We start from the raw sequence: 57,671 nt of genomic DNA on the forward strand, positions 1-57,671 counted from the left end.
TCATCCTTCCAGGCCGCCCTCCCGGGGCAAGCCAGATCAGATGTCACCTAACCGTGCACCAGTCCCCCCGTCTACGACATTGTGTTTGAAGACAGGGTCGGCCGGTTGTGGGAAGACCCGAGCCACACGTCCGAAGACTCGCGGGTTGATCCGGCCAGCTGGGCGGCCCAGCATTCGGTCCCCGCGGGCCGGATCGGACCGGTCGGTCCGGGGATCGCGCCGGAGCAGTGGCCGCGCGATCCGACGACGGGGATGCCGATGATGCACGTCATCACCCTGTGGCTCCCCGAGCATTTCCGTCGGCGCGGCCCGGACCTCCCAGGGTTCGCGCTTTTTCAGGGAGCAGGCGAGGCTTTCATGCCGCTACCCGACAACCCGGATCCGGCCGATCCGTTCGTCATCGACCTGCACCACCATCGCCCCCACCCCCAACAGATTCTCCTCACCGACATCCTTGATCTCTACTTTGCAGCCATTTGGCTCACCGCCGAGGAACTCACCCGGATCGGCTCACCCCCGGCAGACCGCCGACGTCCCGGAGAACACAACCACGACGGACTACCCCGCCATGCGTGGAACCACGACGACCCCCCGCTGCTCGTGCGCCTCACGCCGCGCCGCCACGACCCCAACGCCGGCATCGCCCCCGTCGAACGTGACGCCACCACAGACACTCCGTACCTCAGCACGTGGGGCGACGGCGACCACCACGATTGGGCCAACAAACTCCAATGGTGGAATCACCTCGGCGGCACAATCTTTCCCTCCCAGTGGATTCCCGACGGACTCACCCCGTACTACCTCGACCTGATCGAACTTCCCGGGATGAACATCGGCACCGGCACCCTTCAGTACGACCTCGAATCGAACGTATTCGACTGGGCCTGTGGGTAACTGATGTTCCAGATTCACAGAATGCCGTCGAAGACCAGGCCTACCCAGATGCAATCGGCCGCCAGGCCGAAGGTCAGCCCCGCCCAGAGCGCGATCTTCTCTGCTGGTTTAGCACCAGCGATAGCGGCCACGAGGATGCCGAAAGCGACGAGCCCCAGCGGGAATACGACCACGATGAGGTAGTCGGGAAGCAGGAGCGCGCAGGCGGCGAGAACCAGTCCGGCGGTCGTGTAGACGGCGTAGCGCGGCCCGTCATCGAGCTGGGCGATCCGAGTGGCGACCGCACGGGCGATCGCGCGCTCGAGCGACTTCGTCATGCCAGTCCTTCACGGTGGGGTTGCCCGATCACGTCGACACCTCTACGCACTCAGTTGATGAGGCCGGAGCGGGTGAGGAAGGTGCGGGCATTCTCTACCGACGACAGTTCGGTGACCCTGAGGACCAGCCCGGTACCGGTGTTGGCGTACCAGATGGTGTATTCGTTGTCGCTGAGACTCGGGGTGATCTCGGCGGCGGCCTGGCGGTTGGTGTCTTCGACGACGGTGCCCTTGCCGGCACTGTAGACCCCGTTACGCAGGTTGCGGATCTCGCGGGTGGCTTCGTTGTCGTCGACGTTGATGTCGATCCGCAGTGAGTCCGATAGGCCGCCCTCGATTTTGAGGCCACTCAGGGTGCCGGCCTCGTTGAGGGTGCAGTCCAGTGTGAGGGCGCCGTTGTCGGTGAAGCTGCCGTTGGTGCAGTCGGTGATCTGGGATTGCAGGGCGCCGGGGAGTTGCTGGCGGATTTGGTCGGGGTCGGTGAGGATCGGCCCGCCGTCTTCGCCGGTGGGGCCGGCGGGGGTGGTGTCGGCGCCTAGGGTTTGGGTGGCCTGGGATGCATCGGTGGGGTCGTCGTCGCTGCCGCTGGCGGTGGTGACGATGGTGGTCACGATCGCGGCGGCGGCGGTGACGGCGACCGCCGCGGCGCCGATGCGCAACCAGCGTCGCCGCGTCGAGGCGGGCTGGGCTGGTGAGCCCAAGGTGCGGGGTTGGGTGTGCCAGGTCGGCATGAGGTCGGCGGCTTCGGGGATGCCGCGGGGCTGGGTGGGCGCCGAGTCCGCCAGCACGGTGAGCAGTGCACCTTGGGCGACAACGGTTTTGGGGTCGTCGAGGGTGGCGACGGGGCCGAGTTCGCCGAGGCGTTGCTGGATGAGGGGGATGCGGGAGGACCCGCCGGTGAGGTAGAGGGCGGTGAGTTGGTCGGGGTGGGTGAGGCCGGCGTCGGCGAGGGTGGTTCGGGTGAGGTGGACGGCGGCGTCGACGGCGGGGGTGATGAGTTCGTCGAACTCGTCGCGGGTGATCTGCAGGGTGGTGCGTTCATTCGGGCCGGGCACGGTGATGGTGGCCGACGGCGTTTCGGACAGCAGCTCTTTGGCCTGCTGGATGGAGTCCTGCAAGGACTGGATGGCGTCGATGGGGGCGGCGCGGCGCAGCCAGGCGGCGTGGTCGGGGTCGCGGTCGGCGAGGCGATCCTCGACCCAGCGTTGCAGCAGGGCGTCGAAGTTCTTGCCGCCCAGTCCGTTGTCGCCGCGGGCGGCGATGACCTGGAAGGTGTTGGTGGGGGTGACCTCGAGGACGGCGATGTCGAGGGTGCCGCCGCCGAAGTCGAACACCGCAATCCTGGTGCCGTGTTGCAGGGCGTGGGAGCGGGAGTAGTGCCCGGCCGCGGCGCGGGGTTCGGAGATCGTGGTGATCCGCTCGGCCGGGATGCCGGCGGCCCTTGCGGCGTCGGTGAGAACCTGAATCTGTTGGGGCGCCCACGCTTCGGGGTGGGTGAGCACGACCCGGTCGGGCATGGTGCCGGCGTGTGCGGCGACCCCGCGGCCGATGATGGTACGCATCACGGCGGCGACGAGGGCATAGATCGGCAGGGTGTGCCCGTTGGCTGCGACGGCCGGTTGCGCGCCGATGAGGCGTTTGGGTGAGGCGATGAACCCGGCCGGGTTCTGTGCGGCGGAGTTGAGGGCGGCACCCCCGACGAGGACGGTGCCTGCGGTGTCGACGAACACCGCCGAGGGCATCAGGTTGCTGGTGTGGGTCAGCGAGAGCGCTTCGATGCTGCGGCTGGTGGCGCCCGAATGCGCGGCCGCCGAGTTTGAGGTGCCGAAGTCGATGGCCAGAGACCAGGCATGGGTGGCAGATGTCTGGGTGGCAGATGTCATGGTGTCGGATCGTCCTGTGCGGGAGGGGGTGTCAGTGGCCGGCGGCCAGAGCGGTGTAGGTGCGGATGAGGGTGACCAGGGCGGCGTCCTCGGCCGCCGACCGGGTGGCCAGGGTGCGTTGCTGGGCGGCGGCCAGGCGGCGGTGGGCTTCGGCGGTGACGGCGGCCGGTGGTGAGTGGCCGTCGAGGCCGACGCGGCCGGCGGGGGTGGTGGCGGTGAGGATGGTGCGCAGTTCGTCGGTGACCGCGGCGTCGGGGTCGACGTCGAGCATGCGTTGGTAGTCCTCGAGCACGGTCACCGCGGCCAGGGCCGGGTCGGCGCGCAATCCGGCGGTCAGGGTGCGGATGTGGTCGCGGGCGGGATGGGTGAAGGCCAGTTGATCGAGGCGGGCCAGGATGCGGTGGGCGCGGTGCAGCATGGCGAACCGGCCGGTGGCCGCGGTCAGGGCGTGGCGCAGGGCGGCGATCCCGGATCGTTCGGCCAGCCAAGTGTTGAGCGCTGCGGCTCCGTCGGCGGCGATACGGCGGCCGTTGAGTACGCCGTACTCGCCGAGCAGGGCGAGGAGTTCACGCCGTTCGGCCGGCGGTACTCCCCCGCTGGTGGGGTCTTCGGAGTCGAAGATCCGCAGCACTTCTAGCGGCGCGATGTCGCGGAGCTGGGCGAGCAGCGCGGCGTGGCGTTCGGTCAGCATGCCGGTGTGGCTGGTTTGCGCCATCAGCCCGGACACCGGGACGATCGCGTGGACGATCCCGGCCAGCGGGCCGGCCATGGTGGCGGCGTGGGCGGCGGCGTGGGTGAGTGGGTCGCGGCGGCCGAAGGCGCCTTCGCCGAAGGAGTCGGCGCGCGAGAGCACCCCGAGCATGGTCAACGGGGTGAACGGCAGCCGGTGCAGGAACTCGATCTCATCGACGCGGGGTGCGGCGTCGAAGAGGAATACCGCGGCATCGGCATCGATGGAGGCGGTGCGGGTTTGTTCGAAGCCGTCGATCATCACTCGGCGGGTGGCGGCGTCGTTGGCGGCGGTCAGCGTCGACAGGCCGGGGGTGTCGATGAGGGTGAGTTCGCGCAGCGCCGCTGAGGGCAGCCACCGGTCGACGTAGGCGACCTCGGCTGACGGGATCGGTAACTCGATCCCTGCGCCCGGGCGCAGCGCGGCGCGGTGGCGGGTGCTGTCGAGGGCGAGGACCTCAGCCCGGGACGGGGACCCGTCGCGGTAGACGGTGACGACGTTGGTGGCCTCCAGGGCGGCGGTCTCGGCGACCGGGGCGCCGATCAGCGCATTAACCAGCGTGGATTTGCCCGCTTTGAGTCGGCCGACCACCACGACGCGCGGCGGTGACCACAAGATGGTGCCGATCGCATTGGCGTGATCGATGCAGTCCCCACCGAGCGCGGCCAGCTGGTGCAGCCCGCGGTCGAGCGTGGTGTGCACCGAATCTGGTGTCGCGCTACTCATGTCGGGTCTCCGTCGAGCAGTGCTTGGGCGGCGGTGATGCGTTTGTCGACGATGGCCAGGTTCGAGGTGAGGCGTTGGGTGGACTTTTCGCGGGTGGCGGCGTCGGCGGCCGCGGCCTCCTGGACGTGGGTGATGGTGGTTTGAAGCTGGTCGATGCTGGCGCGCAGGTGATCTCGGTAGCGGATGACGATGTCGGGGCGGGCTTGGGCGACGGCGCTGTCGAGGAGTCGGCCGGTGGCGGTCTTGGTGGCGGCCAACGTTTCTCGCAGCCAGGCCAGCAGGTTGGTTTTGCCGGCGCGGATCGCCCGGAAGCTCAAGTTCACTCCGACCCACACCGCGCCGATGACGGCGCCGACACCCATCAGCGCCGACAGCCCGACAAGGCCACCGAGGGTGGAGGACCCGACCACACCCATGGTCAGCAACGTCGGGTCGAGCAGCCCTTGGCGTTTGCTGGTGACCTGGTGGGTTTCGATCTTCTTGTCCTGCATCGAGGCGACGATGCGGTCGCTGATCTGTTCCCACACCGCGGGGTCGTCGGCGAAGCGTGGGGTGATGATCGTGTCGTGCAGCTCCTGCAGGAACCCGGCGAGGGTTTCGGCCATCGCCATCTGCAGATCGACCTGCATGTCGGCGGTGAACTTCTGTTCGCTGCGCCGCAACACGGCCATGCCGTTGCTGTTGATGTAGGTGGTCCACTTCTCGCGCACCCCATCGAGGCGGCGTTCGAGGTCATCGACCGCCGATTGCCGCAACAAGGTCAAGTCCCGGGCGAGGTATTGCTCCCATTGGCGTGACTGGGCCTGCAGGTCGGTGAGCCGGTCGCGTTCGGCGGTCAGATCCGGCAACGCTTTCGCTCCAGCAGCCAGCGCGGCGAGCTCGTCGGCGATGGTCGTGCGCACGGTGCGCAGCCCGTCCAGACAGGTGCGGACCGCATCCAGGTGCGGGGCCGCCGCGGCGGCGTCAAGTCGGTCGGTGATCGCCGCGCGCAGGGCGGCGATCCCGGCGTCGGCCTCGAGGCGGTGACGCGCCTGCGGGTCGGGGGTCTCGGCGGCCAGGACGGCGAGGAGGCTCGACACCCCGATCACCGGCACCGTACGCCCCAGGTGCTCGGCGATCAGGCGCTGGTTCTCGGCGACGATCGCCCGCCAGCGTCCCAGGTGTTTGTCGGTTTTCGTCACGGCCACAACAACGGCATCGACACCAGCGCTGGCCTCGCGGACGAAGGCCATCTCCGGGGCCGTGATCGGGGCAGAAGCATCACAGACCAGCACCAGCACGCACGCCTGCTGCGTGGACTGCGACGCCAGTTTCGCCAAACCGGGGTCCAGACCGCCGACACCGGGGGTGTCGATGAGGGTCATATCGCCCACCGCCGCCTCACGCAGCGCGATCGCCGCCGCAGTGGGCAGCTCCTCAACGCTGCGATCACACACCATCCGCCCGCCAGTGGTCACCCAGTCGGCCAGCTCGCCGATCTCAGCCGGCCGCGGGCCGGAGGGAAAGAACAACTCGGCGGCGTGGGCGGCGGGTAGATCACCGGTGGTGGTGACCGACACCGCAACCGAGGAGGTGACATCAACCCCCACCGGGCACAGGTCGCGGTAGCCGACCAGGGCGTTGACCAGCGAACTTTTGCCGCGCTGCACCTCGCCGGCCACCACCACGGTGCGCTGCGGCGCCCGATGCAGTTTCGTCTCGGCGAGGTCGGCGACGGCGTCGTGTTTGTAGGCGCGCAGCACCTTTCCCGCCTCAGCCACGACCGCCGCCGCGGCCGCATCGACCCCTGTCTGGGGTGCTGCGGGCGCGTTCACGCCGACCATCGTCTCGTAGCAGTGCCGCCGTTCCCCCGACCGGTCATGGAAAGCATGCTGGTCGAAGCGGCAGGGCAAACGCAAAACGGTGGGCGTCAGGCGCCGGCGGTGCAGGCCCAGATGATCGTGCGGGACCCCGGCCCGGACTCATTCGCCGCGGCTACCTCAGCGGACCGTTCGCCCGCGATGGCAGACCCGACTGTGTGGGCGCGAGGGTGGGCGCACTATTCTGCAGCCGAACAAGAGGATCGTGCAGATCCGGGTTTCGGGGGAACCGTTCGGGGTTCGCGCAGCAACTCACTGAGCAACACCAGTGTGTGCGGCGCTGGCCCGGGTGAGGTCGTTGGTCCTCCGCGGCAGGGGCTGCAGGAGAGAAACGAGACCCTGATGAAGCGTTGGTACCCACTCGCGGCCGCAGCCGCGGTCACCGCGGGCATGCTGGCCGCATGCTCCACCGGCGGCGAACCCGCCCCCGAATCCTCGACGCCCGGTAGCGCCGAGCCGACGGTCGATCTGACCGCGCTTGATCCGGGCGCCTACCCCACCGAACCTCGCCCACCGTTCGGTGTTGCCGACGACTCGCAACTGGTGCAGGTCGAAAGCCAGCGGATGGCGCAGTTCATCGTGGTGCCCTTCGAGGTCGACCCGGACCTGACCGCCCCGGACAAATCAAACGCACCGATCACCAGCCGCCGCAACCTGGTGCCACACATCAACGCCGACGCGGCGACGATCCCGGCCAACGACGCACTGCTTGGCGGTTTCTCGTCACTGTTCACCACCGCGCCGACCGAACGGGACAACCCGCGTGGCCTGCACAACATGGTGCTGCGCTACGAAACCGCCGCTGATGCCCGCGCCGCCGCACAGCAACTCGCCCAGGTCAGCGCCCGCCAGCAGAACAGCCCGGTCACCAGCCTGCCGGGGGTGGAGGGCGCCTGGGCCCTCGAGACCACCCGCAACGACAAGAGCTACTTCACGACCTACACCCCGCACGGGGTGTACGTAATCTACGAGTTCGCCTCCTCCCTGGCGGCCCACTCCGACCAGCTCGAGCCGATGGCCCGCAAAGCAATCACGTTACAGTCGGCGTTGATCGACCAATTCCCACGCACCCCCACGGCTGCGGAGAACGCCGCCCGCGGCAACGGCGAAGGTTTTCAGCCGCCGAAGATGGATGAGAACAGCATCCTCATCTACGCCCTGCCCTACACCGACACCGAGATGGAAAACGGCATCACCGGCCGGCCGCAGCAGAGCATGCGCGCGGTGTACGGGCCGCGCGGCTTGTCGCATTTCTCCAGCGACCCGGCCGGCATCTTCAACGACCTTCGTGCGGCCGGATCTACCGCGAACGCGATCGAGCGTTCCATCGTCTACCGCGCCGACACCGAGGAGCAGGCCGCCACGCTGGCCGCTACGAGCGAAGCCGACGATCAGAAGATCGACGCACCGCCCGGGCTGCCGGCCGCCAACTGCTCTGCCCAATCCAGCGCCGACGGCAAGTACACGATCTATCACTGCAAGGTGCAGGTCGGCCGCTACGTCGGAGAAGTGCAGTCGCCCAATAAGACTGACGTCTACCAGCAAGCCGCGGCTCAATATCTGATCCTCACCAAGGCCGACCAGAACGCCAAGTAGACGGGACGAAAGGCGACGATGACGCGCAGCTACCTCGGTCGCTCCATCGCCGCGGCCGCGGCGGTGACCGCAGTGCTGGCCGGCTGCACTGTCGACGGTCAGCCCAGCTCGGCAACATTCACCGACCCTGCCGTGCAGGTTGATGCCCTCGACACCGGCGACTACCCCACCCGGGCGCGAGCCCCGTTCGGGCGCGCGGTCACCGACCCCGAGCGGGTCGAGGCGACCCGGATGGCGCAGTTCGTGCTGGCGCCGTTCGAGGTCAATCCCGATCTCACACATGGGCAATGGCCTGTCGGCGAGCTCGACGACGCTGCCGGGATCGGTCGCGCGGTCGTCCCGGGCGCGGCCGACATTCCGGCCAACGCGGAGTTCGTCACCGGATTTGTCACCACCGCCGACAACGGGGATGCCAACGTCGGGGCTGCTCGTCACCTGCTGCGGCATGCGGTCCTGAAGTATCGCAGCCCTGCCGACGCCTCGGCCGCCGCTGAGCAAATGAGTGCCGCGGTCGCCGAAATCGACAACAAGCCCATCGTGCCGCTCGACGGGGCGCCGGACACTCGAACTGTCATCCAAGATTTCGGTGCGTCCACAGCGATCCTGGCTGTCACCGCTCACGACTCGTATGTGTTCTTCGATCGGTACTACGGCCCCACGACGCAGTTCCGCAGCGGAGAGTCGTTGGTGCGTATGGCCAACGCGATCACTCAGCAGAAGATTTTCATCGACGAGTTCACGCCCACCCCCGACGGTGAAACTCCGCTGATCGACCCCGACGCCATCCTCATCTACGCGCTGCCGTTCACCGCGGCCTACCTCCGGGCGAACCCCGACTCCCCTGACCGCGGAGCGGTGTACGGGCCCCGCGGCATCGCCCACACCAGCACCGACCCCGTCACCGACTTCCAGGTGCTGACCAGGATTGGCTCGGATGCCAACGCAGTGGAGAACTCGGCGGTCTTCCGCGCGGACACCGCCGAAGGCGCGCGCACCTATCTCGACAGCTTCCTCGGGTCCAACCGCACCCGCGGCTGGACCGGCGCCGACAGCCCACCAGGCTTGCCCACCGCCACCTGCCAAAAGCACCCGACAAGCCAAGCACACAGCTGCGCACTGACGGTCGGGCGATACGGCGCCCAGGTCATCGGCAACACCAAAACCGATGCTCACCAACAAGCCTCGGCCCAATACCTGATCCTGACGACCGCCGACCAACGAGCACACTGACCGACGACATCGCGCACGTCGTCATCTCCCCGCAGACAGAGGTGCCCGGACCCGCCACTGCGGGTCCGGGCACCGAACTCACCCCGGATGTCAGGGGCGGAAAACCTTCAGCTGCCCAGCGTCACCGATCGGATCACCGTAGCCACGACGGGTGAAGTCGTCGTTGCCAACTGGATCGCCGTACTCCGCACCGAATGTGAAGGTGAAGGGCTCCTGACTTTCGGTGGCACCCCCATGCACTTGGTGGATTCCGAAGTCCGAAACGAACGGGCCCGTCGCCGCGGTCGCGACACCCGCTCCAAGGCCGGCCAGCCCCGCAGCGAGCACAGCGCCGGCGAGCAGACGAGTCGAAGTTATTGCCATGAGAGTTGTTCTCCGTTCGAAGGAATGGGGCGGCCGCTGTTGCGACCCTTGCACCCCATCTGTTGCTACCGCACCACAGAAAGGTTCCCAGGCACATCTTCGAGTTCGCGGACTAACGCCGACCTATCGCGCGACGGCCCGTCGTCGATTATTGAGGTCGCGGCTCGGGGGCGGACGTCGCGCGAGCGATCCCCCACTGCTTCCACGACCTATCCATATCTGGCGTGCTGTGCATTGCCGGTCGCGGCCGCTGGTTCCATGAGGCTTTGCTTTCATTCCGACACGTCAGACTTGACCTTGACCCTGTAGGCGAGCTGGTCGGGATGAGCACGACATATCACCCGAATGGCGATAGTTGGGGTCGGGACCTGGGTGGCACGATTTAGATGGCGACGCGGCCACTTCTTGGATCGGAGCCCTGCCGCAGTTTGCCCGGACTAGTCACTGTTGCAGGTGTGGGCACTGATAATCGATTGCAAGGCGGCCCACGCTGGACGTCATTTGCAAACGATCCACAAGGCTTTCGGGTGAAGCAGCGAGGATCTTCTCGCGCTTCGCCGCAGCTAACTCTCGCCTCAGTCCAGGCGAATCGTCGATTTGGGCAAGCAAAGACTGCTTATACTGCGCGGGGTCGGCGCGAGCTTCGAACACTTCGGCGTCAAGAGTAGCCTGCGCTTCGATCCAATCCGCCCCGCCCTGCTCTGCAGCACTACATTCGTGGCGACCGATTCCACGAAGTAGGTGAGGGGTTCGTCCAAAGACTTCGCTGCCAGGAACTCCAAACCCTGTGGATAGCGTCAGGAAGCTGCCGTTAATCAGGTCGGGTGCCCATCCCCTCATCTGACAAAACGCGCGGGCAAAAGCTGCGTCGCCTCCTGATGGAACATCACGAAAGACTTGCTGAACTACCTGATCCAGCACAACAGCGTACTGACCATCGCCGACAATCTGGTCGGACACCCGCTGCTGCCGCATCGAAGCGAGATCAAAGATCGGCGCGTTGAGTGCCGCCTCGGCTATTTCCTCCGGTGTTGAGTTTACTCCCCGAGCATCAACACAGTCTTCGAATGAATCTCCAAGTACGACATCGACGGCCTCACTTGAGTCCGAGCTAGAAGAACAACCCGCAATCCAGATTACCGCCAATATCGCAAGAAGCAGCCCGAACCACGGAGTCCTAAAGCCTCTCCAATACCCCATACCCCACCCCGTTTCTAACCGCCCGAATCCGCAGTCACGGCGGTCTTGTATACCTGTCAGTCAATACCAGGGCCCCGTATATGCACCCCCACCGACACCAGCAGCGATGTACTCATTAGCTATTGGGTGCACACTTTGTCCACGAGTGCACGTTGTCCAGTACACGTTGATGCAGATGCCACTCGCCATGAGCGAGTGATTTTCGGATTCATGACCTACCCTGAGGAGCGCCCAACCCTCAGCGAGTTTGAAAACTGGGCGCAATGCCCAGTCCGTAGCAACCTCCTCTTTCGTTTGATAATCGACGACAGACCTTTGGTCCGACTTTGTCAGATACAGATAACGATCGCCAAGGAACGCTTCCTTTAACCGTAGACCCGCAACCTTAGTGCGATCGAGGTCGAAGACGACCTGCCCGCTCCCCAAGTCGACAATCGAGACATATTGCCCTTCCGAAGTGCTCGTGCCCCGCAGCAAGATTAGATCACCGTAGGTGTACCGGGAAGCTTGAGACCAGGTATTGAATGAACTGTCACCGAAATCGGAGTACGGCGCAATCGGTCCAACCAAGGTCTTGTTGCGAAAATCGAAATAGAAAACGCCCGGCCTACGTTCCTCGGGAATCGCATCTGTCCGCGGGCGGTGCTCCATCAAGATTCCAAACTGCGTAACCATGTAGGGTCCGACATTCCGGAACTCCCCAACTTCCGCACCGTCGCTGTCATAGAAGTGCATGTCTTTGACGTATCCCACACCGACCTGCCTGGACGTCGTGAGACTATACCCGCCGTAGTTCACACCCTGCGGTCCTGTATCAACGCCATCGTACGGTTTGTCATCTGGCCGAGTCTGACTTTTCAGAGAAAGAGTAGACGCGTCAAAAAAGGCCACATGATCGAGTGAAAAGCCAGCAGGATTGGCAGTAATGAGAGAAAACGCCCCCCCAGAGGCGGGATGCAATGACCAATTGACACTATCCCCAACCGGCCATTCGAATTCTCTAGAATCTCTCAATTCGGCGCGCACGATATCGTATGACGACAATTCTGTGCGGATCACTTCTGGTTCGAGACCATGAGACGGCGTTCTCGTCTTGGTGAGATATATGGCTAGCGGTTTCCCGCTGGAGTCTTCTGTGACAACACAGGCCTGCTCTATGATCGTATCGCCCGACTTGGGCGTGGGGTTTGGCATGTCAACATTCCGCCCCTTTGAGATGTCAAAAAACTCACGATTGCTATTTCGCGGATCGGGTTCTTCCATTTCAGGGACGCATCCACTGTATACAGCGGTTCCACTGAAGTACAGATTGCTACCTTGCGGTAATGGGAACTTGGTCTCTTTAGTTGGTTTCAGCGTAGTAATTGTAGACTCGGCAGCGGCAGTCCTAGGCCCCGCTGTTTGTGGTTCGGCCACCTGAGTCGAACTGCAGGCACCCGCGGAGACCACCGCTACGACGATGAGCAACCGAACCGGAAGCGCGGATCGGAGCGATCGTTGTGCCGTAGGGTTGCCGCTTCCTGATGATCGACGAGACGAACCCGGCCGAATTACTCGCCCCGCCAACTGTGAGCGCTCTCGGAGCACTTTTAACTCCCTTTGGACACCGAATACAAGGGCCACACAGGGCCTTATGTGAGTGACCCGTGAACCCCGCTCCAAGATGACGATGCATGAGCACTTCGCTACACGCTCATGAGTCGCACGGTGGTCGGAAAGCAGAACACCCCACCCCTCAGGAGCGGCGATCTACTCCTGGCCCCTTTGTCAGTCGATCTGTTCGGTCGAAGACTTGACGACGTCGGCCCTCGAGAAACTAGCGCCTCGAGTTCCGTAGAAGTCAACCGACGACTATCGAACGTCTCTTCTCCCCTCGGCCAGGATGAGCAAGGCGCGCGGTTCGTCTACTGCAAATAGGCCGCGTAATGTGCGGATAGATGGGCTAGGTAGATCTAGATGCCGCCCCCTTTTCGGTAGGTGTTACTCCCCGACCGACGACCACTATTGTGTCATAGCTCACACCAGGGCCGGGGCCTGTCCGAGACATTGGGCACTGCAAAAGCTCGGATTGGACCACTTCGATGGGTGCGGTCACTGCTGGTAGGCAGCTACTAGCCAGCGGGTGAGTGGTCTTGCCAGAAAATTGAACCCGGTGTGCCAGCAGCGTCGCTGCGAGATCGCCAGTATGGTCGCGGCGATTGCGTCCAGATCATCCGTCGATCGCATGCCGGACGGCCGCCCGGTCAGCGTCAGCTCGCCCATGGTGACGCGGCCTGGTTTGGGGTGCGACACGGTTGGTGGAGCCGACGGCGCTTCAGGCCACGACCCCGACCACGCGGTCGTCGACGTCGTGACCCGCACCGAGATCACTGCCGAGAAAACTGACAGTTTCTTGAGCCGGCGCGAGAGATCCGGCGCCGATCCTGACGACCGCCGACCAACGAGCACACAGACCGGCGGAGTCCAGCCACGCGCCGGTCGTCGTCTTCTTGGTGCAGACACAGCGGTTTCCGGACCCGGCAGTCGGGTCCGGGCACCTACTAACCCTGCCGTCAGGGGCGGAAGATCTTCGGCTGCCCGGCGTCACCGATCGGGTCGCCGTAACCACGACGGGTGAACTCATCGTCGTTGTTGACCGGACCTCGGAAACCGGTAGGGATTTCGAGGGTGCAGGGCTCCTGGCTTTCGGTGGCACTGCCGTGCACCTGATGAACTCCGAAGTCCGAAACGAACGAATGGGCCCGTCGCCGCGGTCGCGACGCCGCTCCGAGGCCGGCCAATCCCGCAGCGGGCACAGCGCCGGCGGTCCAGACAGTCGAGGTTGTTGCCTTAGGTGGTTCTCCGATCGGGTGTAAGGTTCGCCGCTGCGGCGACCCTTACACCCGTCAGTTGCTGTGTAGTCACCTAAAGGTTCCCGAGTTTCGACGCCCGACACCCGACACCCGGCCGATCATCAACGGCCCGCCAACGGAGGTGCCAGCGTGAGCAGGCGTTCAATCCAGCCCAGCACTATCTCCTCGAACCACGCGGGAACTTCGGTGTGGCGTGACGTTGGACTGTCACGCGCAGTCCTGATGATCGCGGTGACACCTAAGCAGCCTCACTTGTCTGCATGTGACTACGCACCAACGAACGAGCCGACGGATAGTCGACCTTGCCGTTGGGCCGCGTCGGGAACCGCCCATACCGTGTCCGCGAGGGCGCTGCGATTGGCAGTGCGATCGCTTGCGGATCCGTTGCCACTCTGCCCGGACCCCGATACCTTCGCTTCCCTCTTTGCTTTCGCCAGCGAAGTTCTTCATCCCACCAGTCCCGAACCAGTCGATCGACAAGATGGCTCTGTGCCCGTCGGACCATTGCGCCGTAAGATCCGAATGCGACGGCTACTTCGTCCCACCTATTTCTGGATGGAGTCAGTAGGTTCAGCTCCCTGAAGTAGCGAAGCCACGCACGGACGCACCGGCTGGAGTAACCCGTGGCACTCACAAGACCGATCACGGATACGTGACCACCCTGCCAGGCTGCGTGGATCCTCTCGGCGATTCCGCCTAAACCTTCTCGCCAAACCCAGATGTCGTGGTGGGCATGGTGGAGTCGCAGGGTGGAGCTGGCAAACGGGGGGCGTGTTTCCCCTTGTGTTGCAGCTGTGTCATGCGGAACATGTGCGAGCTCCCAAGTTGCCGACTCTGTCCCCTGCGCCTCAGCGACTCGTCTGATCCAGCCTTCTGCCTGGAGGCGGTGAAGTGCCCTCGATGCTGTTGCAGCGTGAACGTTAGCGGCTTCGGCTAGCCGGCGAACGTCGATGTTCACGGTCGTTGTGTGCGCCTCAGCGCACACAACGAGGAGGCTGTGCAGGACCCGTTCAGCACTGGCCCACCCCTTTCGTGCCCAAGTTGCGGGATCTGAGTTCGCTGCAGCGAAGACAGCCTCGATGTGGGTGCGGACTGGGTCGTCGACGGTGTGGTCGCCTTGCGCTCGTGGCCACGCTGTCTCGGCAGCAGTGCGCAGTGCTTTGTGCCATTGCGTGAGGGCGTGCGCCTCGTTCTGGCGGAGGTCTTCGCGCAAGCGGACTAGTCCAGGCTTGTGCAGATGTTGAAGCACATCAGTCCAGCACCAACCGCTGGCGGCCATCCCGAGCATGATCGACCACGCGTGTGCCGAGCGATCGTCGGCGGCTGTGAGCCGCCTGACTAGGCGCTCAGCCGTAGTTGAGGATAGTTCGGTTCGCGCGCGATCAACCCGTGTGGCAGGCCCCTGCCCGACCAGACGTAGGCCGATAGTCGTAGTTCGCTGCCTGGAGTTTTGCCGCGCGGTTGTTGGGAACCTCGCTATCAGCCACTCAGCTAGGTCGGGTGGCGCCGGCCGAGCCTGCATGTCCCTGACGGCGTTGCCCAGTTCCCGTCCGGTCAATAGTGGGCTCGCGTTTCCGCCCGACCGGTGCACAGACCCGGGGATCCGAACTGCGCCCGACACGGGGTTGGTAAGCGGAGAGATGTCGAGGGTTGGAAGATGCGCGCGCAGCCTACGAGCAAGGTCGGCGACTTTCTCCGCGGGTATCCCTGGGTCAATGACGCGCACCCAGATGTGCCGCCCTCCTGAGGGCCCCGACTGCACTTGCAGGTGGCTCACACCCAAGTCGGTTAGGACGCCGGTAAGTACGTTGGCATCCACAGCAACGGCCTCGGGACCGTACGGTCCTGCATCCAGGTCGAATGCGAGCAGCGTGTACCGGGAATGGCGGTCCGCTAGATACGTCGCGATAGGCACCGGTGGCATTCGTTCTGGCCATGGTGCTGATCGGTATCTGTGTTCATTTGTTGCGTCGACACGCACTGTGGAGCGGGGCGACCACTGCCTCCATTCACTCAGCATGTCCACCCACTAGTGGGTGAGTGCTGCGGACGAATGCAGTCGATTCCCCGCGTGTGGTTGTGCGACACGCGGAGCACAGGGATTGCGGGCACTCCGAGAGGGCGCACGCTACCCTGAGATCTGTCCGGCAAGACAGTCCCTTCGGGGATGGGCGAGAGCCCGTGAGACCGAGCTGGTAACTCAGTCTCGAAACTTCAGATCAAGGACCCTCCGACTGGTAATCGGGGGGTCCTTGTGTTGGACCTCGCGCGTTATTCAGATGTCAGCGTTCGGAAGGTTCGGAGGCTCCCTTCTGGGTTGGCGATGCTAGGCGCGCAGCACGAAGCTGGCGCAGGGTAGGAAAGATCTGGTTCGCGCCGAAGGCGCGGCACCGGCGCTGATCGACCGTCGTCGGTAGTAGGGACCGACCGTGGTGCTGGGCTGAAGAACTGCGCAAGCTCGAGCACGATCTCCCGCAGGGACGATCGAGCCGCGGTGCAGTGGCCACGCTAGGACTGGCGCTACCTGCGCGTCCTGCAGTCATCACACCCCCTTGCTGGCTCGAATCACATCGGTGTAATTGTATGAGCGCGATTTCCGCGCGATTTTATGTTGGTGCTGGACGGCGGGTCAGGGGACATCAAGTAGGGCGGTTCTCTCATCTCCGCAGGTCATGGGCGTTGTTCGGCTGTATTTTCGCGCGAATTTATGCCACACTGGGTGGATGGATCGGTCCGCTGACGGCCGGCGTGGGCGCCTTGGCGCACCCACGCCAGTTCCGGCAGCTATCGAGAACCGGTCGACCAAAGCTCCGGTAGTGACGGCGTACTGCGCTGACCCGCAGTGCCGAAAGGAGTTTCGTAGGACCGCGGGTCGTGGTCGGCCTCGGATCTATTGCTCGGATGCCTGCCGGCGCTCCGCCGAGAACGCCGCTCGACGAATTTCCGCGCAACTTCAGCATCATCGCGAGATGGCGCAGATGCTCGAACGCGACCTTGCGGCGTTCGATTCGTCCGCGTCACCCAAGTCCACCCCGGAGCCCTCGTCAGTCGCTGGCTTAGACACAGCCGTTGCCCGCGCGGAAGGTGTGCTCCTGGGGCTTTCAGACGGGAGTGTTCTGGCAAGCGAGTTCACTCGCTTGCTGGACGCAGTTCGTGCTGCGCAGCCCTCGCAGCAGCAACATCGAGCGGGCTAACCGGCAGGCAATCAACAAGCCGTCGGCCTGTCGGTAGAAGCGGTACCGACTGAGTCACAGGCGCGCCTCAAGCGGGCCATCAGCAGTAGTTCGCCGATGGGTCAGAAAGGTCTACTCCGCCGCGGTTCTCCGCTCCCCCACCGGCCAGCGGTGCCGGTCGAGCGCCAGCGCGTGACTTCGATTATCGGATCACGACAGCATTTGAGCACCGTGACCTGCGCAAATCGAAACTGCCTCCCAGTTTCCCGCAGAACGACGAAACTGAGTTGTCCTATCCCCTAGGGCCAAAATGGGTGGCAGCTCGTCACGGTGCGATCTGGAGCCGTTAACGTAAGTCTGTCGTCTCAGCGCGTTAGCCAGGACTCCTGTCAGCCGCACTAAGCGTTCATTCTTGCTTCCTCAGCCCCAACGGGTCGTCGATACGCGATGGCCCACCGTCAGAGTCGAACATCTCCCGCCGGCCCATACGGCCGACCCATACGGGTGTCATCCGGTTGGTGACGACGTCGGCTCAGTTCTCGGAACCCCACCGAAGCCATCACTCAGGGAGTCTTACGAAGTGCCGAGAGCTTTGTGGCATTGGGCCTAGCGGCCGAACTCGAGGGGGGCCGGCGGCGACACCGGTGCCCCCGGGGGAGTGAGACGACTCGGTGATCTACGTAGAGCACGGATTGTAGGTGCCCGCCTGAGCTGCCGCATGTAGTTGTGGCACTGGTCCCCGGTCAGCCATCTGGTCATCCTAAGTCAGCCCGGTTCAGTTGTGGACCCACAAGAGCGGCCGATGTCTGTGTCGTGACCCAACAGTGGGGTCCGCCCGGCCATTCCAGAGACTTCGAGGACCGCTGCTACACGTTGCCGGATGGCTGCGTCGACGTAGACGAGCGATCGAGCAAGGCGGACGCCATTCCCCGGTCATCATTGGTGGGACGAAACTCGTCGTGAACGAGCTGCGCTGTGGTCTCATGTCTTTATGTCTCTGTGCACCCGTGTCGCGAATGGTCAGACCCGTCCCACCGGGTCAGGTCACGCAGACGCGCAAGTCTGCGCGGGGACCGCTTCATTGAGCTGTTGGCTCATAAGCCACTCAGCTGACAGCCGAGCTGTGTGGCTATGTCACCCAGCGCCTCGTTCTTTCACGGGTCTAGTCGAGAGCGCGAATCTCTCCCGGGTGCAGACACGATGCGTCTGTTTGTCCTGGGTATCGTATCCGCGATCCTGGTCTCCGACTTTCGTTCCCCGCACACGTGGTTACCGACCGCGTCGATGGCGAATGCCGTGCGCACAAACGGCCTGTTCAGCCCGTAATAATGCACGCATTACTTCGCGCTGCAATGCGCGCAGCCACGCGCTCAGTGCAGTCGACGAGACCGTCTAGGTGAATCGCGACAGCACTGTGGTCACGGAGCTATGCGCTACGCCCCGCAATGGGCCCCCTAGCACGAACCACAACACTCGAGGAAGTGCACCTTTGTTGGTTGCTGCCCGGATCTTCTGCGTTAATGGGCGCCACCAGTCAGACCGCACGCCGACAAATACGTTCCCCCGTCTATCGGGCCGTACTTTGCACTGTTCGGCGCGCCATACATACAGCGTGAAGTGCCGCACCGAAGTACGGGATGCGCCTCAGCGTCCAGACCCCCATACGCTGCGCAGCAATAAAACACGTAGCCACTCGACTACCAGAAACCATGTTGCACTCAGTACAAGGTCCTGTGAAGTGCTACGTACTGGGCTGCTTGCGGACGCTCGCAAGGCGACCTACGCGGCACAGAGCACTCATGTCCGCATGCATCGCCATATCTTGTTCCACGTCGCAAGCGTTGTGCGTCGAGATGTTCCTCCGTCTACCGGCTCCGCTGATGCGGTACATGTAGATCGATGTACATACCAAACTAGTGAACACATACCCGTGCGCAGTGATGGCAGCTCTGTGTAAGCAGTTATGTCTATACGTAACGCAGGACGTAGATATTGCATGCCGACCAGGGACATCGTCGTTGTTAACGCCTCGATCATTGCCAAGCTCAAGTGAGTATCTGCGGCGTCGCGCACGAGAGACCTCCCGGTAGAACGCCAAGTCGTCCGTAGCGTGTCGTACACCGCGCGAACCGATGTGCGCTGTTATCCTCTGCGCATAGCGGACCCCAATGCGCCCGGGAGGCACTGCCTTCCTGCGGTCCATGCGCACCACCCCATTGGAGGACTCAGTGCAACACCTATCTCAACCCGCACTAGCTCGGGTTGTCACGATCGCAAACGGCAAGGGTGGCGTCGGTAAGACGTCAACGGCGACAAATGTCGCTGGTTTGGCCGCTGCCGCCGGTTGGCACGTCCTGTTCATTGAGCTCGATCCGCAGGGCAACGCGGGACGCGACCTCGGCTACGAGATGGATGGGTCAGGCGACTCCGGACAACAGATCTTCGACGCGATCATGCAGGAGAAACCACTACGACCCAGTCTTGTCAACTACCGACCCAACTTGGACGTACTTCCAGGTGGGAGCGGACTCGACGATCTTGAAGCGATACTGATCGGTCGTTCTCAGCGTTCGCCAGGTTCACACAGGCAACTCGCAGATGCATTAAGCCCCATCGCAGATGATTACGACCTCATCATCATCGATACCCCACCTACACGACCCCATCTTCTACGGTTAGCGCTGGCTGCAACACGTTGGATCGTCATCCCGACGAAACCGGACGACTCGAGCATCGACGGCCTGCAAAAACTCGCTGACGAACTGGTTAGTGCCAGATCAACAAACCCCGACATCGAGGTCCTGGGCGCCGTGCTTTTCGGTATCGAGGCCGCTGCGAAAGCCATTCGTAGAGAGGCGCGGGCCAAGCTAGACGCAGCGCTCGGAGGAGTGGCCCCGCTGTTCAATTCCGTTGTGCGTCATAGCACCATGACCTCGGTTCAGGTACGGGAGAAGGGCTTGCTTGCCCACGAGCTGGCCGAGCAAGTCGACAACGCCGAGCCGTACTGGAAGGCCCTCAAGGAAGGCAGGCGGCCCGACCGTGTGCCAGGCACCGCGCCGTCTCTCGCAGAAGACTACGTCCTCCTCGCCCAGGAGATCCTCCAGGAGATCGACCGACGCGAGACCGAACAAGATTCCTCCGCGGAGCCGGCACACGAAGGAGCACCTGCCTGATGGCCACCGATCGCAAGCCTGTCACCGGTCTCGCGAGGACCGGTAGCGTCCCGGGGCCGCCGCCCCGTAGACCAACCACTCCTACAGCGGCACCGGCGGCGACCCCACCAGTACCCGACGGCCCAGCGCTACCGCACAATCGACCGCAACCGGCAGCGTCTACTCGGCCTGTCTCGCGAGGTGCCCGACGCCCGAAACGCGTCGAAACCCGCCCAGACGAGATGCTGGTGTCAGTCACCCTGTCGCTTCCCACGCCACTCTGCACAGCCACCAAGGCACACAACAAGCAGAACGAAACAACCATTGCCGGGACATTGATGGACGCGATTGTCGCCAATCACGACCGCTTGCCGGCGTTAGTAGAGAAGCTCAAACGCCAGCACCACGACGATGGGCTGTTCGTACGAATCGAAGCCAGACCAGAAGAAGAGCGATCTTCGCTGACGTTCCGGATGCTTGGTCGCAACCTGACTGTCATCGATCGCTTAGTTGTCGAAGTTGGTGCCGAGAATCGCTCGCAGCTGTGCAGGGCGGCTCTAGAAGCCCACCTCCAGTCTCAGTCGGTGGATTCGGAGTAAGCCGGTACACCCAATCCTCGGACGGTTCATCCCTGCCGGCTGGCGGTCCGCAGGCACGAGCTGCACACCCAAACCCGCGGCGTCCCTGCAGTCACGCGGGGGAGGGGTGATGGGTCCGCGCAACTAAACGCAGTTCGATAGGTGAGGGTCGCCGAAGGGCGTCTGATATCTGGGTTCGTATCAGAACGAAGCAACGGGCCCGCAGGGAATTGCCAATCCATACCGTTGCGGGCGAGCCTGGGACTCACCCGCTTCGACGGACGCGCAGAGAGCACGCCCTTTATTTTGGTCTAATATCGGTGTAACTTCGGTTTGCCACCACCAATGGCGTCTTGTGGCGCGGCGCGATGTCCAATGACTGCGCAGCCTAAAGACTGGTCTTGCCGGATCGTGCTCGCGGGTCGGGTTGGAGGTTGCAGTAGACCAACCCGGCCCGCTGGGCCACCGCACCTAGCAGCACCTGAGGAAACTCCAAGTTTGTGTCAGTCCGCTTGCTCTGACTGACTCGCTACGAACTCAGCGAACCGCGCTTCGTATCGCCGAACCTGAGGCATTGGCATCGGGTAGCCGGCTAGCCACCTCAAGTAGTTGAGGTCATCGCTGTCAGAGGTGGACTCGCCTTCCGGTGGTGGCATTCGTAGATGATCGTCAAGAACAAGGATTAGATCAGCGAGAGTGTCATCACGACGCGCTATTTCTGCTTGCCTGATTATCCACGCTCGGGTCAACCTGTCGGTCGCATGACGAAGATTCGCAACCACAACGCGCTGGTCCTCGTCGAGCGAAGGCGACAGGTCATCGACTGCGCGTACCTTCCGAGCGAGTTCGGCCAGCGCGTCGGTTCGAATGAACACGCCGTAAGCAGAGGGCGTCAGAGGACGTGTGGGGCGAGAAGAGACCGGATCATTCGTGCCCGGGGCCAGATCGGTCGTGGGTTCGTCCTGCAGAGGTACCGGGTCACCTCCCTCGAATGCGCGCGCGGCGCTTCCGGGGGACCACCGCAGCGGAGCGTCCAGCTTGGTCAACGTGACGAACCGCGGTTTAGCCATTAAACCTTGCTCGAGGCGTCGCATAGTCGGGTCACTCGGCCCGCCGGCGAGACTTACATCGGCTTGCGACATTCCCAGTTCCTGCCGGCGCCGTTGCACGAGGCGCCCAAAGCGCAAAGCATCGGCCACACCCGCACTCTAGGCGCTATAGACCGGTCCGGGGCGTGCCCCCTACGGTATGCCACCAATGATTGCCTAACTTCGGTTTTCAATCGGTCTACTGTCGGGTTATAGTACGTATCGACGGTCGATATTGATCGGTTACTGCACGGGTCAAGTTGCCGATTGAGCGGCTTTTGGCACCTGGCGAGACCCATGTACACCATGTAGGCACAGGGTCTCTGTCTCGAAGTTTGACCCCGGCCGGACGCTGCCAAGTTTGGCGACTCGAACGGCGTCCGGACCGGGTGATTACCAGCTCGATGCGGTAAGTGCGGGCATCGAGGCGGGCGTTGCTCAGTGTACCTGCGGGTATGCGCGGGCAACGGTCGTCTGGGTGGGCTGCTCCTACAGCTTCGAGGAAACCCTTGGAGTGAAGGAACTCGCATGACGAACCTTCTTGAGCCCGATCCTCGTGGGCCAGATTGGTCTGGGCGTGTCGCTGTCGACTTTCGATCGATGGCACAGGTCCCAGGCTCCGGAGAGGGACGGTCAGATTGCCGTCGAACAGTCCCTCTCCGGAGTGGTGGTTGGCGACTACGCGCGAGCGCGATTGATTTGCCGTCGAACGGCTCACGCGTGGTCACCCGAGGAGACAGCTCCCTGTCTGTCGATGGGGGGCTGTCCCGGTGACCAGTGTAGAGATGCATCGTCCTGTCCAGAGGGGTGGACAGGAGTCGCGACATTCGAGCTGGGCGGCGACCTTGGCAGTCATGGCGACGGCCGTCATCGCCCTGGCCAATGTCGGGGTCGGGAACGTGTCTGCCGCGCCGGCGCAGCCGGGGGGCTGCCCTGGTCTGATGGTGTATGCGGTGCAGGGCACCGGCCAGTCGTCGCCAGACGCCGATCCGTCGAAGGATGCGGGCTTCCTGTCTCAGATACTGCACCCGGCGATCACGGCCGCCCGCGGTGATATGGACCGCGCGTACGTGCCCTACGACGCCGGCTTCGGTGGTGCCGTAGCGGGCGGCAAGGTCCCGTACGAGCAGTCGGTTCAGGGCGCGGTCGCCAAGACACTGTCCTGGATCAAAGAGAAGGCCGCCGCGTGCCCGGCCACGAAGTTCGGTCTGGTCGGCTACTCCCAGGGCGCTCACGTCACACGGATCGTGTTGAACGACATCGTTGGTGGCAAAGCAGCGATCGGCGCCGACAAACTGGCCCTGCTGGCCAACCTCGGCGATCCCGGCCGTCCCGAAGGGGCTTCGTTGTTTCCCGGCAAGCCGGGGCAGACCTCTCCCGACCCGGTGCCGGGAACAAGCGGCACGAACGTATCCAAGGTCGTGGCGGCGTCGACGACCAACGCCCCGGGTGGCGGCATCGCTCCGGCCGGCGATGTCGAGGACACGTCGTACCAGGCCATCGCGGGACGCTATCTGTCCGCGTGCACGCCCGGCGACCTCGCCTGCGATGCCCCGGCGAACGCACCGCTGGCGCGGTTGGTCACCAACATCGCGGGTCAATCGGAACTCAACCCGGACGATCCGATCGGGTCGTTGTCGACGATCGCCGAAGCGCTGGCATTGACCGCAGTGAAGACCGCGGTGCCGGTGGTCAATGAGGATGTCCAGGCGCCGGAGAACAATCTCGAATCCGTGAGTTATCAACCGCGACAGACCCTGTCCGAGCGGTTGGCCGTGGCCTCAGACCCTCGTACGCCGTTGCCGAGTGTCCAGGACGCGTTGTCGGCGGTCATCAAGGTGGGCACGATCGGGTTCAACGCGGTGAAGACCGTTGTGCAGACAGTCGCCACCCCGAGCACCATCGCCGCGATCGCTACTGCGGGTGCTGCGAATCCACTGGCCATCGTCGGCATTCTGGGCGCAAAGCTGGGCCAGGCAGCGGTTACGCTGGTTCCACCGGCAACGCAGAAACGCCTTGTCTCTGAGGCGTTTACCGCGTTCAAGTCCGAGTTTCAGGCGAACTCCGACCTGTTCAAGGTGTCCTCGCTGTTGAAGTACTGGGATGCCGCCAAGCAGCACACGTCGTACTCGCAGGTATCGGCCACACCGACGGGCCAGCCCCCGACGAAGCTGATCGGGGATTGGATCGTGGCGGCCGCGCGCGACATCGCCGGCAAGGACGGCGGTTCGTCGAACTCGTCCGGTAGCGGCAGCGGCAGCGATGACTTTTCGTGGCTGTTCGGCGAGGGGTCCGGTTCGTCGACTCTTCCATCGTTGACCACGACGTCGTTGCCGCCGAGCGCTGCGACGTCGGAACCGGCGTATCCGTGGGAGCTCGACACTTCGTCACCATCGGCTCCGGCCGAGACCGTTCCCTCGGAGTCCTCACCGGTCCCGCAATCCACACCTCCTGGCGGCGCGTCCGGCCTTCCGCCGTTCCTCAGCGGGGCCTCGCAATGAGTCTGACCGTCCTCTCGGCCAGCCCTTCCCGCGTGTGCGGGCGCGGGTTGTGCCGCGCTTGTGGTGGTGGTCGAACCACCACCTCCAGCTAGACCCTTCCTCTCCACTAGCGCACTCAACGAATCACTCCGGAAGGAGCGAGTACATGTTCAGTGACAGTGCAATCCGGCCCCCGTTCGGGGGACATGCCTCTCACAACCCCGGCCATCCGAACCGTCCCATCAACCCGCAGGGTGGTGAGCCGGCGTGGTTGAGTCCCATCGATCTGATCACCGCAGTCACCGACCCGGCCACGTCGGTGGTCCTGACCGATGAGAACGGCTGCGCGTCGACTCGATGGGGGATGGGCAACGGCCTCAGCATCACGCGGCTCAAAGAGGCTTACGACGAACGGGCGCGGTGCGTACTGCCCGGTGACCGCGGCTACCGCCTCGACGCGAACAGCGTTGTGCTGGTGGTCGGCTCGAACGGCTCGTTGCCGGACGAGCTGCTGGTCGGCGCCACCTACCGCGACGTGTTCGACGACACGCTGCACACTATCGATCCGTTCTCGCTGACCGCGGTCCGGCGCGGTGTGTTCGGCGATGAACATCCCCTGCACTGGCACCTCGCCGCGTGCGATCGCTGGACCCGCGCATACCGCCACGGGAACGAGGTGACGTTCGGATGAGCACTGATTGGCAGAACGACCCGAGCGTGCAGTCCTGGCTGCACACCAGCGAGCCTCACTCCGACCAGCTCACGGAGTGGGTTGACGACCCGACGCGCCCCAAGCAGGACATCACAGCAGGGGGCGTTGACCAGGTCGACGACACTTACAGCTACGCCCAACTCGATGACGCTGAATCTGATGACGCCGATTTCGGGGAGGTCGCCGAGCCCGCAGTCGAGGAGCCCCCGTACACCGATAACGTCTATGCCGCAGCGCCATTCACACGAAGTGCGCCCGCTCCGACCCCGGTTCGACGTCGGGACCGCCGGTGGCTGCTGATCGTGGCGGCTGCCGTTGTGGTGGCGGTCATGGGGCTAGTGGCGATCGCAGTCATGATCCGGGGCCTGGTCAGCGGCGGCGGCGAGGACGGCATCACCGATCCGGTTGCTGCGATGGATACCCCGGACCCGTTCTCCGATGCGGTGGAATGCCCCTCGACCAGTGATGGAGCCACCACTACCGGCCGCGACCCGGGCGACCTGACGTCGGGGCCGAACGTGATCAAAGCGTTCAACTACGCCTACTTCCACTGGCGTTCGGGACCGGCCGCGCGGGCGATGGCCTCGTCCAATGTCGAGGGCATCGGCAGCGCGGTCGATTTGCAGTCGAGCATCGACACGCTCAATCCCCAAGCGCGGTACTGCCTGTCGATTGAGGAGACCGGTTCCAACACCTATCGCGTGGCGGTCACGTTGATCCTGCCCGACGGGACCCGCGACCCCGACCCCGATGTCCAGAACATCACCACCACCCAGATCGGCGAACGCACCTACATCGCGTCTGTCACACGAAACAAGAAATAGAAAGGTCACCCCCTCCCATGTACATCACCTCACCAGCGGTCACGTCTCCGCGGTTCGACACCCCGCCCCGGCGGTCGCGGGCACAACGCCGGCACCGCACCGCCCCACCAGCCACCCCATTCGTCGGGACAGTGCTTGCCGCGCTGATGGTTTCCGGTTCCTTCGGCGCCACCCTCCTGGTCGACAGCCCGGCCGCAGCCTACGAACAGGGCGGTATCGACCAGGGCGAGACCGACGATGGATTCGAGCAGGGTGGGGTCGGCGGTGGCGGCGACGACGCAACCCCACCGGTCGCACCTCCGCAGCAGACTGCGCCGAGCTACAACTACAACCCCGGTCCGGGCGCTATCCCGGCACCGCCCCGGGAAGCGCCATACCGGCCCTACGCCGATCCGCAGGCGTACAACCAGCCCAACTACGACACCGTCTACAACCCGGCGCCGCCGCAGGCCTACACCCTGCCCCGCCCGGTCGCGCCGGTCCGCCCGATTGCCCCGCCCCCGAAGACGTTGCGCGTGGGCAACTTCCTCGTCGAGGAAGACCAGCTCAAACGCGATGCTCCCTGGCTGACCGACCGTCAGCGGGTCTCGATCAACGAGTGGTCGGCCTATGGCGAAGCGAAGATCGCCCAGGGCCTCATCTCGGTCGGGGTTCCCGAGGACGAAGCGTCCCGCCAGGCTGCCGCCACCATCATCGGTGTGGCGCTCGGCGGCACCGCAGGTGCGGTCGCCCTCGGCGTGCCCGCCGCAGTGACCGGCGGTGTCGGTGGCGCGTTGATCGGTACCGGCGTGGGAGCCGTCATCGGGTCGACCATGGTGGTGCCCTTCCCCGGCGCGCACACCGGAACGGGCGCGGCGATCGGTGCGGCCGCCGGTGCGGCGATCGGTGCCGCGGCCCTGGGTATCCCCGCGGCGATCGTCGGCGGTGTAGCCGGTGGAACGGCCGGTGGACTCCTCGCGCACGCCCTGGGTGCCGGAGATCCGGGTGCGAACCCGCGTCAGCCCGGGCTGCCCGGCCAGCCCGACCCGAACCGCCGCGTCCCGCAACCGCCGCGTCCGCAATCGGCTCCGCTGCCCAATCCCGGCGCCAACCAGTTCGAGGTGCATCTGCCCGCCGGCCAAGCCGCCAAAGCTGGTCTGCCCGCAGTGCACTACCAGGTCAACGTCGGTGGCGATGTCAACGCCGAGACCACCATCGGCGACCAGACCTACACCGCCAACTGGACCGCGGAGCAGGCCGACGCCCCCTACAAGGCACTCGGTGGTGCCGCCGATCAGGTGCGCAAGACCGTCACCGACGCTGCCGTCGACCTCTCCCGACAGGCGGAGAAGGCAGTCCCGGGTCTCAAGGTCACCTTCCCGCAGCTCACGCCGAAGGGGGCATAACAACGATGGCCGCGAGTGTGGAGACGGTGTCGGCGCACAACGCCGGAGCGATTCGGGGTGCGTCGATTTTGCCGCCGAGCGCGTCGGAGATGCTGGGGCGGCGCACGACACGGTTACCGGCGCATCTGGTGGCGGCCGTGGGCTGTCATGGCGGTGCCGGAGTGTCCACGCTCGCGGCCCAGCTCGAGCATGTCGGCGATTCCGGCCAGTTGTGGCCAGGGCGGGCCGATGAGCCGCCGTTTGCGGTACTCGTTGCGCGGGAATCGGCGCGCGGCCTGGCCGCGGCGTCGCTGGCCGCGCGCCAGTACGCGACGAACAATGCGCCAGCACATGTGCAGCTGCTGGGGTTGGTGCTGGTAGCCGGGCGGAAGGGAAAGCCGACCGCCCGGCTCCGCCGCGATCGGGAATTGCTTGTCGGGTCCGGGCTTTTCGCGCACGTGTGGCACGTTGCCTGGCACGACTTCCTCGTCGACACCCCGCTCAACGAGTTGCCCTCGACCGGTCCCGACCCGGCCCCAGCGGCGCGGCGCACCGATCCGCGCACCGTCGTCGCCCCGGACATCGCCGCCGTCGGCCAGGGCCTTCGTGACGCCGCAGTCGCGGTGATGTCAGGCGACGCCGGCACAACCCCATAACGGCACAACTCCACAACCTCCACCCTCACGAGAAGGAAGAGATCATGCTCCAGTCCACGCTGGCCTCGGCCAAAGCCACCACCACCTACGTGGCGTTCAACCCCATCCCGATTCCCGGTTTGTCGGACCGGCTCAACACATTCGGCGGGTGGGTCACCTTCCTGGCCTACTTCGCCACCGCCGTGGCGATCGTCGTCGGCGGCGGCTTCATCGCCTTCGACAAGATCACCGACCGCGGTGACAACAAGGGCGTGAAGATCGCGATCGGCGCGATCGTCGGGACGATGGTGATCGCGGCCAGCGCCACGATCATCCAGGCTGCGGGCGGGCAGGGGTGAGCCGTGCGGACCGAAAGCTACAGCGATGAACACCACCATGACAGTGGCGTACGCGAAACTGCCTACCGAGGTGATGAACAACATCACCCTGATCGGCGGCTGGTTCGTGTTCGTAGCCAACATGCTCGCACTCGTGCATCTGGTCTTTCTGGGCGCCTCGATCGCGTTCGACAAGGTGCGCGAGCATCCACTCGCACAGATCACCGCGGGGGAGTGGTTCACCAAGATCATCTTCGGGGTGTGGGTGGTCGCGATCGCCGGCAACCTCGCCGCGGCGGTGCTGGTCTTCGGCTGATCGCCGCTCTCGTTGCCGCCTACGCGCTGGCCGGGTTGCTGACCGGATGCGGATCAGACCCCGACACCGCCACACCGTCGACGCCGCAACAGATTCCGTTGACGACGCCACCCACCGAGCTGCGATGGGTGGAGTTCAACGGCATGCGCATTCCCCAAGCCGCCGAAGGCCCCACCGAGGTGACAGATGCCGTCGCTCCGGAAGGGTTCGACCGCACACCGCCGGGAGCTGGGCTGGCCGCGGTCAATGCCATCGTGCGTCTCTCGGTTGCGCTCGATGACCAGTGGCCGCAGGTGGTCCGTGAACTCATCGCACCTGGACAAGCACGAGATGACTTCATCACCAACCGCATTCAGTTGTCGACCACATCGGGTGTGCCCGCTGGTCAGGCCCCGCAGGTGCAGGGCTGGAAACTGACCGCGTTCACCCCCGACAAGGCATCGGCCGACATCTACACCCGGCTGCCGGACGGCTCGATGACGGTCAACCACACCACGGTCGTGTGGGCGCCCGCGTTCGGTGATTGGCGGCTGCTGCTGCCCGACGCCGCGGCGGGCGCCTCACCGGTGGACGCGATCACGGCCACGCCGACCGACATGGTCGCACTGACAGGAGCCTAACCATCATGAGCACCCCTGATCCTCGCGAGGACCTCGGCCGCCTTGCGGCGCTGCACTCACTGCGCCAGTCCGGCGGCTACAAAGGCACCACCCTGGTGCTGTCGCTGCTGGTGTTGACCATCGTCATCGGCATGGCCGTGCTGGTCGCCGTCCGCGGCGACGATGACGATACGTCGGCTCCGCCACAGGTCACCGCCACGGACACACCGACGTCGGGTACGCCGCAAACCCCGGTCACCCGACTGCCCGACGACGCGTTCGGGGTGCCCACCACCGACACCCGCGGCCGCCGGGTGGAAACCCCGACCAACCCGCTCGGCCAGGTCCTCCCGCAGACCACCGATCCCTCGGACACCGATGAGCCTGAGGCTGTGCTCCCACCACCGGAGGGATTGATGTGGCAGCGCGTGTACGGCGCGACGATCCCGTTCTCCACTTCGGACGGTCCGACCGCGATCAGCACAGACGGGGTACCCACCGGGTTTGCCCACACCCCGCAGGGCGCGGCGCTGGCGGCCTGGCAGATCGGCCAGCGCGCCACCTGGGCACCTGATGATCAGAACGTCGCGCTCCTTGATCGCGCAGCCGTGGTCTCTGAGGCCGCTCGTCCCGAGGCCGACACTCTGCGCACCAATGGCGCGCAAGTCTATGCCGGTAACCCTGAGTTGCCCGCGCAGATGCGGGATGTGCCGGTCGCGGTCCGTATCACCACCTACTCGAAGGACTTCGCCCACGTCGAGTTCGCCCAACCTCTCAATCGTGACGACGGCTTCACCGCCATCTCGGTCGGTGTCGACATGGTCTGGCGCGACGGTCAGTGGAAATGGGTGGTCCCCGAACCCGGCAACGATCCCAGCCGCCTGCTGATTTCGACCACTGGCGATGGGTGGACCCCATGGTGAACCACCACAACGACTCTCACCTCTGGGAAACGCGTTCCGGCCGACGGGGGCGTCTGCGCACTTTTCTGACCGGCCGCCGGACCCATGTAGCGGTCGTGGTGGCGCTGATTGTCGCGACGGTGTCGTCGTGGGTCGGTGCCGGCAGGGCCGCCGCGAACCCGCTGTGCGACGTCGCGGGCCCGTTGAGCCGCGCGGTGTGCGGCGCCGCGGGCAACGCGGCCAGCAATGTGGCCGGCAGTGTGGTCGGCGGGTCGTTCGAGAAGATCGTCAACTCGTTGCTCGAGGGCTACCAGACGATCCTGACGTGGGCGTTGGCGTGGTGGATCAAGCTGCCGAACCCGCAGTTAGACAACAAGTCTTCCCTCATGCAGGAAGTGCACGACCACACTCTGCAAATCCAGATCGTGGGCCTGACGTTCTCGCTGATGTTCTTCGGCCTGCGGATGATGATCGACCGCAAGCGCTCCATGGCCGATGACGCTGAGGAGGGCTTCAAACTGATCTTCCGCTCGGCGATGGCCACCGCCGCGATCCCGCTGGCACTGACCGTCGGCGGGCAGATCGCCGACGGCATCTCCAACTGGCTGGTCAGCGAATCGGTGACCGCAGGCGGCGGCAACGGCGACACCATCAAGAACTTCCTCAAACTCAACCTGCTGACCAACTCCGCGCTGGGCACCACCGCCATCGGCATCTTCGCCCTCGTCGGATTCCTCGGCGCCTTTTTGCAGTTGGCGTTGCTGGTGGTGCGCGAGGCGATGTTGCTGCTGGTCGTCGCCGCGCTCCCGGTGGCCGCGGCATTCTCCGGCACCGGCCCCGGGTCACAGAGCTACCAGCGGCTCGTCGCCTGGTCGGTGGCGTTCCTGCTGTTCAAACCCGTCGGCGCGCTGACCTACTTCGTGGCTTTCCGTGCCGGAGCCTCCAAAGACAACGCCCAACAGGTCGTGCTCGGCATGGTGCTGATGATGTTGTGCGCGTTCGTGTTACCCGCACTGATGCGCCTGATTGCCCCTGCTGTGGCGAGCATGGGTGGCGGCGGCTCGGGTGCCGCGGCAGCCGGCACGGCCATCGGTGCCGGCGTCGCGGCGGGCAAGGTCGCGGCCATGGCTGCCTCGGGCGGGGCGACCGCCGGGGCCAGCGGCGGTGCGAGCGCGGGCGGCATGTCCTCGATCGCCGGTCGCGGCGGCGGTGGACCCTCGGGCGGTATCTCCACGGCATCGGCACCCTCACCACCACCGCCATCGGGCGGTGGCGGACCCGGCGCGCAACCCGCCCTCTCCGGCGGCCAGGGCGGACAGGCCAGCTCCGGCGGCGGTGGCGGCGGCGGTCCCACCTCCGGGCTGGGCGACGCGATGGGATCGGCCGGCGGACTCGCCGGGGCAGCCATGCAAACCGTCGCCGACAGCGTCGAATCCGAAGTCGAATCCACCAGCTCCGACCCGTCACTGAGTAGTCCGCCGCCGATGCGCTCGGGTTGGAACGAACACGCCATGGCGCACTAGCCGCCCACCCCATCTCTCTGACTGTCGAAAGAGGTTGTCATGACAGACAAAGCGAGCACCCGCCGATTGCTGTACCGCCCGGCCGCGGCGTTCCGGTCCTCCGGCGCGTTCGGGTTCACCATGTTCTCGACGATGGTGCTGCTGGTGTTCATGTTCGTCGCCGTTGTGGGCCTGATGCTGCCGCTGCCCGGTGTGATCAAGTTCTTCGGGCTGCCGTTCACGCTGGCAGTGCTGTTTGTGCCGCTGGTGGTGTCGCTGCGGGGCCGCTCAGCCTGGGAGTTGGGCATGGGTGCACGCTCGGTGTCGAAGGCCCGCTGTGCCGGTGAAACTCTGCTGCGGTCCGGGCCGTTCACGATGATCCCCGACGGCACCCCACTACCGGGGCCGCTGGCGACGGCCGAGACGTTCGACTTCTCACCCGGCGACGGGTCGGCACCGTTCGGTCTGATCAGGTTGTCGTCGAAGAACTTCTACACCCTGGTGCTGCGGACCTGGCCCCAGGGCGGGGAGTGGAATGACCAGCCTGTGCGCGATCGCTGGGTCGCCCGCCTCGGCGACATGCTCACCTTCCTCGGGCAATCGCCGGACTTCGTGGCCGCGACGATCACCATGGAGACTCTGCCCGAGTCGGGGATGCGGGCCTCGACAATCGTGCGGTCCCGGCTCAAGGACACAGCACCGGCGCTGGCCCGCAAGATCATCATCGAAGCCACCGAAGCGGTACCGACCGCCGAAGTGCGCCTGGAAGCCCGGATCGGATTGACCTGGCGCGCGGACACCATGCACCGCAAACGCGATGCCACCGACATGGGCAACGAGTTGGCGCGTCGTCTCGGACGGATTCGGGACTACTGCCACGCCGCCGGTCTGCGGGTGCGGCCGATGCTCGAACGCGAAATCTGCGCGATCGCCCGCCGCAGTTTCTCCCCGGCCGACGAGCTCGACCTCGAGATCGGTCTGATGAGCGGTGAACCGATGCGCCTGCGGTGGGAAGACTGCGGACCGACCTCGGCCTCAGACCAGCACGGCCGCCTGCTTCACGATGCGGCGCAGTCGATGTCGTGGACGATGCGCAACGAACCCGAGGCGCCGTTCGATTCCAACGTGCTTGCTGATCTGCTGTCCCCGAACAGCGACGTGCCTCGCAAGCGGGTCACCTTCGTCTACCAGCCCTACACCCCGGCCCAAGCCACCACGATCGTCAACAAAGACCACAACGATGCCCGCCAGGCTGTGCGCACCCACGTCGGCAAACTGCCCGAACGCGCATTGGTGCGCCTGGACAGCGCCGAAGGCGCCCGCCAGGAACAGGCCCGCGGTGCGGGCGTGACCCGGGTGTCGATGGTCGTGACCGCCACCTGCCCGATCGGCGCCGATACCCAGAAGATCGACACCCTCGTCACCGATCTGGGCCTCTCGGCGGCCACCCCACTCGAACCGGCCCGCGACGAACAACTCGTCACCTTCTGCGCCGGACTGGGTTTCGGTGTCGTGCTCTCCGAAGAGAGCACCGTCTCCGACAAGCTCGCCGCCTAACCAGGACAGAAAGGACCACCCTGCGATGCCGACGCTCCCGGCCCTGACCTCGCTGCTCCAGCGCTCACGCGCCCGCCTGTCCACCTCGGCGACGACGCTGCCCCAGATCAGCACCGTCCTGTCGATCACCGAGCACCGCTCGGCCGGCGGTCACGACTACGGCCTGATCCGGGCACACGCCACCGGCCACTACACGGTGATCCTCGCCGCGACCGGCGCGACGCTGCGCGACTGGCAACAGCTGTGCGACTTCACCCGCATCGACTTCGGTGCCGACGCCTGGGATGTCGTCGCGGTCACCGCCGTCGCCGATACCTTCCCGCGCACCGACACCGCCCACCGGCAGTGGATGGACACAGATCACCACTACCGCCTCGACGTCGCCGACCTCGCCACCGACACCTATCTGGCGGTGACGTTCGTGGCGGCCACCTCAGCAATGAAGTCCACACCCGACGAAATGGCCGTGGAAGTGGGCCGGCGTTTGCACACCCTGATCGGGTCCCTGCACGCCGCCGGGCTGCCCACCACACCGCTGACCGCAGCGCAGGTCGCCGCGGTCGGGGTGCGGGCCTACCGCGGCGGTCTGGTCGATGACGCAGCGCCCGCGTTCGCCGACATCGCGCCGGACTCGACACCACACCGGGTGCGGGATGTGTTCTGCCACAACGACCTGGTCTCGGCGACATGGGTGATCGCTCCGCACGTGCTGGAACCGCCCCACGCGATGGGTCCGGTACTGGGCCAGCTGCTCGAGCGTGACCCGACCACCCCGCGCACCCGGTTGGCGATCACCTGGCGGGCGACCCGGATCGCCGAGACCATCGCCCCCGACGACCCGATCCGGGCGACCTTTCAGCCCACCCTGCAGCGTTTCGGCGCGACGCTGACGATCACCGAGCCGCGCCCTCGTACACCGTCGTCGATCCCTCGTGCGCCGTCAGTGGACGCCCTGCGTGCCCGGTTGCCGCTGTTCGCCCGCCTCGGCGTGCGCAACGGCTACGACCGCCACGCCGAACTGTTCGCCGCCGGCATCGGACTCGGGGTGTTGCTGCCCGAACACGGCGACATCACCGACGAAGCCCTGCGCCACCGCCACCGCTAACCGATTGCGAGACGCCCCACCATGACTGTCACTGACCTCCGCACACCCACCACCGCCGCCACTGACGGCGACACCGCGCCCTCGACGTTGCGCCTGGATGCCGGTGCCGCCTCGGCCACCCGGCCGAGCACCAAAGAACGCTCGGCCAAACCGACCACGTTCTACGACGACGACACCCGTGAGGACCTGCTCGACACCGCCCGCAGCGGTGGAGTCAACGGCTACCTCGCCCGACAGAAACTCGGCAACGACGCCCGCCGGCGGGAAAGCCACGAAGCCGCCATTGCCCGGCCGATCCAGTTCGACGTGCCCGCCCTGATCCGCACCAACCGGGGCTTCGACGGGCGTGGCGGCGGCCGCGTCGCCCACGTGCGCCGACCCAACGAACTGCGCGGCACCACCGCGCACGTGCCGGGGTTCTACCCGTTCCCCATCGGCGCCTCAGCCCCCCTGGACGGCGCGCCCGTCGGCTCGCACCTCGACACCGGACAACCCGTCGGGTTCGACCAGATCGGCTGGTTCGAAGCCGGACAGATCACCGCACCCTCAGCGATGGTGTTCGGCCTCAACGGATTCGGCAAAAGCACCCTCAACCGGCGCATCGTCTGCCACGACCTCGCGACCGGGGTCCGCCCGCTCATCATGGGCGATCACCGACCCGACTTCGTCAACATGATGCGCCAGATGGTCCTCCACGACGACAACGGCCGGGTGCAGTACCGCGAGGACGGCATCACCCCGGTCACCCCGCAGGTCACCAGCGTCGGATTCGACTCGCCGATGAACCCCCTGGCCGTGGGCACCTTCGGCAACCTCATCGCCCGACTGCCCACCGCCGCACGCCAACTCGCCGAACGCGAAATGCGGGCACGCCAGGTCACCGCCGCCACCGGGCTGCTCGAGATCAGCTCCGGACGTCCCATCGCTCCGCACGAGGAGACGCTGCTCACCACCGCCCTGCGGGTGCTCTACGGCACGGCCAACGAGTTCACCCTGACCAATGCGCCCCTGCCCGGCGATGTGCTCAACCTGCTGCGCCAGGTCCCGCAAACTCTCATCGACGCCACCGCCCGCGACGCCGACACCAATCCCGAACTGCGCCGCGCCCACCAAGACCTCCTCGATGCCTCCGGCGCCCTGGGGCGTCGACCCCACGACGCGATCGCCGTCGACCGCTACCTGCTGCTGACCGAAAACCTGCGCCAGTCACTCGACCAGCTGGTGTCGGGGCAGTTCGGCGAGATCTTCAACGCCCCCACCAAAGAGCCCATCGACATCGACGCCCTCGGGGTGTGCGTGGACATGTCCCGGCTGCCGGCCAACGCCCGCAAGCTGCGCGCCGCAGTACTCCTGGCGTGCTGGTCGGACGGATTCTCCGCCGTCGAAGCCTCGCATCTGCTCTCCGATCACGGCCTGCAAGAGCCCCGCAACTACGACCTGGTGTGCGACGAGTTCTCGCTGGTGCTCGGTGTCGGCAACGGCATCGTGTGGCGCGTCGACGAAGTGACCCGCGTCCAGCGCGAACAGGGCACCGGCAGCCTGTTCACCACCCACACCGTCAAGGACCTCCAAGCGTTCGACTCGATGGAAGATCGCCAGCGCGCCATGGGCTTTCTCGACCGCGCCCGGGTCAAGGTGTGCTTCCCGCTGCCCGAGGACGAAGCCTCGCTGATGGAGGGCAAGGTCAACCTCAACGAGAAAGAAGCCGCCACCCTCGCCGAGTGGGCCACCACCACCCGCGGCATCGACGACCCGGTCGTCTCCGAGATCAGCGAAACCGACTGGGCCGACGGGGTCCGCGCGACCGGCACCGAAACCAACACCGTACCGCCAGGTATGGGCAAGTTCCTGATCAAAGAGGGTGAGCAGCCCGGTATCCCGGTGCAGATGCGGTTGACCGCCACCGAGCGCGCCACCGAGATGCACAACACCAACAAGCGCTTCAACCGCGGCCGCGGCGCCAAATCCGGATCCGCGGCATGAGCACCGACAGCGACCCGGGGGTGGCCACCCCGATCGACCCGCAACCCAGCGCCTGGGAACAGGTGCAGGACTGGGTGGTCGAACCCAACCCTCGCCGCACCGCCCACTCCGAGGAAGTCCGGCGACTGGCCGTGCGCGCCGTCGCCGAGCTACTCGCTCGCACATCGCTGTCGCTGACCGCCGCGGCCGCCGACGTCGCCGCCAACATCGGCGCCGGCACCAACAGCGTCATGCGGTGGTGCCGGGCAGCCGGGGTCGGCCGCGACGTCACCGCCCGCGACCGCGAATGGGCCACCCGCCTCGACGTCATGCGCTCGATGAACAAGGCCCTCACCGAGCACGTCCGCGACCTCGACACCACCACCGCCGACTATCGGGGTCTGCCTCGTGGGTGAGGGCAACGCCTCCAAACTGCTGGTGCCGCTGCTGGCACTGGTGATGGGGTTCTTCGCCTCGTGCACGGTCATCATCTCCGTGGCCGGCGACGACGACGCGTGTCTGCCGCTGACCAGCGGCATCGACCAACCCGCCGACGCCTCCCTCTCACCCGGCGCCAAGGTCAAGCCGATGAAAGTCAAGGACTTTCAGATCACCTCCGGCTACGGCCCACGCGACGGGGCGATGCACGAAGGTATCGACCTGGCCGGGGCACTCGGCGCACCGATCTATGCCGCCGCCGACGGCACCGTCACCGCCGCCGGGACCGCCTCGGGGTTCGGGCACTGGATCGTGCTCACCCACAACATCAACGGGCACGTGTGGTCCACGGTCTACGGGCACATGTTCGCCGACGGCGTGCTGGTCAAAGCCGGCCAGAAAGTCACCGCCGGACAACACATCGCCAAGCTCGGCAACGACGGCCAATCCACCGGCCCGCACCTGCATTTCGAGGTGTGGGATGGCGGGCACCGCGACTTCACCGGCGGCCGCTCGGTCGATCCAGCCGGGTGGGTGTCGACCAGCCCCGAACCCGGCGCCGCCCCGGCCGGACGAGCTCCGGCCCAACCGGGCGGGCCGCGGGTGCTCACCGCACCCCGGGTACTGCCCGCCGCCGACGTGGTCACTGCCGCCGACTGGGATGCCGTGGCCAAGCACGAATCCGGCGGCAACTGGAAGATCAACACCGGCAACGGCTACTACGGCGGATTGCAGTTCGCGGCGTCGACCTGGACCGGCGCTGGCGGCGGACAGTACGCGCCGACCGCCGACAAAGCCACCCGCGAACAGCAAATGGAGGTCGCCAACCGCGTCCTGGGTTCCCAGGGCTGGGGCGCCTGGCCGACCACCTCGAAGAAGGCCGGGGTCACCGGCAAGAAACCCGCTCCCGCAGGCACGTTCCTCAACGCCGCCGCGGTGCCGCCACCGGCAGGCGCCCCCAGCGGCCCGCCCGCACCGTCGGCGCCGTCGGGCCCGCTGCCGCCGCTGCCGAAGTCCAAGGGCTCCGAAGCGCACTTCCAGGTCGACACCATCCGCCTCGCCCGCGCGATCGCCGCCAAGTTCCCCCAGATCCAGACCATCGGCGGCTGGCGCGCCGACGGCGGCGGCTACAACGACCACCCGTCCGGCCGCGCCGTCGACGTCATGATCCCCAACTACACCTCCGCACAAGGGATCGCGCTCGGCAACGCCGTCAACAAATACATCCTCGACAACAAGAAGCACTTCAAGCTCGAGTACACGATCTGGCGTCAGACCTACTACCCGGCCGTCGGCAAGTCCAACATCATGAACGACCGCGGCGACCCCACCCAGAACCACTTCGACCACGTCCACGCCACCGTCGAAGGCCACGGCATGCCCCGCGGCAATGAGGTCTACACCGCCCCCGATATCACCGGCGGGATCAGCGCCGACGAGAGCGCCGACTGCGGCCCGGTCGAGAACCAGCACGGCGGGGGAGTCGACAACCTCGCCGCCGGACGCGTCCCACCGGCCTACGAGCCGTGGTTCCGCAAAGCCGGGGTGCTCTGCCCGCAGATCAGCTCGGCATTCCTCGCCGGAATCGGCAAGCAAGAGACCGGATTCAACGCCTCCCTGGTGTCCCCCGCAGGCGCGAAAGGACCGATGCAGTTCATGGACTACACCTACCCGTCCTGGGCCAAAGACGACGACGGCAACGGCCGCGCCTCGGCCACCGACATCGGTGACGCCGTCATGGCCGCCGGCCGGTTCTCGTGCGCAAACGCCAAACAGATCGACGCCGCGATCGCCTCCGGACGGGTGAAGGAACCCGCCGAGGGCCGCGAAATTCTCTACGCCTACGCCTACAACGCCGGAGTCGGCGCGGTCCTCAACGCCGGCGGAACACCCACCGGCGGCGACTACGACACCCAGACCCGCCCGTACGGCCAGAAAGTCATCGCCTACGCCAAACAGTTCGCCGATCAAGGACTTCCGGAGAAGAACCGATGAACCACCACCCCCATCGCCACCTCCTGGTCGTCCTCGCGATCGTGCTGATCGCCGCACTGGCCGGATGCTCCGGCAGCGACGACACCGCTGAACCCGCACACGGCCACGATGACCACGGCGAGCACTACAGCAGCCCACCGGGCCTGCCCGATCGCGACGAACCGATCGGGGTGTTCACCACCACCGTGACCACCATGTTCAGTTGGCAACCCGCCACCGACACCTCACCCACCGACGCGCTGCGCCGCACCCGCGCCACCCTCACCGGCCAGGCACTGGCCTCGGCGGACAGCCCCGCCACAGTGCGGCCCAGCGCCCAGTGGGGCGCCTGGAAGCACTCCCTCGACGTCATCACCGCCCGCGTCGAGGGCGCCTCGGCAGTGCTGATCTCACCGCAGAAGGCCAGTGCGCACGGCACTGTCACCCAAACCGTGCTCGGCATCGACGCCACGGTGACCTCCTACCGAAAGTTCGCCGTCACAGCCGAACTCGTCCGCATCGACGGCCACTGGAAGGTCGCCACCTACCCCCGCGCCGACACCTGACCCGCCGACCGCCCAACACCGCCCCTCGAAGGAAGGCACACCATGCTCGACCCACACAACGTCACCCAGGACAACAGCCGCGAAGTCGACGACATCTTCGACGAAATTCGCACGATCATGCGTCACTCCCGCCGTCGCGCCGACGAAGCGCTGCGTGAGGTCCGCAACCAGCAGCACAAACGACGTGCCCGGCAGACCCGCGCCCAGCAACGGCTGAACTCCGCGCGCGCCACCGGCGCCCGTCCGCCCCGCTACACCGACACCAGCGCCGAACGCCACCCGCTGACACCGGATCTGATGGCCCGCTGGGCCGGAGCGCACGCCGCCGCCGACCTGGCCCGCGAAGCCGCCGCCGAGGCCGCCCGCGACGGTGACACCGCCCGGCAAGCCCAGACCAACGCCACCGCGCAGCGCGCCGAGCAATGGGCGCACGCCTGGGATGAGCGGCTACGTGAGGCCGGCGTCGACCCCGACAGCATCGGCGGCCGCGACCGCGACAACGACCTCGGCGAGGTCGCCGACACCGATCTGCTCGACCAGGTGTCGACCTCGGCCGCGAACTATGCCATCGACGTCGACGACGCTGCGTCAGCGGGCGGGCACCGCTCGACCAGCGAGCTCATCGCCGACACCGAACCCGCCCCCGAAGCCGCGTTGATCGCCGCCGGCGACAGCGACTGGCAGACCACCCCGGTCCACGAGATCGGGGCCAGCGTCACCCTCGACACCGGAGCCCAGCTGTGAGCACCACCCATCGCCGCGACCGCGGCCAACACGAATCCATGGTCGGCTACTACCTCGCCGCAGCCGTGTTCGCGCTGCTGGCGATCGTCTACGTGTGCTGGCGGGCCGGGTGCTGGCTCACCGGCCAGCCCGGCCCAGTGCTAATCAACCCGGCCACCGCCGCCGTCGACGGCACCTTCCAGTGGCCGGTGGCCTCCACCGTGCTCCTCGTGGTCGCGGTCATCGCCGCCGCCGCGATCGCGGTCGTGGTGGGACGTCATCGCGCCGCGACCGCCGTGCTGCGCGAGTTCGACCAGGTGGCACAGTTTCTTCCTCGTCCCCGGGAACTGCACGCCATCACCGCCCGCGACGCCAAGCACTCCGCGCAGCGCCTCCGCGGCCGCGACGCCATCACCGGGCACCTCGACTACGGGCTGGTGCTGGGATCGCTGATCGGCGCGGGCACCTCCGCGCTCTACATGAGCTGGGAGTGGGTCGGACTCGTCATCGGCGGACCCCGATGCGGCAAGACCACCGGCTACGCCATCCCGATGATCTGCCAGGCGCCTGGCGCCGTGTTCGCCACCTCCAACAAGCCCGACATCTACGACGCCACCCGCTGGGTCCGTGACCGCAACGACCTCGACACCGCTCCCGCCGCCAAGGCCGACATCAGCCGACAAGGGCTGCGCGCACTGTGGGCCTATCGCACCCAACGGCGCGAACCGCCACGCACCCGCGGCACCATCTGGCTCTCGGACCTCCAGCACATCGCCGGTACTCAGGGCCAGCAGTGGTGGTGGGACCCGTTCTGGTGCGTGCACGAACTCTCCGACGCCCGAGAGCTCGCCGCGATCTTCGCCGCCGCCGAAACCGCCGAAGGATCACGCCTGGACGCCTACTTCGACGGCGGCGCCAAAGAACTGCTCGCTCTGCACATTCTGGCCGCAGCCGTCGGTGGGGGAGACCTCAAACACGTCGACGGCTGGCTCACCGACCCCAAACTCAAAGTCGCCCGCCAGGTGTTGACCCGCCACGGCCACCACGACGCCGCGGCCAAGATCGACACCGCCGCCAACCTCAACCCCCGCCAGCAAGACGGCCTCTACGACATGGCGCGACGGTTCATCAACGTCATGACCGTGCCCGCCTACGCCCGATCGGTCCTCCCGCCCCAACGTGTGCGGTTCGACGGCGACAACACCGTCGGCAGCAACGACATTCGCCACGACCTGCCCAAGTTCGATCCGCAAGCGTTCGTCACCTCCACCGACACCATGTATGCCCTGTCGATGGAAGGGGCAGGATCGGCCACCGCGTTGACCACCGCCCTGGCCGACACCATCTTCAAAGCCTCCGTCGCCCAAGCACGGCGCAACGGTGGACGTCTGCCGGTGCCCGTCGTGGCAGTGCTCGATGAGGCCGCGAACGTGTGCAAGCTGCCCGAACTACCCGACTGGTACTCCCACTTCGGCAGCCAGGGCATCGTCATCGTCACGATGCTGCAATCGCTGGCCCAGGCCGCGAAAGTGTGGTCCAAGGACAAACTCGACATGCTCGTGGACTCCTCGAACGTCTACATCTACGCCGGATCATCGAACAACGAGTCCTACCTCTCGGGCCTGAGCCGCATGATCGGCCAACGCGACGTCCGTCGCCGCAGCCGCTCGCACTCCAACTCCGGTCTGGGATCGACCAGCACCAGCGAATCCTGGTCCAGCGAACCCATTCTCGGTATCGACGACCTCAAAGCACTCCCCGCCGAGCGCGCAGTGCTGGCCACCTCCGGCAACCGCACCGTCGTCACCACCAAGAACTCCTACTGGCTCGGCCCCTACGCCGAGCTGATCGACGCCTCCAAGAAGGCCTGCGCGACTGAACGCGCAGCCCAGCAAACAGCACTGACCGCTGCACCGCCCCTCGCCGCCACCACCCGGGAAAGGACCTTCTGATGACCACCCACGACACCGACACCCCCGACGACGATCCCCGCGCGCACTGGCGGTTCACCTCCGGCGCCGACTGGTTCACCAACTGGCTCAGCCACATCAAAGCCGGACGCTTCGACCGCGACACCCGCTGGTGCGCGCAGTGGTGGCGCCACGACGAAGTCGTCATCCGCCTCGAGGAGCTGTGGAAAGCGTGGGAGACCGCCCGCCTGAGCGAAGACCCCGCCGCACTGTCGTCGTGGTGGACCGCCCACCTCGACGCCCACTGGCGCACCCTCACCGCCGAAAACGGACCGCTCTACCTATGCACCCCCGAAAAACACACCACCACAGACACACTCACCGACGCGAGCACCCCACCCCCGCCCGGATGGTTCGACCCACCCGCCGACCACACCACCGCCGCGTAACACGACGAGACAAGCCAGTCATGCCACCAACGCCGCTAGTGCACTGGGCGCTCGTCGGCTGCGTCGTGCTGCTGGTGGTCCTGGCCATCACCGGCGCCGTCGTCGTCACCAGAGCAGTCCTCCGCCAACGCCGCCGACCACGACCACCTGATCACCACCGCAAACCTGACCTCGACGAGGGATCGCACCATGACCGCTGACCACGATTCGACCGCCCCACATCGCATCTACGAGCTGGCCCTCCACCGTCATGTGAGAGCCACCAAAGCGGCTCTTCCCACCACCGCCACCATCCATTGAGAGGACCGATACCCATGTTCGTCTTTCCTGCTGTTGGCGGGTGCGGCACCACCTTTGCGGGTCCGACACTGCAACTGGCTGGCCGTGATGACGTCACCGACGACACCCTCCGTCGAGCCAAGATGGGGTGGCTACTGCACTGGAGCGGCGCCGTCGTCGCGGGTGCGCTGCTGGCAGTTGTGGCGGCCAGCTACTTCTCGATCACCCCCGACAATCTGCAATCCGACGGGGCTCTGCTCAACACCATCGCGGCGTTGACTGTGTGGTTCGCACAGATGCTCGTCCTACCCGTACCCGTTGCCTACGCAGCGATCTGGTGTGTCGAGACTGCGAAAGGCCAGTGCTCGCGGCTGGTCGGTGCCCTTGCGGTCGCCCTGGCCGCCGCGGGTGCGGCGGCTGCGTTCATCGGTGTCGGGCAAGCGCTCCCGGCGACCTCGTGGTGGATGTCCAGTTCACTGTCTGCGTTGCTCAACGATCACACACCAGCGCTGTCTGCTGACATCACCGCCGACCTTCGCTCCGCGCGGCCATGGTTGTACGTGGCGGCGGCGGTCTCACTGAGCATCGTCTGCGGACCCCGCATGCGAGGCCGTCACCGTGGGCGTCTGGATTACCGGACGGTCAACGTCGCTCGGTACCTCCCGGCCGCCGACTACGAAAGCTACGCGACCGCCGATCTCGACCGCGACGTTTGTGTGCGCGGCTGCGCCGCAGGCTCGGTGACGATGTCCGGCCGCGGCGCTACCGGGGGCATGGCCGGCAAGACCTCAGACGGAACAACCGGTGGTGGTTCCTCAGGCGGGCTTGCCGGACACGGGGCGGACGGCAACTCGAGCGGCACGTCGGCAGGCGGTTCGGGGACGTCCGGCGGCTCCGATTCCGACGATCACGTCAAGGGGGAGCAACCGCTAAGAACTGAGACGGCCAATGGGCATCACGTTGACTGATCAGGTCGAGACGGGAATGCCTGTTGTGCAACTTGATTCGCGTGCGCCGCCCACGACGAGTGATGCACCGCCAACAGCACCAACACAGAACAATTCACCAGCTACCGATTGGAGACACCATGACCAAAAACATGACGACCCGCTTCGTCGCGGCGACCGTTGCGGTGAGCGCCGGGGCCTCAATTGCCCTGGGCTCACTCGTAGGAGCCGGCGCCGCCGAAGCCCTGCCCCCGGTGTCCGGAGACAGCCCGGACTGGCCCAACTACCGCGTCGGGCCGTTCGCCTCGCAATCGCTGTGCGACAACCACAAGGGTGCCTACATCCGGGTGTCTCCGTGCTTCTGGTCCGCGCCGGATAACCGGTGGTACTTCTGGGGCGAGACCATCTGACTGATTCAGGCCCTGGCAGGTGCTGGACACACCTGCCAGGGCACTGATCGGTCAGAGATCGAGCCTCTGACCAGTGAGAAACGATAGCCACCCACCCTTGCACCGGCGCAGTCCGGGCGGGGAGTGGACCTCACTTTGGTAGGAGCTCGACGCATGGCACGCAACGCCACCCCTGAGGACAACACCCCCAATCTGTTCGATCTACTCGCCGACACCGACCCATCCGGGCAGCGGATGTCGGCACCGCAGAGCACTATGGATACCCACACCGAGGAGGACACCGATGTTTCACGATCTGCGCACGGCACTGACCGAGCGGTACGCCCAGGAACTGACGCAGATGGACCGCACGCAGTTCGAGGACTTCCTGACCGCGGAAGTGACACGGCTGCAGGCCGAGATCGCTCAGACGCAGTCACAGACCGAGCTGGCGACGATCGCGGCGTGGAGGGACCAGCACGGGGGCAACGACCCGGACGTGCTGACGACGCAGCGGCTGTATCAGCAGGCCCGGTACTCGGCGGAGGAGACGGTGCTGGCGACGCTGTGGGAGGGATTCAGCAGTCCCGAGGACGACGACCAGCCGGACGACGAGCCGAACCCGGACACGATGACCGGGATGCAGCGGTGGCTGACGCAGTGGGCGATCGAGGCCAGCCGAGAGACCGAACGACTGACCGAGCAGGTGTGGCCGGAGCAGACACCACGGTTTCAGGTGTGGGCCGAGCAACTGCTGGAAGCACGTCTGACCGACGGGCTGGCGGTGCCCGACGGGCCGGAACATCCGCTGGTCGCGGAGCTGACCGCGATGGTGGACGCAGCGCTGGCCGATCAGGCTCGCGCCGACGCCGAGCGCGTGCGGAGGTAGTCGACGACGGCCAGGGGCTGCTGTTTGAGTCTCTGGACGATTTGCGGATCCCGACTGACCCGGCCGTGGTCGACCCCGGCGGCACGCCGCTGCCGCCGAAGGCCGACGACGCGCTGCCGCAGGTGCCGCAGTCCGAGACGGGGTTGCCGCTGACGGCGTGGGCGAGCACCCGAGTCGCCCCGGCGCGCCGCCCGGACGGCTCGGTCGTCTACGTCAAGGCCGAGCATGTGGTGGCCGGCCTCGAACCCGACCCCACCCCCGACTCGGCGACACCGGAACCGGAGCCGTCGAGCGTCGCGGCCATCGACGAGACCACCGCCCCGTCTATAGCTGCTGATGTGGGGCCTGCAACCCGGTTCACGCATCCGGGGACGGTGCTGGTGCCCTCCGGGGCCAAGTCCCGCGCCCGCGCCAACATCGCCGCACTCGAGGTCCTCACCGAGACAGCGCGCACCGGACGCCCCGCGACGGCGGCCGAGCATGAGGTCCTGGCGCAGTGGTCGGGGTGGGGTGCCGCGGCCGACATCTTCGACGAGTCCAAGCCGGAGTGGGCACCCGAACGCGACCGGTTGCGTGCCCTGTTGGATTCGGAGCAGTGGCGGCAGGCGAAGGCTTCTACGCTGAATGCCCATTACACCGATCCGGCGATCGCCCGAGCGATGTGGTCGGCGATGACTCGCGCTGGGTTCGACGACGGACTGGTCCTCGAACCGGGTTGTGGCAGCGGTACGTTCATCGGTCTGGCACCGCCCGGCGCGCAGATGGTGGGGGTGGAGCTCGACCCGACGACCGCTCAGATCGCCCATCTGCTCTACCCCGACGCCCAGGTGCGGTTGGAGGGTTTCGAGACCACCCGCGTCCCGGACGGATCGTTCGCCGCGGTGATCGGCAACGTCCCGTTCGGTGGGTTCACGGTGCACGACCCGATCCACAATCCGGCCCGCCACCGCATCCACAACCACTTCTTGCTCAAGTCGCTCAACCTCACCGCCCCCGGCGGATACGTCATGGCGATCACCACCGCCGGGACCTTGGACGCGGCCTCGGACAAGGCGCGCCGCGACATGCACGCCGTCGCCGATCTCGTGGGCGCGGTGCGATTGCCCTCGACCGCATTCGAACGGGTCGCCGGCACTCAGGTCGTCACCGACGTGCTGGTGTTCCGCCGCCGCGAGCCCGACGTCGCCGCGGCTGCGGACGCCGAGTGGCTGCATTCTGACCTCGTCGCCCTCCCTGACCGGACCGGCGAGACCACCGAGATTGGGGTGAACCGCTACTTCACCACCCACCCCGAGCATGTGCTGGGCACGATGCGGGTCGATCGCGGGCTCTACCGCGACGGGATGCTCGTCGTGGCCGCCGAACCCGGCAACGATGTCGCCGCCGACCTCGACGACCGGCTGACCGGCATCGTCGACGCCGCACTGGAACGCGGCGACGGACTGTTCCTCGCCGACGACACCGCCACGGCCGCCGGGATGGAGTTCACCGCCGGCGCCCTCGACGCCGACGCCCTCTACGGCGACGACATCCCGATCGGGCACGTCAGCTACGACGAGACCACCGGGGTGTTCACCCGCCGCGGGATCGACGGCGACGAACCGATGAAGGTGCCCGCCACCCGCACCACCGAGACCCGGCACCTGTTGCGGCTGCGTGATCTGTTCGCGGCCACGATCGCCGCCCAGCGCACCCAGAGCAGCCGCGCCGAGCGTGACGCGCTGCGCGCGGACCTCAACGAGGTCTACGACGCCTACCTCAACACCTACGGCCCGGTGAACCGGGCGAAGCTGGTGGGCGGCAAGGAACGCACCGCCGAGGAGGCCGCGAAGAAGTTCGCAGAACTCGAAGGCAAGTGGCGTACTGCCAATCGCGACGCAGACGGCGCCGACTATCCCGGCCCGCTGCCCGAGGATGTGGCGGCCGAGCTCGATGAGAAGGCATGGCAGGTCAGCGCACCCTCGCGGCGCCAAACCCATCTCGAGGCGGTCCGCGCCGATCCTGGGATGGCCGGCGTGCTGGCGTTGGAACGCTACGACGACCAGACCGGCACGGTCAGCAAGACCGCGGTGTTCTCCCGCGACGTCGTCGTCGCGCCGGTCCCGGTGTCACGCGCGGATACCCCGGCCGAAGCTGTCGCGATCAGTCTCGGTGAACGCGGGCGAGTCGATCTCGACCGTGTCGCCGAACTGCTCGACCAACCCGCCGCCCAAGCGCGCGAGTCGATCCGTGGGCTGGTCTACGCCGATCCAGACATGCCCGAAGATCTGATCCCCGCGGCGACCGCGTTGTCGGGCAACGTGCGTGCCAAACACGCCCGCGCCGCCGAAGCTGCCCGTACCGATCCCGGGAATCGGGACTGGGCAGAGCTAACACAAGCACTGGCGCAGGTGATTCCGGACGACAAGCAGCCCTCCCAGATCGGGTCAGTCAAACTCGGACCGACCTGGATCGAGCCGCGCGACTACGAAGCGTTCGTGCGCGAGACCTTCGGCGCCACGAGTGCCCGAGTGACGCGCGCGGCCGGTTCGTGGGGCGTCGAGGTGCCACCTGACGAACGCAACAGCGCGTTGATGCGCACCGAGTACGGCGCCGACAATGCGGACAGGAGGAACAAGGCGCTCGATGCGATCGACCTCACCGAGATGCTGCTCAACCAGCGGTCGATCGTGGTCAAGAACTCGGGGCCGGCGCAGGAGGAGGGGGCACCGGAAGTCGATGCCCAGGCCACCATCCTCGCCCAGGTCCAGGCCGAGAAGATCACCACCGAGTTCCGGTCGTGGCTGTGGTCGGATGATGAGCGCCGTGACCGCCTCGTCGCTGAGTGGAATCGCCGCTTCAACACCTGGGTCCGCCCCGAGCACGACGGATCACGGCTGGCACTGCCCGGTCTGTCCCCGGTGTTCGAGCCGCACCCCTACCAACGCGATGCGGTGGCGCGGATTCTCGCCGAGCCGACGGTGCTGCTCGATCACGTGGTCGGCGCCGGCAAGACCGGCACGATGTTCATGTCGGCGATGGAGGCCAAACGCCGCGGCCTGGTCAATCAGCCGTGGATCGTGGTGCCCACCCACCTCATCGAGCAGTTCGGCCGCGAAGTGAAGATGTGGTACCCCGCAGCGAACGTGCTCGTGGGACGCAAAGGCATGTCGCCTGAGGACCGTCGCGTGTTCGCCGCCCAGACCGCGACCAGCGACTGGGACATGGTCATCATCCCAGCCTCGGTGTTCTCCGCGATCCGGGTCCACCCGCAACGCCGTGTCGACTACATCGCCGGCCAGCTCGCCGAACTCGACGCCGAATTGTCTGCGAGCGCAGGCGACATGACCCAGGCGACCGTCAAGAAGATCGAACAGGCAAAGAAACAGCTCCAGAAACGACTCGACGCCGCGACCGATCAGGCCACCAAGGACCACGGGGTGTTGTTCGAAGACACCGGCGCGGACTATCTGTTCGTCGACGAGGCCCACGAGTACAAAAACAAGGGCCGCCAGTGCACGATCGACTCGCTGTCACTGACCGGGTCGAACAAGGCCGAGGACCTGTCGTTGAAGCTGGACTACCTGCGTGAACGCCGCCAACACCAGGCGGCCGCGGCCGGGCGGGTCATTACCCCGGGCGCTGAGCGGGTCGCGACGTTCGCCACCGGCACCCCGATCGCGAACTCGCTCGCCGAGTCGTGGGTGATGCAGCAATACCTACGCCCGGATGTGCTGGAGGCGGCCGGGGTCCGCTCGATCACCGACTGGGCGGCGTCGTTCACCGCGACCCGCTCGGAGACGATTCCCAACGCCACCGGCACCAAACTGCGTGTCGTGTCGAAGGTGTCGGCGTTCGCGAACCCGAAAGAGATGTTCGCCATGGCCGCCCAGTACACCGATGTCGTTGTCCGTGAACAGGTCCCAGCCAATCTGCCCACCCATGACGGGCGGCAGATCATCACCAGTACACCTGGTCAGGAGCGGCGCGATTTCATCGCCGACCTGGACTATCGGGCCGACAATCTCGACCCGCGACGCGCCGACATCGACAACGTGCTCAAGATCCTCAACGACGGCCGCAATGTCGCGCTCGACCCGGCGCTGGCCAACCTCGAACCGGATCCGGGAAATACCCGCGCCGATGCCGTGGCCGAACAGGTCGCCCGCATCTACCACGCCACCGCCGACAACGAATATCTCACCGAGGAAGGGGAGCGGTCCCCGATCCGGGGGCCGTTGCAGCTGGTGTTCTGTGATCGTGGCACCCCGCGGCCCGACGGCCCGTCGGTGTACTCCAACCTCAAAGACCTTCTCGTCGAGCAGTATCAGGTGCCCGCGGAGAAGATCGCGTTCATCCACGACGCCAAGTCGCCGTCGCAGAAACTGGCGTTGCAGGCCGACTGCCGCGCTGGTCGGATCGCGGTGCTGGTCGGGTCGACCTCGAAGATGGGCACCGGCATGAACGTCCAAGGCCGACTCATCGGCCTGCACCACATGGACGTGCCGTGGCGGCCCGCCGATCTCGAGCAACGCGAAGGCCGGATCATCCGCCAGGGCAACCAGAATCCGCGGATCGAGATTCTGAACTACGTCACCGCAGGCACCACCGACACCGTCATGTGGTCGAAAGTCGAATCCAAGGCGGCGTTCATCGAACAGGCCAAACGCGGCCAGCTCGACGACGTCGCCGAAGTCGACGACATCGCCGACGACTCACTATCCGAGGCGGCTGCGGCGACCAAAGCCGCCGCGACCGGCGACGAACGGTTCCTCGAAATGGCCACCCTGGAAGACGAGGTGAAAAGCCTGTCCGCACTGGCCAGCGCGCACGCCGACTCCCGCTCCCACGCCCGCCGGGTCGTGGCCGCCGCCGACCGGGCCATCCCACGGTTGGAAGGCAGCATCGACAAGCTCGACGTTCTGTTGGCCGGTCATCAGGAGTGGATTGATGCCGGCAAGGAGTTCGTCGTCACCGGTGCCCGTCCTCTGTCGAAGCGTCCGGAGCGGTCCGAGGCGCTGTTGCGGCGGGTGACCGCGGTCTACCACGAGCTCAAAGGTGCGGGCATGAAGCAGGCCATGCCGATCGCGTCGATACCGTCGGGGCTTCAGGCGCACGCTTCGCGCGAGTTCGCCCAGGACAAGATCCACGTGTGGCTCGATTGCCCGGGGCGGCCCGGGTTCACCCTTGACGCCTCCCAGGTGTTCACCACTGCCGAGCGGCGCACCGCGACCGCGTCTGGGCTCGCCACCCGTCTGGAGAATCTGTACACCGGGCTCGACGACACCCGTGCTCAACTGGTCGCCGACATCGCCAGCTACCGCCGCGAAGTCGAGGTGAACGCTCCGCGTATCGACGCACCGTTCACCCGGGCGGATGAGTTGCAGACCAAACAGGTTCGGCTGCGACAACTGCGGATGGAGATCGAACGGGCCCAGCAATCCGAGGAAGCGGTCGCCGCCCGCCAGGCCGCTGAGGAACGGATGCGAAGTGCCGGTCGTGAACCCGGCTGGAGTCTGGAACTCAACCCCACACCGGTCATGGTCGAAGAAGCAGGACTCGACCATGCCGCCGACTACATCGCCGTGATGCAACGCTCCCACCAACACAAAGCGGAGCTCTACCAGGCCGAGAAGGACGCCACCACAGCAGAACCGGGAATCGGGACACTGCTCGCCGACACCCGACCCCCACCAGAAGCAGAACGCACAGAGAACACCGGATCACAGCCCCCGCCCCACGACCCACTCGATAACGGGACACAGCCCCAACGCGACCCGGACCTGGACCTGTGAGGCGACAGGGACGTTCACCGCGCGCAGACGGAGGCGATGGCAGGTGCGAGCTCGCTGTCGCACCCCCGATCCGGTTGTCGGCCCGGCCGGAGCTGATCTCGAGCAGGCCGCCTCGGACGTGACTCGACGACAAGGGGCAACCGCTCACAAGAACCGGCCGCGTCAAGATCACCTGGTCCCCAGGAGCACAAGCCCACCCCGCAGCGGTGACCCACCGGACAGGCGTGGCTCGCCACGCGCGACCAGCATCGCCTGTCCCGGGTTCGTGATAGAAGCGAACCGCCACACCCGCGCACCCATCACCAGCAACCGACACCGAACAGGACGTGACTTCATGCCTTTGCAATCAGCTCGACTCTCCACCGCCGTCAAGACCATCGTCGCCGGACTTCTCATCACCGCCGGCCTCACCACTGGTCTCGGCCTCGGTAGTGGGCAAGCGCACGCGAAGATCGACGACGGCCGATATAAGTACCAGCTGGTCATGTACGGCGTCATCCCATACCCGGAATCCAACGCGCGAGTGATCGGCAACCGTCTGTTCCAAGACATCTACGGCGTCGGACCGTGGAATGCCACCAACAGCCACATCACCCAGACCCGCAACGGCGGCATCGTCTCGATCGCCGGTGACCCAGTCGCGCACTGGTACTCCCGCATCGAACTACGCAAGACACCACACGGCTACAAAGGTGTTCTGTTCGCCGGCGGCGTCCCCACCGGCGACGTCTACCTACGTAAAGTCCGCTAACCACACAAAGGGTCGCGCAGGAACTGCCTGCGCGACCCTTTGCCGTTCGGGCGATCGGACGGACCGACGCTGTCGGGCGGGCGATGCTGGCCAACAGTGACGTTCACCGCGTTCCAACTGAGGCGTCGACGGGGTGGACGTCCTGGCACTACCATTCGCGATGACAAAGGTCGGGGTTACGAAAGGGAACACACGATGCTGACGAGGTCGGGGATACGCGCGGGGGTGGCGGGTGCGGCACTCAGTCTCGCGGTAGCTACCGGTGGGGCGGTCCTGTCCAGTCCGCCAGCGCAGGCCGCGCGGATCGTCGAGACGTCGCAACCGGGTGTGGTGGTGATCGAACTCAGCCACGCCGACACCGTGGCCGCCGCCCACCTCGGAGCCGGACGGGTCATCAACGCTGTTCTGGGCAACGACTACTGGGGCGTCATCCTGGAAACCGACTCCCGCTATCGGGGAGGGGCGTACTACCGTCCGGACAAGGCCGCCAGCTGGAATGACGTGACCGATCACCAGGTCATCTCCGAGGCCGCCACCCACCCGGGCGGGCGGGTCGTGATCGCGGTCTACGTTGACCGAACCAAGAGCCTGAACGGACATCCGCTGTGGATACAGCAGGTGTGGTGACCGACTCACCGACGAAGGAGCAGACGTGCCGTATCTCGGGTTGATCTACCTGGTGATCCTGGTGATCGCGCTGATCGACATCATCAACACCGACGACGCCGCCGTGCGCGGGCTGCCCAAGTTCGCCTGGGTAATCCTGGTGGTGATGCTGCCGCTGGTCGGCGCGCTGGTGTGGCTGGCAGTCGGACGCCCTACCGCCGATGAACGACCACACCGGCAGGATACGGGTGCGAACAGTGAGTTCCCGGAATACGACCACCCCGGCCGGTACATCCCGCAAGACCCCGAGGCAGACCGAGAGTTCCTTCAGCAGTTGCGAGATCGCGCCGAACAGCAACGCCAGACCGCACGCGAACAGCAACGCGCCACCGACCGATCTGACCGCCCAGACGACCATGGCCCAACCGCTCCGTAAAGGCCGTAGACGCCACTACCCGCGCGCATAAAGCAGGTAGCTCGATACTGACTGCAACGATTCAGCCAAGCGCCCCACCAATCAGTGAAAGGAGCAGGCCAGAACCCTTAGAGACCTCAGGCCTAGCGGTCCGTTAGTCCAGCATCAACACCACGCCAGCAGACTCTGCGCCCGAGATTCATTGACGTAGATCACATATTGCGGATAGCGTGTCCGGAACTTGCTGGTCGCGGGGGGCGAGCGAAGGTGGTGAAGGTGCGAAGATTCGGTATTGTCCTGGCCTCGTTGGTAGTTGCCATCTCGATGTGGCTCGGCGCAGGCGCGGTACGCGCGGACGTCTTCCACGGGTACTGGATCTACGGAAAGATCCATGAGGAGTACACGCAGGCTGGTGGTTACAACTTCTTCGGCAACGCCACCATCCCAGAATCGAACACCCAGAACGGCGGCAAGTTTCAGCGGTTCGTCAAGAACAGCTCGATCTACTGGCACCCCGCGGTGGCTGGCGGGCACGCCAATCAGATCGGCGGACTCATCCGCGATGCGTGGGGCCGAGTTGGTTGGGAAACAGGGTATCTGGGATACCCAATCACCCGCGAGTTCGGCGTCAATGGGGGTCGCGCGAACCACATGGTGGCCGGTTCGATCTACTACTCGGCTGCGACCGGCGCCAAGAACGTGTGGCTGGGAATCCGAGACGTGTGGGCCGACTCAGGGTGGGAGAACGGGCGATTCAAGTTCCCAACAGAAGATACCCGCACCACCACCTGCTCGGTCTGGGCCCAAGACTTCCAGGGCGGCACCGTGCTCTACAAGGACAGTGGCGTCGGCGGTTATTTCCTGCCCGGCAACGATGTAGACGGGCAACGCCTGGCGTACAGCATCGGCGGGGGTTTCCTCTACGGTGCTGAGCTGCAAACCGCGGTGAACTCTTGGAACCAGCTCAGCCCCATCACCGTCGCACCCGTGGGCGTCTTCGAGGTCGCCGACGTGTCGATTTCAACCGCCAACCGATCTGATGTGAGCTGGTCAGGATTACACACCCGCTACAGCGCACCTCTGACCAGCACCATCCAGATCAACATGCATTACGTGCAGAACTACTCGTCGGCTAAGAAGGCCGGGGTGATTGCCCATGAGATCGGCCACGCTCTGGGACTGTTCCACACCTGCGCCAACGACCTGATGGCCGATAATGACGGTGACCGCGGAACGTCCTACGCACCCACCGGCCTCACCCGCGACCTCTACCACAACAAGTGGGGATTCTGATGATCAACCACCGAGCTATACGACCGTCGGCTCTGGCGCTCGGCATCGCCAGCGTCCTCGCCGCTGCCGCCCTGTCCGCGTGCGGCGAGCAAACCGTCAACGAGGGCATCCCGCCCCTCGAATCGGCCACGGCAACCTCACTCGCTAACGCGGACTCGGTCACTGACACCTCGGACCTGCGCAACCTGATGGCGATCTCGACACACGTCTTCACTGGCCGCGTCGAATCAGCGGCCGGCACCAAGGCGCTCGGCCCGCTCCCTGAGACTCAGTACAGCGTGCTCACCGCCACTTCGATCAAGGGGGAGGTCCCCGAGAGCGTTGTGGTCAACCAGCAGGGTGGGGTCAAGGATGGCGTCTACATTTCTGTCAACGGCGACACCCCTCTCAAGATCGGCCAGTGGTACCTATTCGCGACCCGCTACCTTGAGTCGGAGAAGTGGTACACGTTGGTCCCGGTCGACGGCCGCAAACCTGTGACTGAGCAACAAGCCCGCGACAGCGCCTCTGCGCCTCTGGCTGCGGCCGCAGCCGCGTTGCGCGCCAACCCGCAGGGTCGGCTGGCACCACCCGATCCACCCAGCCCTTCGATGACCTTCCCGCTACCCCAACCTGGCGACCGCAATCCACCCCCGCCCTCGCCAGCACCGCCCGGCTGATCATCGCGGCGACGGCGTCCAGGGCGCAGCGCGCACTAGTCGTTCGGGCGGCAATCGCGATCTGCGGCAATGAGTCCGAACCCATACCAGTAATCGCAAGCACCGCGTGCACGCGATGGCATTACCCGTAGGTGCTTTGCAAGGTCAGCTCAGATGTCGTATCCGGAGTCTCTGCGTGGTGCAGTGTCCGGCGGTAGATCGTTGGTGCGGGGCGACAGCGCGGCCGACGCGGTAGTGGCGGGCGCAGTTTCGGCTTGGGTTCCGGTGTCGGCGAGTGTCGCGCGGATGGAATCTTCGGCGGCGCGGGTCTCGCCGGGAAGGTCGTGGCGGCGGGCTATTTCGGCTCGGGCGTGAGCGATGGCGGCGGCTGCGGCGTCGCGGTCGTCGATGGCTTTCTGGTGGAGCTGGCGGGCACGGGCGTCGGCCTGCTCGGCGGCGTTCAGTTCGCTTGCGAGCGTGGCGGTGTCGGTGGCTCGGGCAGTGATCTCGTCCCACTGATACTCGGGAACACCGACGTCCCGACGGGTCTGTTCCTGGGCTGCGGCGAGATACTGGTGCTGACGCTCGGCCGCGGCGGCCGCCTCGGCAAGGTGCTGGTGTTGCTGGTCGTGCTCGGCGCGCGCTTTTCGTCCGCGCCCGGCCGGCGGCAGTCCCGCCAGGGCGTCGCGCGCCTCTGTGACGCGGGCCGCGGCGGCAGCAAGAGCGCGTCCGGCTGTGCGAGCGGTAGTGATGCGGTCGACGGTGTCGGCGAGTTCGGCGTGCTCGGCGCGCACTCGGGGCGTCCGCTCGGGTGCTGGTCGGCTGGTTTTCAGGTCGTCGACGGCGAGGGTGTGGCGGCGGGTGAGGGTGCGCAGGTGCGCAGTGAGCTGGTCGTCGCTCATGACGCGGATGGAGTCTTGGTGGAGCCAGTCACGCAGCTCGGCATCGGCCGCCGGTTCGACAACCGCGGTGGCGGTGGATTCGGCGGCAGGTTGCGTCGCCGACGGCGTGACCGCGTCGGAGGTGGCGACGGGCGCGGTGGCCGTGGCGGGCATGAGGTAGGTGTCGCGGTGGTGGTGAGCGGTCTGGGTGAGGGCGTGGACGTGATTGAGGCGGTTGTCGATTCGGTAAATGCGGGTGGTGAGGTCGGCGCGACGGGCGCGCAGGTCGGCGAGGTTGAGTTCGTCGAGTTCGATGGCTTGCAGACGCATGAGTTCGACGTCGGTGTCGGTGACACGGACGCCGCCGGATTCGGCGATCGCGGACTCGAGCCGGGCGTTCGCCTCGTCGTAGACGGCGGCGAGGGCGTCGCGGTCGGCGGTCGCGGCGGTGATGCGCCAGTCCAATGCGCTGGCATCGGCCTCAGCCCGTAGAGCAGCGAGGTCGGGGGCCTCGTCGTCACTGAGGGGGTCGAGGTCGATGGTGTCGGCGGCGCGGAGCTGAGCGGCGGTGCGGCGCAGGGCGGATGCCTGGTTGGTGAGATCTTCGATGAGTTGTTCGGCCATCATCAGGTCGTGGTGGTGGCCTGCGGTGTCGGCGGCCGCGGCGAACTGGTGGTCGGCAGCGGCCCGCAACGCCAGGACGTGCGGGGCCATGGCTTGCTGGTGGGCGCTGGTGCCGGCGTTGATCGCTTCGCGTAGCTCCGCCATGTCGGTGCCGAGTTCGGCGAGCTGGGCGGTGAGTTCATAACGCAGCGCAATGCATTCGGCGAGGTCGCTCGGCGCGGCGAAACGATCGGGTGCAGCGACGACGTCGGCGGCGAAGTCGTCGAAGTCCAGGTCCTCGTAGCGGTCGAGGTCGTCCGGATCGAGGACGTCGACGCCAGCTTCCGGCGGCGGTTCGGTGTCGGTGAGCGCGGCGAGGTAGTCCTCGTCGACGGCGGCGAGCTCGTGGTCGACGTCGGCAACGGGGCCACTGGCCTGCGCCCATGGGTCGGACAGTCCGGCTGCTTCGGCTGCTGCTTCGGCGGCGGCTTCGTCTTCGGGGGTGGGCGGAGCCTCGGCCGGCAGCGCGAGGTCGGTGGCGTGGCTGCTGTGGGTGACGAGGAGTTCGACTCGCCAGGTGAGCAGGCGGGCGTACTCGTCGAGGCGGACGGTGTGGTCGTCGTCGGCGCCGCTGTGGAGCAGGGTGTCGGCGAGGTCGAGCAGCTCGTGGGGGCTCCACTGGTCGGGGTCGGCGGCGCTGACCGCGGCCACGAGCGCGGGCCAGGCCCGGTCGGTGAGGATCGCTTCGGCGGCGCGGTCACCGACGATCCCGACGAGGTCGTCGGCCCAGTCGGGGCGCAGTCCGGTGTTGGTGGCTTCGACGGCGGCGGGAGCCAACTGTCCGGACAGGCGCCACCACAGTGCGGCGGCGGGCATTTCGGTGGGCAGCGGGGTGTCGGCGACGGCGTCGCGGGCCAAGGCGTCGACGTCGAGGCCGGCACGGGCGGCCAGCGCCAGGTGGTCGGCGAGTTCAGGCCAGTACGGGTCGGCGAGTAGGTGAGGGTCGAGGTCGCGGGCGAGGTCGGCGTAGCGGGCAGCTTCGGCGGTGGTGGTGATGAGCGCGTCGGCACGCTCGGTCAGCGCGGCGTGGCGCCGCGCCAGGGCGATGGAATCCGGGCGCGGCCCGGCAGGACGGCGGTCGGTGTCATCGACGCCGCGGGCTGCGCGGAACACGGCGAGTTCGGCGACGAGCTCGCGGCCGCGGTCGGGGTCAGCCAGCAGCAGCGGACGCGCCCACATCGGGGCGGTGGCGGTGTCCCAGGCGGACGCCTGGTCGGTGACGGCGGTCGCGAGGTCGGTGACGAGGGCGTCGCGGCGGGTGAGGTAGGGCGCCCACTGGGGGTCATCGAACCCGGCGGGGATGCGGGCCAGCCAGGGCAGGGGCCCGCCGCCTGCGGAGTGTTGCTGGGTGGGGTCCAGTCGCCAGTCGAGCACGGCGGCCGGGTCGGCGGCGGTGGCCAGTTCGCGGTGGGTGATCGCGGCCTGGAGGCGCGCGATCGGGTCGTCGCCACCGAGGGCCAGGGTCGCGAGGTGGGTGCGCAGGGTGGGCCAGGCCGCGCACGCGGTGAGCGTGCCCGCGGGGGTGCCGGTGTGGGTGCTGTAGAGGGCGTCGGCGTCGTGTTCGAGGTCGCGGATGGCCTTGGCGCCGAGGGTGTGTTCGGCGGCGGCACCCAGTGCGTGGTCGTAGGCGGCCGCGGCCCGGGACAGACGCAGGAACGGGTCGACGGCATCGCGTTGAGCGGTGGTCGCCGACTGTTGGGCGCCGTCGCGGCCGAGGATCGCCGCCAGGGTTTCCAGCCCCGTCTGGGGGTGGCGGGCCTTAGGGGTGGTGGCGTTGTGCGGGTCGGTTTCGGTGGTGGGCAGGTAGATGTGGTTGCCGTGGCGGCCGCGGGTCATCGCGACGTAGAGCAGCTGTCGGTCCAGGGCGTCGGAGCCGATGACGTGGCAGGTGTCGGCGGTCATGCCCTGGGCGGCGTGGATGGTGGAGGCGTAGCCGAGGGTGGTGTGTTCGGCGACGTAGTCAGCGGGTAGCTGCACGTGCCGGTTGAGATCGAGGTGCTGGGCGGTCAGGGTGCCGTCGGCGCCGATATGGGTGACCCGCCACCGGTCGCCATTGCGGACCCAGTCGGTGGCCGACACGCGCAGATCGCGGCGGTTGCTGCGGGTGCTGATGATGTCGCCGACGCTGGCCGACAACCCATCAGACAGC

At 66.3% G+C, this 57,671-nt stretch carries 43 protein-coding genes (1 of these 43 running past the window's edge); 34 read left to right on the forward strand and 9 right to left on the reverse strand.

Annotated elements, in window-relative coordinates; genetic code table 11:
- Positions 1-261: 261 nt before the first annotated feature.
- Positions 262-894: a hypothetical protein gene (locus tag AC4JJG_RS19910; RefSeq protein WP_495405803.1), complete on the forward strand. Its 633-nt coding sequence runs from the start codon at positions 262-264 to the stop codon at positions 892-894.
- 14 nt (positions 895-908) lie between these two features.
- Here the strand turns inward: AC4JJG_RS19910 and AC4JJG_RS19915 are convergent, their stop codons facing one another.
- Genes AC4JJG_RS19915 through AC4JJG_RS19930 form a run of 4 tightly spaced genes read right to left on the reverse strand, consistent with a single transcriptional unit; the run spans position 909 to position 6,373 of the window.
- A complete protein-coding gene (locus AC4JJG_RS19915; RefSeq protein ID WP_044508785.1) occupies positions 909-1,211 on the reverse strand; it encodes a hypothetical protein in 303 nt (100 codons plus the stop codon).
- Positions 1,212-1,261: 50 nt separating this feature from the next.
- Positions 1,262-3,094 carry an Hsp70 family protein gene (locus AC4JJG_RS19920; protein WP_014928984.1) on the reverse strand — a complete coding sequence of 611 codons (1,833 nt, stop codon included), beginning with the start codon at positions 3,092-3,094 and terminating at the stop codon, positions 1,262-1,264.
- A 31-nt stretch (positions 3,095-3,125) separates the two neighbouring features.
- Complete coding sequence (locus tag AC4JJG_RS19925) at positions 3,126-4,550, reverse strand: GTPase (RefSeq protein ID WP_014928985.1); 1,425 nt, start codon at positions 4,548-4,550, stop codon at positions 3,126-3,128.
- A complete protein-coding gene (locus AC4JJG_RS19930) occupies positions 4,547-6,373 on the reverse strand; it encodes a dynamin family protein (RefSeq protein ID WP_014928986.1) in 1,827 nt (608 codons plus the stop codon). Before AC4JJG_RS19930 ends, AC4JJG_RS19925 begins: the two co-directional genes overlap by 4 nt.
- A 45-nt stretch (positions 6,374-6,418) precedes the next feature.
- On the opposite strand from AC4JJG_RS19930, the gene AC4JJG_RS19935 reads away from it, so the two are divergent.
- Complete coding sequence (locus tag AC4JJG_RS19935) at positions 6,419-8,005, forward strand: DUF7373 family lipoprotein (protein ID WP_144066073.1); 1,587 nt, start codon at positions 6,419-6,421, stop codon at positions 8,003-8,005.
- A gap of 18 nt (positions 8,006-8,023) precedes the next feature.
- Positions 8,024-9,235 (forward strand): DUF7373 family lipoprotein, encoded by a 1,212-nt coding sequence (locus tag AC4JJG_RS19940; protein WP_014928988.1) that lies wholly within the window; start codon positions 8,024-8,026, stop codon positions 9,233-9,235.
- A 90-nt stretch (positions 9,236-9,325) separates the two neighbouring features.
- On the opposite strand, the gene AC4JJG_RS19945 is transcribed toward AC4JJG_RS19940, so the two are convergent.
- The 4 genes from AC4JJG_RS19945 to AC4JJG_RS19960 all read right to left on the reverse strand — a co-directional run bounded on the left by AC4JJG_RS19945 (position 9,326) and on the right by AC4JJG_RS19960 (position 15,670).
- Positions 9,326-9,598, reverse strand: coding sequence for a hypothetical protein (locus AC4JJG_RS19945; protein ID WP_495405804.1), 273 nt, complete (start codon positions 9,596-9,598; stop codon positions 9,326-9,328).
- A gap of 441 nt (positions 9,599-10,039) precedes the next feature.
- Complete coding sequence (locus tag AC4JJG_RS19950) at positions 10,040-10,573, reverse strand: hypothetical protein (protein WP_144066074.1); 534 nt, start codon at positions 10,571-10,573, stop codon at positions 10,040-10,042.
- Positions 10,574-10,858: 285 nt separating this feature from the next.
- Positions 10,859-12,061 (reverse strand): hypothetical protein, encoded by a 1,203-nt coding sequence (locus AC4JJG_RS19955; RefSeq protein ID WP_495405805.1) that lies wholly within the window; start codon positions 12,059-12,061, stop codon positions 10,859-10,861.
- A 1,827-nt stretch (positions 12,062-13,888) separates the two neighbouring features.
- The gene (locus tag AC4JJG_RS19960; protein ID WP_014928992.1) at positions 13,889-15,670 is read right to left on the reverse strand and encodes a MarR family transcriptional regulator; all 1,782 of its coding nucleotides are present in this window, start codon (positions 15,668-15,670) and stop codon (positions 13,889-13,891) included.
- Positions 15,671-19,024: 3,354 nt separating this feature from the next.
- On the opposite strand from AC4JJG_RS19960, the gene AC4JJG_RS19965 reads away from it, so the two are divergent.
- From AC4JJG_RS19965 to AC4JJG_RS20115, 31 genes are all read left to right on the forward strand, one after another.
- Positions 19,025-19,996, forward strand: a complete 972-nt coding sequence (locus AC4JJG_RS19965) for a ParA family protein (RefSeq protein WP_044508797.1) — start codon at positions 19,025-19,027, stop codon at positions 19,994-19,996.
- A 227-nt stretch (positions 19,997-20,223) separates the two neighbouring features.
- The gene (locus tag AC4JJG_RS19970) at positions 20,224-20,574 is read left to right on the forward strand and encodes a hypothetical protein (RefSeq protein ID WP_144066077.1); all 351 of its coding nucleotides are present in this window, start codon (positions 20,224-20,226) and stop codon (positions 20,572-20,574) included.
- 1,921 nt (positions 20,575-22,495) lie between these two features.
- Entirely contained in the window at positions 22,496-24,142 is a 1,647-nt protein-coding gene (locus AC4JJG_RS19975) for a cutinase family protein (protein WP_044508694.1), read from the forward strand.
- Between the two features lie 145 nt (positions 24,143-24,287).
- Positions 24,288-24,812 (forward strand): hypothetical protein, encoded by a 525-nt coding sequence (locus tag AC4JJG_RS19980; RefSeq protein ID WP_014928866.1) that lies wholly within the window; start codon positions 24,288-24,290, stop codon positions 24,810-24,812.
- A complete protein-coding gene (locus AC4JJG_RS19985) occupies positions 24,809-25,657 on the forward strand; it encodes a DUF8176 domain-containing protein (RefSeq protein ID WP_014928867.1) in 849 nt (282 codons plus the stop codon). The genes AC4JJG_RS19980 and AC4JJG_RS19985 overlap by 4 nt, the downstream gene beginning before the upstream one ends.
- A gap of 146 nt (positions 25,658-25,803) precedes the next feature.
- The gene (locus AC4JJG_RS19990; RefSeq protein WP_495405806.1) at positions 25,804-27,042 is read left to right on the forward strand and encodes a hypothetical protein; all 1,239 of its coding nucleotides are present in this window, start codon (positions 25,804-25,806) and stop codon (positions 27,040-27,042) included.
- Between the two features lie 5 nt (positions 27,043-27,047).
- On the forward strand, positions 27,048-27,677 hold the full coding sequence (locus tag AC4JJG_RS19995) for a hypothetical protein (protein ID WP_049942638.1): 630 nt from the start codon (positions 27,048-27,050) through the stop codon (positions 27,675-27,677).
- Between the two features lie 44 nt (positions 27,678-27,721).
- Positions 27,722-28,015, forward strand: a complete 294-nt coding sequence (locus tag AC4JJG_RS20000) for a hypothetical protein (RefSeq protein WP_044508698.1) — start codon at positions 27,722-27,724, stop codon at positions 28,013-28,015.
- Between the two features lie 25 nt (positions 28,016-28,040).
- On the forward strand, positions 28,041-28,310 hold the full coding sequence (locus tag AC4JJG_RS20005; protein WP_044508700.1) for a DUF8064 family membrane protein: 270 nt from the start codon (positions 28,041-28,043) through the stop codon (positions 28,308-28,310).
- On the forward strand, positions 28,256-28,930 hold the full coding sequence (locus AC4JJG_RS20010) for a DUF8175 domain-containg protein (protein WP_144066078.1): 675 nt from the start codon (positions 28,256-28,258) through the stop codon (positions 28,928-28,930). The genes AC4JJG_RS20005 and AC4JJG_RS20010 overlap by 55 nt, the downstream gene beginning before the upstream one ends.
- A 5-nt stretch (positions 28,931-28,935) precedes the next feature.
- On the forward strand, positions 28,936-29,832 hold the full coding sequence (locus AC4JJG_RS20015) for a DUF8175 domain-containg protein (protein ID WP_014928870.1): 897 nt from the start codon (positions 28,936-28,938) through the stop codon (positions 29,830-29,832).
- Positions 29,826-31,334, forward strand: a complete 1,509-nt coding sequence (locus AC4JJG_RS20020) for a TrbL/VirB6 family protein (protein WP_014928871.1) — start codon at positions 29,826-29,828, stop codon at positions 31,332-31,334. Before AC4JJG_RS20015 ends, AC4JJG_RS20020 begins: the two co-directional genes overlap by 7 nt.
- A 39-nt stretch (positions 31,335-31,373) precedes the next feature.
- The gene (locus tag AC4JJG_RS20025) at positions 31,374-32,870 is read left to right on the forward strand and encodes an SCO6880 family protein (protein ID WP_495405807.1); all 1,497 of its coding nucleotides are present in this window, start codon (positions 31,374-31,376) and stop codon (positions 32,868-32,870) included.
- A gap of 25 nt (positions 32,871-32,895) precedes the next feature.
- The gene (locus tag AC4JJG_RS20030; protein WP_014928873.1) at positions 32,896-33,975 is read left to right on the forward strand and encodes a hypothetical protein; all 1,080 of its coding nucleotides are present in this window, start codon (positions 32,896-32,898) and stop codon (positions 33,973-33,975) included.
- Between the two features lie 21 nt (positions 33,976-33,996).
- Positions 33,997-35,958 (forward strand): hypothetical protein, encoded by a 1,962-nt coding sequence (locus AC4JJG_RS20035; protein WP_495405808.1) that lies wholly within the window; start codon positions 33,997-33,999, stop codon positions 35,956-35,958.
- A complete protein-coding gene (locus AC4JJG_RS20040; protein WP_014928875.1) occupies positions 35,955-36,353 on the forward strand; it encodes a hypothetical protein in 399 nt (132 codons plus the stop codon). The genes AC4JJG_RS20035 and AC4JJG_RS20040 overlap by 4 nt, the downstream gene beginning before the upstream one ends.
- A complete protein-coding gene (locus tag AC4JJG_RS20045) occupies positions 36,346-38,370 on the forward strand; it encodes a transglycosylase family protein (RefSeq protein WP_014928876.1) in 2,025 nt (674 codons plus the stop codon). Before AC4JJG_RS20040 ends, AC4JJG_RS20045 begins: the two co-directional genes overlap by 8 nt.
- Positions 38,367-38,915, forward strand: a complete 549-nt coding sequence (locus AC4JJG_RS20050) for a hypothetical protein (RefSeq protein ID WP_014928877.1) — start codon at positions 38,367-38,369, stop codon at positions 38,913-38,915. The genes AC4JJG_RS20045 and AC4JJG_RS20050 overlap by 4 nt, the downstream gene beginning before the upstream one ends.
- A gap of 42 nt (positions 38,916-38,957) precedes the next feature.
- Positions 38,958-39,659, forward strand: coding sequence for a hypothetical protein (locus tag AC4JJG_RS20055; protein WP_495405809.1), 702 nt, complete (start codon positions 38,958-38,960; stop codon positions 39,657-39,659).
- Positions 39,656-41,590 carry a type IV secretory system conjugative DNA transfer family protein gene (locus AC4JJG_RS20060; protein ID WP_495405810.1) on the forward strand — a complete coding sequence of 645 codons (1,935 nt, stop codon included), beginning with the start codon at positions 39,656-39,658 and terminating at the stop codon, positions 41,588-41,590. The genes AC4JJG_RS20055 and AC4JJG_RS20060 overlap by 4 nt, the downstream gene beginning before the upstream one ends.
- Positions 41,590-41,997, forward strand: coding sequence for a DUF4913 domain-containing protein (locus AC4JJG_RS20065; RefSeq protein WP_065629367.1), 408 nt, complete (start codon positions 41,590-41,592; stop codon positions 41,995-41,997). Before AC4JJG_RS20060 ends, AC4JJG_RS20065 begins: the two co-directional genes overlap by 1 nt.
- Positions 41,998-42,017: 20 nt before the next feature.
- Positions 42,018-42,197 carry a hypothetical protein gene (locus AC4JJG_RS20070; protein ID WP_139104520.1) on the forward strand — a complete coding sequence of 60 codons (180 nt, stop codon included), beginning with the start codon at positions 42,018-42,020 and terminating at the stop codon, positions 42,195-42,197.
- A 114-nt stretch (positions 42,198-42,311) separates the two neighbouring features.
- Entirely contained in the window at positions 42,312-43,244 is a 933-nt protein-coding gene (locus tag AC4JJG_RS20075) for a hypothetical protein (RefSeq protein WP_065629368.1), read from the forward strand.
- Between the two features lie 119 nt (positions 43,245-43,363).
- Positions 43,364-43,633 carry a hypothetical protein gene (locus AC4JJG_RS20080; RefSeq protein ID WP_139104521.1) on the forward strand — a complete coding sequence of 90 codons (270 nt, stop codon included), beginning with the start codon at positions 43,364-43,366 and terminating at the stop codon, positions 43,631-43,633.
- Positions 43,634-43,916: 283 nt separating this feature from the next.
- Complete coding sequence (locus AC4JJG_RS20085; protein WP_182374570.1) at positions 43,917-44,501, forward strand: hypothetical protein; 585 nt, start codon at positions 43,917-43,919, stop codon at positions 44,499-44,501.
- Between the two features lie 65 nt (positions 44,502-44,566).
- Positions 44,567-50,275 carry a helicase-like domain-containing protein gene (locus tag AC4JJG_RS20090; RefSeq protein ID WP_495405811.1) on the forward strand — a complete coding sequence of 1,903 codons (5,709 nt, stop codon included), beginning with the start codon at positions 44,567-44,569 and terminating at the stop codon, positions 50,273-50,275.
- 334 nt (positions 50,276-50,609) lie between these two features.
- Positions 50,610-51,026: a hypothetical protein gene (locus AC4JJG_RS20095; RefSeq protein ID WP_495405812.1), complete on the forward strand. Its 417-nt coding sequence runs from the start codon at positions 50,610-50,612 to the stop codon at positions 51,024-51,026.
- A 195-nt stretch (positions 51,027-51,221) separates the two neighbouring features.
- Complete coding sequence (locus AC4JJG_RS20100) at positions 51,222-51,653, forward strand: hypothetical protein (protein ID WP_495405813.1); 432 nt, start codon at positions 51,222-51,224, stop codon at positions 51,651-51,653.
- A gap of 25 nt (positions 51,654-51,678) precedes the next feature.
- Entirely contained in the window at positions 51,679-52,068 is a 390-nt protein-coding gene (locus tag AC4JJG_RS20105) for a PLD nuclease N-terminal domain-containing protein (protein ID WP_182374573.1), read from the forward strand.
- Between the two features lie 246 nt (positions 52,069-52,314).
- Entirely contained in the window at positions 52,315-53,340 is a 1,026-nt protein-coding gene (locus tag AC4JJG_RS20110) for a M12 family metallo-peptidase (protein WP_182374574.1), read from the forward strand.
- The gene (locus tag AC4JJG_RS20115) at positions 53,340-53,999 is read left to right on the forward strand and encodes a hypothetical protein (protein ID WP_182374575.1); all 660 of its coding nucleotides are present in this window, start codon (positions 53,340-53,342) and stop codon (positions 53,997-53,999) included. The genes AC4JJG_RS20110 and AC4JJG_RS20115 overlap by 1 nt, the downstream gene beginning before the upstream one ends.
- 149 nt (positions 54,000-54,148) lie before the next feature.
- Here the strand turns inward: AC4JJG_RS20115 and mobF are convergent, their stop codons facing one another.
- A protein-coding gene (gene mobF / locus AC4JJG_RS20120; RefSeq protein ID WP_495405814.1) for a MobF family relaxase crosses the window boundary here: on the reverse strand, positions 54,149-57,671 show its 3' portion. The gene runs 2,693 nt beyond the window's last position; only the last 3,523 of its 6,216 coding nucleotides appear in the window; the start codon falls outside the window, past its right edge; it ends in the stop codon at positions 54,149-54,151.

The organism is Gordonia sp. B8661-1 (assembly GCF_059427765.1).

Coding starts and splice junctions, on each gene's coding strand:
- AC4JJG_RS20080 (WP_139104521.1), top strand. CDS start 43,364: ATGACCAAAAACATGACGACCCGCTTCGTCGCGGCGACCGTTGCGGTG.
- AC4JJG_RS20040 (WP_014928875.1), top strand. CDS start 35,955: ATGAGCACCGACAGCGACCCGGGGGTGGCCACCCCGATCGACCCGCAA.
- AC4JJG_RS20050 (WP_014928877.1), top strand. CDS start 38,367: ATGAACCACCACCCCCATCGCCACCTCCTGGTCGTCCTCGCGATCGTG.
- AC4JJG_RS20055 (WP_495405809.1), top strand. CDS start 38,958: ATGCTCGACCCACACAACGTCACCCAGGACAACAGCCGCGAAGTCGAC.
- AC4JJG_RS20030 (WP_014928873.1), top strand. CDS start 32,896: ATGCCGACGCTCCCGGCCCTGACCTCGCTGCTCCAGCGCTCACGCGCC.
- AC4JJG_RS19980 (WP_014928866.1), top strand. CDS start 24,288: ATGTTCAGTGACAGTGCAATCCGGCCCCCGTTCGGGGGACATGCCTCT.
- AC4JJG_RS19915 (WP_044508785.1), bottom strand. CDS start 1,211: ATGACGAAGTCGCTCGAGCGCGCGATCGCCCGTGCGGTCGCCACTCGG.
- AC4JJG_RS19935 (WP_144066073.1), top strand. CDS start 6,419: ATGCTGGTCGAAGCGGCAGGGCAAACGCAAAACGGTGGGCGTCAGGCG.
- AC4JJG_RS19995 (WP_049942638.1), top strand. CDS start 27,048: ATGGCCGCGAGTGTGGAGACGGTGTCGGCGCACAACGCCGGAGCGATT.
- AC4JJG_RS19950 (WP_144066074.1), bottom strand. CDS start 10,573: ATGCGGCAGCAGCGGGTGTCCGACCAGATTGTCGGCGATGGTCAGTAC.
- AC4JJG_RS19920 (WP_014928984.1), bottom strand. CDS start 3,094: ATGACATCTGCCACCCAGACATCTGCCACCCATGCCTGGTCTCTGGCC.
- AC4JJG_RS20095 (WP_495405812.1), top strand. CDS start 50,610: ATGCCTTTGCAATCAGCTCGACTCTCCACCGCCGTCAAGACCATCGTC.
- AC4JJG_RS20005 (WP_044508700.1), top strand. CDS start 28,041: ATGAACACCACCATGACAGTGGCGTACGCGAAACTGCCTACCGAGGTG.
- AC4JJG_RS19955 (WP_495405805.1), bottom strand. CDS start 12,061: ATGGAAGAACCCGATCCGCGAAATAGCAATCGTGAGTTTTTTGACATC.
- AC4JJG_RS20015 (WP_014928870.1), top strand. CDS start 28,936: ATGAGCACCCCTGATCCTCGCGAGGACCTCGGCCGCCTTGCGGCGCTG.
- AC4JJG_RS20065 (WP_065629367.1), top strand. CDS start 41,590: ATGACCACCCACGACACCGACACCCCCGACGACGATCCCCGCGCGCAC.
- AC4JJG_RS19960 (WP_014928992.1), bottom strand. CDS start 15,670: ATGCTGAGTGAATGGAGGCAGTGGTCGCCCCGCTCCACAGTGCGTGTC.
- AC4JJG_RS19945 (WP_495405804.1), bottom strand. CDS start 9,598: ATGGCAATAACTTCGACTCGTCTGCTCGCCGGCGCTGTGCTCGCTGCG.
- AC4JJG_RS20025 (WP_495405807.1), top strand. CDS start 31,374: ATGACAGACAAAGCGAGCACCCGCCGATTGCTGTACCGCCCGGCCGCG.
- AC4JJG_RS19925 (WP_014928985.1), bottom strand. CDS start 4,550: ATGAGTAGCGCGACACCAGATTCGGTGCACACCACGCTCGACCGCGGG.
- AC4JJG_RS20070 (WP_139104520.1), top strand. CDS start 42,018: ATGCCACCAACGCCGCTAGTGCACTGGGCGCTCGTCGGCTGCGTCGTG.
- AC4JJG_RS20085 (WP_182374570.1), top strand. CDS start 43,917: ATGTTTCACGATCTGCGCACGGCACTGACCGAGCGGTACGCCCAGGAA.
- AC4JJG_RS20075 (WP_065629368.1), top strand. CDS start 42,312: ATGTTCGTCTTTCCTGCTGTTGGCGGGTGCGGCACCACCTTTGCGGGT.
- AC4JJG_RS19910 (WP_495405803.1), top strand. CDS start 262: ATGCACGTCATCACCCTGTGGCTCCCCGAGCATTTCCGTCGGCGCGGC.
- AC4JJG_RS20115 (WP_182374575.1), top strand. CDS start 53,340: ATGATCAACCACCGAGCTATACGACCGTCGGCTCTGGCGCTCGGCATC.
- AC4JJG_RS20035 (WP_495405808.1), top strand. CDS start 33,997: ATGACTGTCACTGACCTCCGCACACCCACCACCGCCGCCACTGACGGC.
- AC4JJG_RS19990 (WP_495405806.1), top strand. CDS start 25,804: ATGGTTTCCGGTTCCTTCGGCGCCACCCTCCTGGTCGACAGCCCGGCC.
- AC4JJG_RS20000 (WP_044508698.1), top strand. CDS start 27,722: ATGCTCCAGTCCACGCTGGCCTCGGCCAAAGCCACCACCACCTACGTG.
- AC4JJG_RS19985 (WP_014928867.1), top strand. CDS start 24,809: ATGAGCACTGATTGGCAGAACGACCCGAGCGTGCAGTCCTGGCTGCAC.
- AC4JJG_RS19930 (WP_014928986.1), bottom strand. CDS start 6,373: ATGGTCGGCGTGAACGCGCCCGCAGCACCCCAGACAGGGGTCGATGCG.
- AC4JJG_RS20020 (WP_014928871.1), top strand. CDS start 29,826: ATGGTGAACCACCACAACGACTCTCACCTCTGGGAAACGCGTTCCGGC.
- AC4JJG_RS19975 (WP_044508694.1), top strand. CDS start 22,496: ATGGCGACGGCCGTCATCGCCCTGGCCAATGTCGGGGTCGGGAACGTG.
- AC4JJG_RS20100 (WP_495405813.1), top strand. CDS start 51,222: ATGCTGACGAGGTCGGGGATACGCGCGGGGGTGGCGGGTGCGGCACTC.
- AC4JJG_RS19965 (WP_044508797.1), top strand. CDS start 19,025: ATGCGCACCACCCCATTGGAGGACTCAGTGCAACACCTATCTCAACCC.
- AC4JJG_RS19940 (WP_014928988.1), top strand. CDS start 8,024: ATGACGCGCAGCTACCTCGGTCGCTCCATCGCCGCGGCCGCGGCGGTG.